Genomic DNA, 57,671 nt, shown 5'->3' with positions numbered 1-57,671 from the left:
CTGCAACGGTTACTGAAGTATGGTCCAACCCTCGCAGAACATACCCCAGGTGGTCATTTACTGCTGGTAACACCGCGTCCGGGAACTATCTCTCCCTGGTCCTCCAAAGCGACCGATATTGCACATAATTGCGACTTACCACAGGTAAAACGACTGGAGAGGGGCGTTGCCTGGTACATTACCGCAGACACTTTGACCGAAGAACAGTGGAAATCTGTGTCTGAGTTGCTGCATGACCGCATGATGGAGACGGTGTTTACCTCTCTTGATGATGCAGCTCAGCTATTTGTACAACAGAGTCCGGCTCCGGTACAAAGCGTCGATTTATCAGGTAAAGGGCGTGAAGCCCTGGTTGAAGCCAATATTCGTCTGGGTCTGGCGCTGGCTGAAGATGAAATAGATTATTTGCAGGCGGCTTTTACAACGCTTGATCGTAACCCTAACGATATCGAGCTCTATATGTTCGCCCAGGCGAACTCAGAACACTGCCGCCACAAAATTTTCAATGCGGACTGGGTTATCGACGGTGAAAAACAGCCTAAATCGCTGTTTAAAATGATTAAAAACACCTTTGAAAAAACGCCTGACCATGTCCTGTCTGCCTATAAAGATAACGCCGCCGTCATGGAAGGTTCACACGTCGGACGTTTCTTTGCCGACCAGGATTCTGGTCGCTATGAATTCCATCAGGAAGAAACGCATATCCTGATGAAGGTGGAAACTCACAACCACCCAACCGCTATTTCTCCATGGCCAGGTGCAGCCACCGGTTCTGGTGGTGAAATTCGTGATGAAGGTGCAACAGGTCGCGGATCTAAGCCTAAAGCAGGCCTGGTAGGTTTCTCGGTATCCAACCTGCGTATTCCTGGCTTTGAACAACCATGGGAGCAAGATTTCGGTAAACCAGACCGTATTGTCAGTGCGCTGGATATTATGACCGAAGGCCCATTAGGTGGCGCAGCTTTTAACAATGAATTCGGTCGCCCGGCACTGACTGGCTACTTCCGTACTTACGAAGAGCAGGTTAACAGCCACAATGGCGTAGAACTCCGTGGCTACCACAAACCTATTATGCTGGCAGGTGGCCTCGGAAATATTCGCGCCGACCATGTACAAAAAGGTGAAATTCCTCCTGGCGCGAAACTTATCGTTCTTGGCGGCCCGTCAATGAACATTGGCCTTGGCGGCGGTGCGGCTTCATCTATGGCTTCTGGTCAGTCTGATGCCGACCTGGATTTTGCTTCCGTTCAGCGCGATAACCCTGAAATGGAGCGTCGTTGTCAGGAAGTGATCGACCGTTGCTGGGAGCTGGGTGACGCTAACCCGATTGCCTTTATCCATGACGTAGGTGCAGGTGGTTTATCGAACGCGATGCCAGAGCTGGTCAGCGATGGTGGACGCGGTGGTCGTTTTGAACTGCGCAATATCTTAAATGATGAGCCAGGCATGAGCCCGTTAGAGGTATGGTGTAACGAATCTCAGGAACGCTATGTACTGGCAGTGATGCCAGAACAACTGGATCTGTTTGATGCCATGTGTCGTCGTGAGCGCGCGCCTTATGCTGTGATTGGTGAAGCGACTCTGGAACCGCATCTGACTCTGAATGACAGCCATTTTGATAATCAGCCTATTGATATGCCGCTCGACGTTTTACTGGGTAAAACGCCGAAAATGGAGCGTAATGTTGAAACGCTGAAAGCCAAAGGCGAAGCTCTGGACGACAGCGCTATTACTATTGCTGACGCGGTTAATCGCGTACTGCACTTACCGACGGTCGCAGAGAAAACCTTCCTGGTGACTATTGGCGACCGCACCGTGACCGGTATGGTTTCACGCGATCAGATGGTTGGCCCGTGGCAGATCCCTGTCGCTGACTGTGCCGTTACTACAGCAAGTCTCGACAGCTACTACGGTGAAGCGATGTCACTGGGTGAGCGCGCCCCTGTTGCCTTGCTGGATTTTGCCGCATCAGCTCGTCTTGCAGTGGGGGAAGCCTTAACCAACATTGCCGGAACCCAGGTGGGTTCTCTGAAACGTATCAAGCTGTCTGCGAACTGGATGGCGGCAGCCGGACACCCTGGCGAAGACGCCGGATTATATGAAGCCGTAAAAGCGATTGGCGAAGAGCTCTGTCCGCAACTGGGTCTGACGATTCCGGTGGGCAAAGACTCTATGTCGATGAAAACCCGCTGGCAGCAGGAAGACAGTACTAAAGAGATGACTTCTCCGCTTTCTTTAGTTATCACTGCATTTGCGCGCGTTGAAGATGTCCGTGCGACCGTGACCCCAGAGCTAAGAACTGAAGATAACGCCTTGCTGCTGATTGACTTAGGTGTAGGCCATAATGCACTGGGTGCTACGGCATTAGCTCAGGTCTATCGTCAGTTAGGTGATAAGCCTGCTGATGTACGCAATGTTGAGCAACTGAAAGGCTTCTGGCATGCGATGCAGGCGCTGGTTGCTGAACGTAAGCTGCTGGCCTGGCATGACCGCTCTGATGGTGGCCTGTTAGTCACGCTGGCGGAAATGGCCTTTGCCGGTCACTGCGGTATTGAAGCGGATATTACGGGTCTTGGCAGTAATCGACTGGCGGCCCTGTTTAACGAAGAGTTAGGCGGTGTTATCCAGGTTCGCGCCTCAGACTGCGCAGCCGTTGAACAATGCTTTGCCGATCATGGTCTGGCGAATTGTCTGCACTACCTCGGTAAAGCCGTTGCAGGCGACAGTTTTACACTGACCGCTGACGGTGAGTCAGTATTCAGTGAAAGCCGCACCACAATGCGTCTCTGGTGGGCGGAAACTACCTGGCAGATGCAGCGTCTGCGTGATAATCCAGATTGTGCCGATCAGGAACATCAGGCTAAAGCTGACGACAACGATCCGGGTCTCAATGTTAAACTGAACTTTGATATCAAAGCCGATATTGCTGCGCCGTTTATCGCGACCGGTGCACGTCCTAAAGTCGCTATTCTGCGCGAGCAGGGCGTTAACTCCCATATTGAAATGGCAGCAGCATTCCACCGTGCAGGTTTTGACGCTATCGATGTTCATATGAGTGATTTGCTGGCAGGCCGTACCGGGCTTGATAGTTTCCAGACCCTGGTTGCCTGCGGTGGATTCTCTTATGGTGATGTTCTGGGGGCAGGTGAAGGCTGGGCAAAATCGATTCTGTTCAACTCACGCGTGCGTGATGAATTCGCAGAGTTTTTCTTACGCCCTCAGACACTGGCTTTAGGCGTTTGTAATGGTTGTCAGATGATGTCTAATCTGCGCGAGCTGATCCCTGGAAGCGAGCTGTGGCCACGCTTTGTCCGTAACCAGTCTGACCGCTTTGAAGCGCGCTTTAGCCTGGTTGAAGTGACTGATAGTCCGTCATTACTGCTTCAGGGAATGGCTGGCTCACATATGCCGATTGCCGTCTCTCATGGTGAAGGCCGCGTTGAAGTTCGTGATGAGGCTCACCTGCTGGCGCTGGAAAGTAAAGGTCTGGTAGCGCTGCGCTTTATCGATAACGCAAATAATGTCACTGAACACTACCCGGCAAACCCGAATGGTTCACCTAAAGGGATTACTGCGGTCAGTAATGAAGACGGGCGAGTCACTATCATGATGCCACATCCTGAACGTGTGTTCCGTACGGTAAGTAACTCCTGGCACCCGGAAGAGTGGGGCGAAGATAGCCCGTGGATGCGTATTTTCCGTAATGCCCGTAAACAGCTGGGCTGATAGTTCGCTAAGCTGACATGAACCCCTCGATTTTTGAGGGGTTTTTTTATGTCTCTAAATCACGACAGTGTCATTCTGGCTGTCTCTTTTTGGAGACATTTAACGTTATGATTGCTAAATAGATTTAGTTTAAGTCAAATGAGCGTCTCAAAAAGGCGACAGTTTTTGTGATCTTAATGTGATTTTTTAGTGTTTTTTTATCTCTAAAATGTCTTATAAATCATGTTATTGATATTTTTATTTACATTCTGGCATATATCGTGCATCATTATTTTCGTTGCTCATTCACCTTTCTATGTCAGCGTTTTTAATTAAACAGGCTACATAAACCTCCGAATGACGCACATTAAGGTGCCTGCCGTCCAACTTTTGATAAATGCTTTCGGGCTTATCATACATAGGGCGAAACGTTGAGTAAGGCGCCGCCTATTTCCTACATAAAGGCAGGGTTTTCACCCTGCCTTTATTGTTTCTGTAAACTCCGCTTTCAACTCAATTGAATCCCGGCTAGCATCTTGTCTGAACGATAAAATGAGATGAGTCAATTGAACAAGTGGTATGCCTTTCCCCGCTCATTACGACAGCTTGTGATGATGGCCTTTTTCCTGGTTTTGGTTCCGTTACTGGTGCTGGCATGGCAGGCCTGGCAGAGTCTGAACGCGCTCAGCGCTCAGGCAGAACAAACCAACCGCAGTACGATGATTGATGCCCGCCGCAGCGAGACTATGACCAATATTGCTCTGGAAATGGAGCGAAGCTATCGCCAGTATTGCGTGCTGGATGACCCTCGTCTGTTGAGCATCTATCAAGAACAGCATGGACGTTATGCCCAGATGCTTGAGGCTCATGCTCCGGTTATTGCCGATACTGCTCTGTTACAAACACTGACCCAATCACTGGCTGCACTGTCATCATTCCAGTGTCGTAATAACGCGCCTGATACTGCTGCCTTACAGGAGCTTGAAGCCTTTGCTGCCAGTAATGCTGATATGCTTCAGGCAACCCGGGCCGTGGTTTTTTCTCGTGGTCAGCAACTGCAGCAGGACATTGCTGAGCGTGGCCAGTTCTTTGGCTGGCAGGCGCTGGTGTTATTTTTGCTGAGCCTGAATCTGGTTATTATTTTTACCCGTATGATAATCGGCCCGGTAAAAGGCATTGAAAGGATGATTAAACATCTTGGTGAAGGGCGATTACTGAGCGACGGCGAGAATCTTAAGGGCCCGAGAGAGTTCCGCACTATCGGGCAACGTATCGTTTGGTTAAGTGAGCGTTTACGCTGGCTGGAGTCCCAGAGACATGAATTTTTACGCCATATCTCGCATGAATTAAAAACTCCGCTTGCCAGTATGCGTGAAGGTACGGAACTATTGGCAGATCAGGTCGTCGGACCGCTGACGGTTTCTCAAAAAGAGGTTGTGTCTATTCTTGACGACAGTAGTCGCCATCTGCAAAAGCTGATTGAACAACTACTGGACTATAATCGTCGGGTGACAGACGGGGCTGTTGAGTTAGAAAAAGTGGAGCTCTCCCCGCTAGTCAAAAATGTTATCGCTGCGCACAGTTTGCCTGCCAGAGCTAAACATATGCGAACTGAAACTGACCTTATTGACGTTGCCTGCCTGGCTGAACCCGTGTTGCTGATGAGCGTATTAGATAATCTCTACTCCAATGCGGTGTACTATGGCGGTGAATCCGGTACCATTTATATTCGTAGTGTCCAGTCGGACAATCAACTACACATTGAAGTCGCTAATACCGGCCAGGCCATCCTGAAGTCGGAGAGTGAAATGATTTTTGAGCCTTTCTATCAAGGTAGCCTGCAACGTAAAGGTTCAGTGAAAGGCAGTGGATTAGGCCTCAGTATTGCCAGGGATTGTATTCATCGAATGAAAGGTCAGCTCTATCTGATAGATGATGAGAAAGCAGATGTTTGCTTTCGTATCGAATTACCGGTTTTTTCCGAGAACGATAAAACACAATGAAAGCATACCTGTTAACCCTACTACGTGGTGCTATTGGCTCTCGCCTGGCTGCTATCTTGCTGGTAGCCGGGAGTGGTGTACTGATGGGTTGCGCATCACTACCAGAATTACATCATTCGCAGTCTGTTAACCAGACTCATTTACCGGAGCAACAGCTACCAGACTACCTCTCGACGCAGTGTTCAAGTATCTGGGAACAAGACGAGCCCGAGACTCTGGAAAATCCACTCTACTGGTTACGAGGAATGGAGTGCGCGCAGCGCCTCTCGCCTGAAGAAGCCAGAATCGAAGCGCGTCAGTGGCAGGAGCTTACCTGGCAGGATACATTTAAGCGCGGTATTTTATTGTCTCCGGCTAAAATTACGCCAGCTGAAAGACGTAAATACATGACGCAGCTTGATATGCTGGCTACAGATATCCCACTCCAGGTACGTTCTTTATTTATCGTCTGGCGCGACGGGCAGCGCGCGCAGTTAAGCCTGGTGGAAGAGCGTAGTCGTTACACTAAATTACAACAGACAACGGACAGCCAGCTGGATGAGTTACAACAGACACAGCAGTTTTTACGTAATGAACTGGAGATAACAACCAGAAAACTGGAAACGATGTCTGATATTGAACGCCAGCTTTCCAGCCGAAAACCGGGCAGTAATTATGTTCCTGAAGAGCAAAGTAGTGAAACTCAGGAAAGCAACGGACAGCAACAGACAGAGGATCAGCCATGACGCCACACAAACCGGCGAGTTTACTATTAGTGGATGATGACCCAGGCTTGTTAAAACTCTTAGGTATGCGTCTGACCAGTGAAGGTTATACCGTGGCCACAGCCGAAAGTGGCGCAGAAGGGCTGCGGGTCTTAGGTCGTGAAAAAATTGACCTGGTGATAAGCGACCTGCGTATGGATGAAATGGACGGTATGACGCTTTTTGGTGAGATCCAGAAGGCTCAGCCGGGCATGCCTGTTATTATTCTGACCGCTCATGGTTCAATACCTGAAGCGGTCACGGCAACACAACAAGGCGTATCCAGCTTTTTGACTAAACCGGTGGATAAAGATGCGCTTTACCGGGCTATTGACGACGCGCTCGCTCATACCGTCCCGGCAGGGGAGGAAATGTGGCGCGAGACGATTGTTACGCGTAGCCCCATTATGTTACGCCTGCTGGAGCAAGCTCATAAGGTGGCCCAGTCTGATGTCAGCGTGCTCATTAATGGCCAAAGTGGGACCGGAAAAGAGGTCCTGGCACAAGCCATACATCAGGCGAGTCCGCGGAGCAAAAAAGCCTTTATTGCCATTAACTGCGGCGCATTGCCGGAGCAGTTACTGGAATCAGAACTATTCGGTCATGCTCGTGGTGCCTTTACTGGTGCAGTAAGCAATAGAGAAGGATTATTTCAGGCTGCCGAAGGTGGAACGCTTTTTTTAGATGAAATTGGCGATATGCCACTCTCATTACAGGTAAAACTGTTACGCGTATTACAAGAACGTAAAGTTCGCCCACTGGGTAGTAACCGTGATGTGGATATTGACGTCCGGATCCTTTCTGCAACTCACCGGAATCTTCCCAAAGCGATGGAGCGGGGCGAGTTCCGTGAAGACTTATTTTATCGCCTGAATGTGGTGAGTCTGAAGATCCCTGCTCTGAATGAACGTGCTGAAGATATTCCATTGCTGGCCAGCCAGTTACTGCGTCAGTCCGCAGATAAGCATAAGCCTTTCGTTCGTAGCTTTTCGACCGAGGCCATGAAACGTTTAATCTCAGCCAGCTGGCCGGGTAATGTTCGTCAGCTGGTGAACGTCATTGAGCAGTGTGTCGCCCTGACCTCGACACCGGTTATCAATGAAGCCTTAGTAGAGCAGGCCCTGGAAGGGGAAAATACTGCGCTGCCAACCTTTGTGGAAGCAAGAAACCAGTTTGAACTGAACTACCTACGAAAGCTTTTGCATATCACCAAAGGTAACGTTACTCATTCTGCGCGCATGGCTGGCCGGAATCGGACAGAATTCTATAAACTACTGGCCCGACATGAACTCGATGCCAATGACTTTAAAGACTAGCCTGTGGTAGTGTGAGCATATGCCGATTTATAACGAAAAACAGCATGCGATGTGGCGTGGGGAAAGAGTAATAAGATGAAAAAGATAGACGCAATTATTAAACCATTCAAACTGGATGATGTTCGTGAAGCGCTGGCTGAAGTAGGCATCACGGGGATGACGGTGACTGAAGTTAAAGGCTTTGGTCGTCAGAAAGGTCATACTGAGTTGTATCGTGGTGCCGAGTATATGGTGGATTTTCTGCCAAAAGTTAAAATCGAACTGGTCGTCACTGACGATATCGTCGATATCTGTGTTGATACCATTGTACGTACCGCAGAGACCGGAAAAATTGGTGACGGTAAGATTTTTGTCTTTGATGTTGCCCGTGTAGTACGCATTCGTACCGGCGAAGAAGACGACGCTGCGATTTAATCCGCGGTATCAGATTCGGTTAATGCGCCTCTGAGAGTCCACTATTTTTCAGAGGCCGTCATCTCCTGCTGGCCAGAATACGGCTAAATCCCCTCCTGATATCGTCAATTTTTGCAGCAACAGTCAATAACCATGTTTATGGTGCTGTTATCCCGATTATCCACTGCCCTTATACTCAGAATCACGCCTTGATTACTTTATGATGCTAAGAGAGTTTATTAATGCCATCAAAAGTATTTCTGGAGCGGCAGTGAGAAGGACTGATGGTTGCGCTGAACTTGAAAAATACGCATCATGTTCATGAAGAAATATCCGAAAATCAGGAAAGTTTTTTATTGCAACGGATCCTTATTTCATGCCTGAGTAATCGTTTGCGTAAAAACCTTAATCAAGCTCTACCACCTGAATCTATTTCGGTTTACACTACTGTCCGTCGCCCAGAAGGGCACCCCATTATTGCACTAAAAAGTTTACCGTTAGCTGAGTCAGGAGATGCGGATGTTAAAGCGTGAAATGAACATTGCCGATTATGATGCCGAATTATGGCAGGCTATGGAGCAAGAAAAAGTACGTCAGGAAGAGCATATCGAACTGATCGCCTCCGAAAACTATACCAGCCCGCGTGTTATGCAGGCGCAAGGGTCTCAGCTGACTAACAAGTATGCTGAAGGGTACCCGGGCAAGCGTTACTACGGCGGTTGCGAGCATGTTGATGTTGTTGAGCAGCTGGCTATCGACCGTGCGAAAGAGCTGTTTGGTGCTGACTACGCTAACGTACAGCCTCACTCAGGTTCTCAGGCAAACTTCGCTGTTTACACTACTCTGCTTGAACCAGGTGATACCGTACTGGGTATGAACCTTGCTCATGGTGGTCACCTGACTCACGGTTCCCCGGTAAACTTCTCCGGTAAACTGTATAACATCGTTCCTTACGGTATCGATGAAAGCGGCCATATCGACTACGTTGAGCTGGAAAAACTGGCGAAAGAATACAAACCGAAGATGATCATCGGTGGTTTCTCTGCCTATTCTGGTGTTGTTGACTGGGCTAAAATGCGTGAAATCGCTGATTTAGTCGGTGCATACCTGTTTGTTGATATGGCACACGTTGCGGGCCTGATTGCCGCTGATGTCTATCCAAACCCAGTACCTTACGCACACGTTGTTACTACCACTACGCATAAAACCCTGGCAGGTCCACGCGGTGGTTTAATCCTGGCTAAGGGCGGCAGCGAAGAGCTGTATAAAAAACTGAACTCCGCAGTATTCCCGGGAGCGCAGGGTGGCCCACTGATGCACGTTATCGCGGGTAAAGCGGTAGCGCTGAAAGAAGCTCTGGAGCCAGAATTCAAGGTTTACCAGCAGCAAGTCGCTAAAAATGCCAAAGCAATGGTAGAAGTCTTCTTGAGCCGTGGTTATAACGTGGTTTCTGGTGGTACTGATAACCACCTGTTCTTGCTGGACTTGGTTGACAAAAACCTGACCGGTAAAGAAGCTGATGCCGCACTGGGTCGCGCTAATATCACCGTTAATAAAAACAGCGTACCAAACGATCCGAAGAGCCCGTTTGTCACTTCTGGTATCCGTATCGGTAGCCCGGCAGTCACTCGTCGTGGTTTCAAAGAAGCTGAAGTGAAAGAGCTGGCTGGCTGGATGTGTGACATCCTGGATAACATCAATGATGAAGCCACCATTGAAAGCACTAAGCAAAAAGTTCTCGATATCTGCGCACGTTTCCCGGTATACGCGTAAGTATTGATTAAGTTGCTATAACGGTATCACACTAACTTCAGGTTGGTGTCGTACAAAATGAAGGCCGCCACATATTCTGTGGCGGTTTTTTTTGCCTGAATTTAACCAATAGCAACACTCAAGCAGTTCTCTCTCCGCGCCATCAGCAATACGTCAGTATTTAGCCATCATATGACCTGTTATAAGACTATTTAATCAACATAGATAGCTTGCAAGCAAATTGTCTATCCCTGACACTACCCCCCTCAAAATGGGAGGAAACATGGTAGTTCAATCCACGCTTTGGTTAGCTTTGAGTTATTTCACCTATTTTTTCAGTTACGGTATTTTTTTACCGTTCTGGAGTTTGTGGCTGGAAGGGGTAGGTTTACCACCAGAAACAATAGGTATGTTATTAGGTGCCGGGCTTATCGCACGTTTTTTAGGGAGTTTATTACTGGCTCCCAGGGTGACTAATCCTTTCAAATTAGTATTTGCACTGCGTATGCTGGCGTTCCTCTCATTAGTCTTTATGGTTGCTTTCTGGCTCGGGCAAACCTCCGCCTGGCTGCTTATCGTGATGATAGGCTTTAACCTCTTCTTTTCTCCACTTGTACCGCTTACTGATGCCCTGGCAGGTACCTGGCAGCGTCAGTTTCCTCTCGATTATGGCCGGGTCAGACTGTGGGGTTCACTGGCATTTGTTATTGGCTCCGCGGTTACCGGCAAACTGGTCAGCGAGTATAGTTATCAGGCTATTCTGGTACTGATGAGCGTGGGTGTTGCCTCAATGCTGATTGGTATGATGTTCCGTCCCTCAATCATGCCTGAAGGTAAAATTGCTCAGCAAGATACGGTAGGATGGTCCGCCTGGAAGGGCTTGATAATCGGTGACTGGCGGTTTCTGGCCTGTGTCACTTTACTGCAAGGTGCACATGCGGCCTACTATGCTTTCAGCGCCATTTACTGGCAGGAAGCGGGTTATTCTGCCTCTGTAGTCGGCTATTTATGGTCACTCAGTGTCGTCGCGGAAATTGTTATCTTTGCGCTTAGCAACCGCCTGTTCCGCCGCTGGAGTACCCGTGACCTACTGTTGCTCTCAGGTATCACCGGTATTATTCGCTGGGGACTGATGGCTTCAAGTACTGAATTATCCTGGCTGATTGTCTCGCAAATTATGCACTGTGGTAGTTTTACCGTTTGTCACCTTGCCGCTATGCGTTATATCTCCGCGCGTCACGGTCACGAAGTTATTCGTTTACAGGCAATGTATTCAGCAGTGGCAATGGGGGGCGGTATAGCCATTATGACTATGTTCTCTGGCTATTTGTATCAGCATATTCAGGGGGGTATGTTCTGGGTTATGGCACTGGTCGCAGTCCCGGCACTGTTTTTACGTCCAAAAGTAACGGCGAAAAGTATAATTTGAGGCTGATATGAATAATAAACGAGCCTGTGTTACCGGGAGCCTGTTACTGATGGCCGGGTTGAATTCTTTTACTGCCCATGCCCATCCTCACAGTTTTATTTCTCTTAAGACTACCCCGGTTGTTGAGCAAGGCCAGTTAACCGGGTTAAAAATGCAGTGGCTGATGGATGAACTGACCTCAGCAGACCTGCTCTATGATGCCGGGGATGCAGGGCCTGACTCGCCTGTCTGGAAAAAGCTGGCCGCAGAAGTGATGGCGAATGTGCTGGGGCAGCACTATTTTACCGAAGTATGGCAGCAGGGGAAAAAAGTGAAATTCACGGGCGTGCCGCCTGAATATCACCTGGAGAGAGTTGAACATCAGGCCATGCTGAGCTTTGTTTTGCCTCTGGCAAAGCCCCAGACTTTAAAAGGCGCCAGTTTTCAGTTCTCTACTTTTGACCCCTCTTTTTATGTTGATATGACCTACATTGAGGATACTGACGTCTCTTTACCTCCTGAACTGGCCACTCGTTGTCATATTTCAGTCCTGACCCCTGAGCCAAGTGAAGAGATGATGGACTTTGCAGCATCACTGGATAAAGACGATGCCCCGCCGGAAGATATGGCGTTAGGACAGCAATTTGCCCAAAAAGTGACGTTACAATGCCAGTGAGCAAGGCTTCAAAGTCGAGCAGTTATGACTGGAGAAACGGCTGGCCATTGCTGATCTTTCTGACTCTGACTGCGGGCGGATTGTTTGTTCTCTGGACTTACTGGCCGCAAATCTTAGCGCAATCGACGCAATGGCAGCGCGCGATTAACCTGGAACTGAGTAGCTTGTTACGTCAGGTGGCTGAAAATCCGACACGGGCAGGATGGGTTTTGCTGGGGGTGAGTTTCAGCTATGGCGTTTTGCACGCACTAGGGCCGGGGCACGGTAAAATTGTTATCACTACCTGGCTTGCTACCCATCCCTCGAAGCTTAAAACCAGTCTTAAACTGACTTTCGCCGCGTCATTGTTGCAAGGACTGGTAGCGATAGGCCTGGTAACTATTTTGCTGGTGATATTACAGCTACCCTCGCGTCAGTTACATCTGAGTAGTTTCTGGCTGGAGAAGGGGAGCTATCTGCTGGTCGGTGTACTGGGGTTGTTACTCTGTCTGCGTGCGATTCGGCGTTTACGCATACTACTGCGCCGTAAGCCACGTTTTCACAGCTTTACACCCCAGCATATCCATGATGAGCATTGTGGTTGTGGCCATCAGCATGTGCCTGACCCACAGCAACTCGCTGCGGGTGATGACTGGCGTGCTCGCCTGATGGTGGTGATTTCGATGGGAATACGCCCTTGTTCCGGGGCGATTATGGTCCTGCTCTTCAGCAAAGTTATCGGGGTATTTAGCTGGGGTGTTGTATCTGCGCTGGCCATGGCGCTAGGGACCGCAATCACGCTTTCTGGACTGGCTTTGCTGGTTCATAGCTGCAGAAATCTTGCTATCAGACTGAGTAAAAATCGCCCACCCTTGGTATGGCAACAGGTTGGCTGGTCTTCACTTGCGCTGGCTGGAGGAGTAATACTGGTGGTGGCTGCTGTGGTGATGTGGCTCAGTGCTCAGCCTGTGATGCGCGGGCTTCGACCTTTTTAATACTTGCCCCCGGGAAGAGGGGGCAAGTCATAAACGGATAAACTCTATCGCTTCAGCGCTTCGCTGAGTTCATCACGCATTAATGCGAGCATAGATTTCACAACGCGTGGGTTACCTGCGACGATATTACCGGTCAACAGATAGTTATGACCACCGGTGAAATCGCAAACCAGACTGCCTGATTCACGAGCAAGCAGTTCGCCCGCCGCAAAATCCCAAGGCTTCAGGCCGATTTCAAAGAAACCATCAACGCGACCCGCCGCAACATAGGCTAAGTCCAGAGCGGCAGAACCGGTACGACGGAAGTCAGCACATTCTGTAAACAGCTTTCCGATGATATTGATATAAGTTGCTGCGTATTGTTTCTGTTTAAACGGAAAACCGGTTGCCAGAATAGTCCCGTCGAGATCGCGTGCGTTGCTGCCGCGCAGACGATAGCCATTCAGCTGGGCGCCCTGGCCACGTACCGCACTGAACAGTTCGTTACGCATTGGATCATAAACAACGGCGACTTCGGTGCGGCCTTTAATGCGCACAGCGATAGAAACAGAGAAGTGGGGTAAGCGTTTAATGAAGTTTGTAGTGCCGTCCAGTGGATCGATAACCCATTGCACATCCTGATCTTCACCTGCCAGTTCACCGGCTTCTTCGGTGATAATGGTGTGTTTTGGGTAAGACTTACGAATAACTTCGATAATCAAGCGCTCGGCTTCTTTATCAATGTTAGTTACAAAGTCATTGCTGCCTTTCTGGCTAGCTTCAACCGCGTCAGGTGTTTCATAGCTTTTGGCAATTAAATTACCGGCCTTGCGCGCAGCGCGCACGGCGATGTTAAGCATCGGATGCATCGATATCTCTCACTGGATTTTAAAGAACGGGAAATCGGGGCAGAGTATAGCAGAGCGTTCGGAATATGTCCCAATGATATGATAAGATATTACGATCTTCTTCTTCAGGCCTTGAATGATAATGCTGCAAAACGTACGAATTGTGCTGGTAGAAACTTCGCATACCGGCAATATGGGCTCCGTAGCCCGCGCGATGAAAACGATGGGATTAACCAATCTCTGGTTGGTTAATCCGCTGGTAAAACCTGACTCTCAGGCGATTGCACTGGCTGCGGGTGCCAGTGATGTTATTGGTGATGCTAAAATTGTCGATACTCTCGACGAAGCGTTAGCCGGATGTAGTCTGGTGGTGGGAACCAGTGCGCGTTCCCGCACATTACCCTGGCCGATGCTTGACCCGCGTGAATGCGGTATAAAAAGCATCTCTGAAGCGCAGCATGCTCCAGTCGCGATTGTTTTTGGCCGTGAGCGTGTTGGTCTTACGAACGACGAACTGCAAAAATGTCACTACCACGTCGCGATTCAGGCTAACCCTGAATACAGTTCTCTGAACCTGGCGATGGCAGTACAAATTCTGGCCTATGAAGTGCGTATTGCCTGGCTGGCAACACAAAATCAGGACCAGGAAACGGAAACCTCCCCGGAAGAACCCGTCTATCCATTAGTCGACGATCTGGAGCGTTTTTACGTTCATCTCGAACAGTCACTTTCTAAAAGTGGGTTTATTCGACCGACCCATCCAGGCCAGGTTATGAGCCGGTTACGTCGCCTGTTTACGCGTGCCAGACCTGAAAGTCAGGAGCTAAATATCCTCCGTGGGATGCTCACTTCTCTGGAAAAGCATGATAAATAAAGAAAATAATACTTGAGTAAATTACTAGGTTAAATAGTTGACCAAATTACTCAGGAATGTCAGACTTGTCTCTTGCTATGTGAACTATCATTTTTTTGAAACCCCCGGAACGAGGGGCTATTTGAGGTTAAGTAAGACATGAGACTGACATCTAAAGGACGCTATGCCGTTACCGCAATGCTTGACGTCGCGTTGAATTCTGAATCGGGTCCAGTACCACTGGCCGATATTTCCGAACGTCAGGGCATTTCACTTTCTTACCTGGAGCAGCTATTTTCACGTCTGCGTAAAAATGGCCTCGTCGCTAGCGTCCGCGGCCCGGGCGGCGGTTATCTGTTAGGTAAAGAAGCCGGTAGTATCGCAGTTGGAGAAGTCATTAGTGCGGTCGATGAATCCGTCGATGCCACGCGCTGCCAGGGTAAAGGTGGTTGCCAGGGCGGAGAGAAATGTCTGACTCACGCACTGTGGCGCGATCTCAGCGATCGCCTGACCGGGTTCCTGAACAATATTACCTTAGGTGAACTGGTTAATAACCAGGAAGTGATGGACGTGTCCGATCGTCAACAGAATGACAATCACCGCACTATACGTCTCCAGGACCAGATTGACGTCAAACTGCGCGCATAAGCAGAAAAACGAATTTTAGAATCAGATAGGCAGACCGCAATTGATAACGGCTCCAACCTTTTAAGTCTGGTTCTTCGTATTGAAGTGATGTACGGAGCTTAAGAGCAATGAAATTACCTATTTATCTCGACTATTCTGCTACCACACCGGTAGATCCGCGTGTGGCGCAGAAAATGATGCAGTTTTTGACTATGGATGGCAACTTCGGGAACCCTGCTTCCCGTTCCCATCGCTTTGGCTGGCAGGCAGAAGAAGCAGTTGATATTGCCCGTAACCAAATTGCCGATCTGTTGGGTGCCGATCCACGTGAGATTGTCTTCACTTCTGGTGCTACAGAGTCAGACAACCTTGCGATTAAAGGTGCAGCTAACTTCTACCAGAAGAAAGGCAAGCACGTTATTACGGTAAAAACAGAACACAAAGCGGTTCTGGATACCTGTCGTCAGCTGGAACGTGAAGGATATGAAGTCACTTACCTGTCTCCACAGGTTAATGGCATTCTTGACCTGAAAGTGCTGGAAGCGGCAATGCGTGAAGACACCATTCTGGTCTCTGTCATGCATGTTAACAACGAAATCGGTGTGGTTCAGGATATTGCGACTATCGGCGAAATGTGCCGCGCTCGTGGCATCATTTTCCACGTCGATGCAACTCAGAGCGTGGGCAAACTGCCTATCGATTTGAGCAAGCTGAAAGTCGATTTGATGTCCTTCTCCGGCCATAAAATCTATGGTCCTAAAGGTATTGGTGGTCTTTACGTTCGTCGTAAACCACGTATTCGTATTGAAGCACAGATGCACGGTGGCGGTCATGAGCGCGGTATGCGTTCAGGTACCTTACCGGTTCACCAGATTGCCGGAATGGGCGAAGCCTACCGTATTGCCAAAGAAGAACTGGAAACGGAAATGGCACGTCTGCGCGTACTGCGTCAGCGTTTGTGGGACGGCGTGAAAGATATGGAAGAAGTGTATCTGAACGGCGACTTAGAGCACGGTGTACCGACTATCCTCAACGTCAGTTTCAACTATGTTGAAGGTGAGTCACTGATTATGGCGCTGAAAGATCTTGCGGTCTCTTCAGGTTCAGCCTGTACATCAGCAAGCCTGGAGCCTTCCTATGTGTTGCGCGCTCTGGGTATGAATGACGAGCTGGCACACAGTTCTATCCGTTTCTCTTTAGGCCGTTTCACCACGGAAGAAGAGATTGATTACACCATCAAACTGGTAAGAAATTCTATCGGTCGTTTGCGCGATCTTTCTCCGCTGTGGGAAATGTTCAAGCAGGGTGTTGATCTTACTACTATCGAATGGTCACACCATTAATCAATTTCGGACTCAGGAGAAACTAAAATGGCTTATAGCGAAAAAGTAATCGATCATTACGAAAATCCACGTAACGTGGGCTCTTTTGACAACGATGATACCAGCGTTGGTTCTGGCATGGTGGGTGCACCAGCTTGTGGCGACGTAATGAAATTGCAGATTAAAGTTAACAATGAAGGTATCATTGAAGACGCACGCTTCAAGACTTATGGCTGTGGCTCTGCCATTGCCTCCAGTTCTTTACTGACCGAATGGGTTAAAGGTAAATCACTGGACGAAGCTGGAGCAATTAAAAATACTGATATCGCAGACGAACTTGAGCTGCCACCAGTGAAGATCCACTGCTCAATCCTGGCTGAAGATGCTATCAAAGCAGCTATCGCGGATTACAAAAGTAAGCGTGATTCTCACTAGAAATAAGACGAGTTTGCGGTCAGGCGGTAAGTTAAAGAACCCCTGAAAGCTTACTCAGGTAAGTGGAGTTGCATGAGTATGTTATGTATTCATGCAACTTGAGGTATGACAAGAGATAATATCTGATTGAGGTTGTAGTATGTCGATTACCCTTAGCGATAGTGCTGCACATCGTGTGAATTCTTTCCTGGTTAATCGTGGAAAAGGATTTGGTTTACGCTTAGGTGTTCGCACTTCTGGTTGCTCCGGTATGGCTTATGTCCTGGAGTTCGTAGACGCACCTGATGACGGCGATACCATCTTTGAAGATAAAGGTGTAAAGGTCGTAGTTGATGGTAAAAGCCTGCAATTTTTAGACGGAACTCAGCTCGACTTTGTCAAAGAAGGTCTTAACGAAGGATTTAAGTTTACTAATCCTAACGTGAAAGATGAGTGTGGCTGTGGCGAAAGCTTCCACGTCTGATCTATACAACACGCTATCTGTGCATGTAGATGGCGTGTGACTCTGCATGACCAATACAGCATTTACCTGACAAAAACTCGAGTCTGTTATGGATTATTTTACTCTGTTTGGACTGACACCAGGCTATGTGGTTGACACTCAGCAACTGGCAACGCGTTACCAGGAATTGCAGCGGCAGTTCCACCCTGACAAATATGCCAGCCGCCCTCAGGCGGAACAGCTTCTGGCAGTAAATCAATCGGCGACTATTAATCAGGCATGGCAAACACTACGCCATCCGCTGCTACGTGCTGAGTATTTACTGTTACTGAATGGTTTTGACCTGGCAAATGAACAGCATACGGTACGCGATACCGCATTTTTGATGGAACAGCTTGAGTTACGTGAAGAGCTGGATAGCATCGAACAGTCTGCAGACAGTAGCGCACTGGAAACCTTTGCAGCCAAAGTCACCACGATGATAAAAAATCGCAGCGTGAAAATGGTGCAGCAACTGGACAGTTTGCAGTGGGAACAGGCGGCGGATACCGTGCGTAAGCTGCGTTTTCTCGATAAATTACAGCATCACATAGAACAACTCGAAGAAAAACTGAGCGATTTTTAATGCCTGATTTCGGGCCTGGATTTTTGGAAGTTTAATATGGCGTTATTACAAATTAGTGAGCCTGGAATGGCGGCAGAACCGCACCAGCGCAGACTGGCCGCGGGGATTGATCTGGGTACCACTCACTCTCTGGTGGCAACTGTGCGCAGCGGGCAGGCGCAAACTCTGGCTGATAGTCAGGGGCAACACCTCCTTCCTTCTGTGGTGCACTACCAGTCACAGGGTCATCGGGTAGGCTACGAAGCACGTGCTCAAGCCGCACTTGATCCGGTCAATACGATAAGCTCCGTAAAACGCCTGATGGGGCGCTCACTGGTTGATATCCAGACGCGTTATCCTCAGCTTCCCTGGCAGTTCAGCGCCAGTGAAAATGGCCTGCCGCTGATCAATACGCCAGCGGGTTTACTTAATCCGGTACGTATCTCGGCCGATATTCTGGCCCATCTTGCCCAGCGTGCGCAGGAAAGCCTGGCAGGTCCTCTCGATGGTGTGGTGATTACTGTCCCTGCCTATTTCGATGATGCCCAGCGCCAGGGAACGAAAGATGCTGCCCGTCTGGCAGGTCTGCATGTATTACGCCTGCTTAATGAACCTACTGCTGCCGCCATAGCCTATGGTCTGGACTCCGGCCAGGAAGGTGTTATCGCTGTCTACGATTTGGGTGGCGGTACCTTTGATATATCTATTCTGCGCTTGAGTCGCGGCGTATTTGAAGTCCTCGCTACAGGTGGCGATTCGGCTCTGGGCGGGGATGATTTTGACCATCTGCTTGCTGACTTCCTGTGTGAAAAACTGGGCATTAATGTCCAGGGCGATCTTCGCTTACAGCGCCAGTTGCTGGATGCCGCGACAGCGGCAAAAATTGCGCTGAGTGATGCGCAAAGCGTTAAGGTTGAGCTGGCAGGCCAGCAGACTGAAGTCACGCGTGAACAGCTGGAAGAGCTTATTCTTGCCTTAGTTAAACGCACTCTGCTTTCTTGCCGTCGTGCCTTAAGAGATGCGGGCGTGACAGCGGAAGAAGTCCTTGAAGTGGTCATGGTTGGCGGTTCGACCCGAGTACCTTTAGTACGTGAGCGGGTCGGCGAATTCTTTGGTCGCGAACCACTGACCTCAATTGATCCTGACAGAGTCGTTGCTATCGGAGCCGCCATTCAGGCTGATATCCTGGTGGGCAATAAACCAGACAGTGAAATGCTGTTACTGGATGTCATCCCGCTGTCACTCGGGCTTGAGACTATGGGCGGTTTGGTAGAGAAAGTGATTAACCGTAATACCACTATTCCGGTTGCGAAAGCTCAGGAGTTCACCACCTTTAAAGATGGACAGACCGCCATGTCCATTCATGTTATGCAGGGTGAACGTGAGTTGGTACAGGATTGTCGTTCGCTGGCTCGTTTTACCTTACGGGGTATTCCGCCAATGGCAGCCGGTGCTGCGCATATTCGCGTTACTTTCCAGGTTGATGCGGATGGTTTACTTAATGTGACAGCAATGGAAAAATCGACCGGTGTCGAGTCATCCATTCAGGTAAAACCTTCTTATGGCCTGAGCGATGGCGAAATTGCCAGTATGATTCAGGACTCCATGAGCTATGCCGAGCATGACGTCAAAGCACGTATGCTGGCAGAACAAAAAGTTGAGGCTGCACGTGTGCTGGAAAGCCTGCAAAGTGCGCTGAAAGCAGACGCGGTGTTACTCAACGAAACTGAACGTGCGGTGATTGACGCTGCTATCGCGGCATTAGTCGCTGCTGCGCAGTCTGATGATACCAGCGCCATTGCAAATGAAATCAAAAACGTAGACAAGCAAACCCAAGAATTTGCGGCTCGCCGTATGGATTTATCAATCCGTACCGCGCTGACCGGTCATTCTGTGGACGAGGTTTAATATGCCAAAGATTGTTTTTCTGCCTCATCAGGATCTTTGTCCGGATGGCGCAGTACTGGAAGCACAGCAAGGTGAAACTATTCTCGACGTTGCCCTGCGTAACGGAATTGAAATTGAACACGCTTGTGAAAAATCCTGCGCCTGCACCACGTGTCACTGCATTGTGCGTGAAGGTTTCGACTCACTTCGGGAAAGCACTGAAGATGAGGACGACATGCTGGATAAAGCCTGGGGTCTGGAACCTGAAAGCCGTTTAAGCTGCCAGGCACGAGTGACGGATGAAGACCTGGTGGTCGAAATGCCGCGCTACACCATTAACCATGCACGCGAACACTAACAGAGGCGACTATGGGATTAAAATGGACCGATAGCCGTGAAATTGGTGAGGCACTGTATGACAGCCGTCCGGATGTTGATCCGACAACTGTACGCTTTACCGATATGCACCAATGGGTTTGTGAGCTGGAAGATTTTGACGACCAGCCTGATGCTTCCAGCGAAAAAATACTCGAAGCAATTTTATTGGTATGGCTAGACGAAGCGCAATAAAAGTTCTGTATTCTGTTAAGGCCGTAAATAAACCCGGATAGCCCGCGGATTAATTTATGCCCTTAATCATAAAGAGGGAATTTGATTTTCTCTCTGAACTGTCAATAATGGGCTGCCTGTGGCGGCCCATTTTTTATTGGCGGTAACGAACGAAAAGGATAAGAAAATGACAGAAGCCATGAAAATCACACTTTCCACACAGCCTGCGGATGCTCGCTGGGGCGAGAAAGCGCTGTACAGTATTAATAATGAAGGCATTACACTGCACCTGACGGCAAACGACAGCTTAGACAGAATTCAGCGTGCAGGACGTAAAATTGACGGACAAGGCATCAAGCATGTCGAGTTAGCGGGTGACGGCTGGGATGTAGAAAAAAGCTGGGCATTCTGGCAAGGTTACCGGGCACCAAAAAACACCGGCAAAGTTGACTGGGCAGTATTGAGCGAAGAACAGCAAACTGAACTGAATAACCGCCTGAAGGTTATCGACTGGGTTCGCCATACTATCAATACCCCGGCGGAAGAATTGAGCCCGGGACGTCTGGCCTCTCGTGCCGTTGATCTGCTTTGTGCGGTTGCTTGCGATCATATCTCTTATCGCATCACCAAAGGTGAAGATCTTCGTGAGCAGAACTATATGGGGATCCATACTGTCGGACGCGGATCGGATCGTAACCCTGTATTGCTGGCGTTAGACTACAACCCAACAGGTAATCCGGATGCGCCTGTTTATGCCTGTCTGGTCGGAAAAGGGATCACCTTTGATACCGGCGGCTACAGCCTGAAACAAAGCGCATTTATGGACTCGATGAAGTCCGATATGGGCGGCGCTGCCACTATTACTGGCGCACTGGCCTTTGCTATCACGCGTGGTTTAAACAAACGCGTTAAACTCTATCTGTGCTGTGCCGATAATATGGTCAGCGGCAACGCCTTTAAACTCGGCGATATTATTACCTATCGCAACGGAAAAACCGTTGAAGTCATGAATACCGATGCCGAAGGGCGTCTGGTTCTGGCAGATGGGCTGATTGATGCTTCAGCACAAAAACCTGAACTGATTATCGACTGCGCCACTCTGACCGGTGCGGCAAAAACTGCGCTGGGTAATGATTACCACGCACTGTTCAGTTTTGACGATAAACTGGCAGGCCGTCTGTTAGCCAGTGCCGAGCAAGAGAACGAGCCATTCTGGCGTCTGCCGCTGGCGGAATTCCACCGTCATCAGTTGCCGTCTAACTTTGCTGAACTGAACAACGTGGCTGGTGCGGCCTATCCGGCCGGAGCAAGTACTGCGGCAGGTTTCCTGTCTCACTTTGTGGAAAACTACCGTCAGGGCTGGTTGCATATTGACTGCTCAGCAACTTACCGCAAAAGCGGCGTTGAGCAATGGTCGGCGGGTGCCACTGGTTTAGGTGTTCGTGCGATCGCGAATTTATTGCTGAGTTAATTACCTCCCTTTATGGTCTTCAGGACATGATTTTGAAGACCATAAACGCTGCCCCGGAATCACCATGTCAGAATCAGAATCAGAATCAGAATCAAAAAACGAACTTGAAACACTGCTCGAACAGGCGGCTACTGAGGCGGCTCACCGTCCGGTCTTTTTTCAGGTACTGATGGACTCTACCGTCTGGGTACCCGGTAAAGCTGCGGAAGGTGAGGCGATAGATGCCAGTAGCTCAGTGGAGTTACAGCACTGGGAAAAAGACGACAATACCTCGGCTATTCCTTTTTTTACTTCACTGGAAGCCTTGCAGCGTGCCGTGACCGACGAGCAGTCCTTTGTCGTCATGCCTGTACGGACCCTGTTTGAAATCACGCTCGGCAATACGTTATTTTTAAATGCCAGACTGCCAACGGGTAAAGAGTTCACGCCAAATGAAATCAGCCATCTGTTAAGTCCGTCGGGCGATGCCTTAACCCAGCAAGAAGTGCTGGAAGGCGGAGTTTCATTGCTTCTATCGGAAGTGGCTGAGCCCCCGGCTCAAATGATTGACTCTCTAACCACGCTGTTTAAAAACCTCAAAACGGTGAAACGTGCTTTCCTGTGCTCGATTAAAGAAAATGCCGATGAACAGCCTAATCTGTTAATTGGCATTGAAGCTGATGGCGATATTGAAGCCATTATTCGCCAGACCGGAAGTGTGGCAACAGATACGTTAGTGGGCGACGAGCCGATTGATATCTGCCAGGTTGTGGAAGGCGAGAAGGGTATCAGTCACTTTATGATTGCACATATTACGCCGTTTTATGAGCGTCGTTGGGGTAGCTTCCTGCGTGATTTCAAAGCCAACCGGATTATTTGATAGCCGTTGGTCATTCGCTTTATCAAAAAGAGATAACGGGCAATCAGGCCTGTTATCTTCTGCCTCTTTTGAAATATTCCCCACGCCTTCCTCCCCGCCTTACTGGAAATAAATCAGCAGCTGCTGCCAGAGAGTCTTACACTCATTATCGTACCGGACAGAATCGGAACTGAAAGGATACAGCTGTAAAATTTCACTTTTAAGAGGTAATAGCTATCAAATCCGTAGACTCAACCAGATATTAATGATTGTTCGTAGGAACTATAGTTAACGAATATTGATAATAATGGAGAGCAAAATGAGCAATTCAAATGATTTACACAACGCACCTTCTACGAGTGCGGGAAAGTGCCCCTTCAATCATGGTCAGAGCACGGATATTGCCGGTGAAGGAACCAGCAATCAGGACTGGTGGCCGCACCAGTTGCGTGTAGATCTGTTAAACCAGCATTCCAGCCGCTCGAACCCACTGGATGAGAATTTCAGTTACTCTAAAGAATTCAGTAAACTTGACTACTATGCCCTGAAAGGCGATATCAAAGCGCTGCTGACAGATTCCCAATCATGGTGGCCTGCCGACTGGGGCAGCTATATCGGTCTTTTTATCCGTATGGCATGGCACAGCGCAGGTACCTATCGTTCCCGTGATGGTCGCGGTGGTTCCGGTCGCGGTCAACAGCGCTTTGCCCCCCTTAACTCATGGCCTGATAACGTAAGCCTTGATAAATCCCGCCGCTTGTTATGGCCCATCAAACAAAAGTATGGCCAGAAAATCTCATGGGCCGACCTGATTATTCTTGCGGGTAATGTCGCGCTAGAAAACGCGGGCTTTCGAACCTTCGGCTTTGGTGCCGGACGTGAAGACGTATGGGAACCGGATCTGGACGTTAACTGGGGTGGAGAGAAAGAGTGGCTTGAGCACCGCCACCCGGAATCACTGGCACAGGCCCCGCTGGGTGCAACCGAAATGGGGCTGATTTACGTCAACCCGGAAGGCCCTGAGCATAGCGGTGATCCGGCCTCAGCCGCACCGGCTATTCGTGCAACCTTTGGCAATATGGGTATGGACGATGAAGAGATAGTCGCCCTGATAGCGGGCGGGCATACGCTGGGTAAAACCCACGGTTCGGCTCCGGCAAGCCATGTAGGTCCTGCTCCGGAAGCTTCACCGCTTGAAACACAGGGCCTCGGCTGGGTCAGCAATTACAATAGCGGCGTGGGTGCTGATGCCATCTCATCCGGTCTTGAAGTCGTCTGGACGCAGACGCCGACCCAGTGGAGCAACTATTTCTTCGAAAACTTGTTCGGCTATGACTGGGTACAAACGCGCAGCCCGGCCGGGGCCATTCAGTTTGAAGCCGTTAACGGTCCGGATAGTATTCCTGACCCGTTCGATCCGGCGAAAAAACGTAAGCCAACCATGCTGGTGACAGACCTGACACTGCGCTTCGATCCGGAGTTTGAGAAAATTTCTCGCCGCTTCCTGAACGATCCGCAGTCCTTCAATGAAGCTTTCGCCCGAGCCTGGTACAAACTGACGCACCGCGACATGGGGCCTAAAGCACGTTACATTGGCCCGGAAGTACCAAAAGAAGATCTGATTTGGCAGGATCCGTTACCGCAGGCAAGTCACATGCCTTCCGGCACGGATATTGATGAGCTGAAACAAAGCATTGCTGATTCCGGCCTGACGATAAGTGAGCTGGTTTCTGTGGCCTGGGCCTCTGCTTCAACCTTCCGGGGTGGCGATAAACGCGGCGGCGCAAACGGTGCCCGGCTTGCGCTGGCTCCGCAACGTGGCTGGGCTGTAAACGCTGTAGCGGCCAGAGCATTGCCAGTACTGGAGGCTATTCAGAAGGCTTCAGGTAAAGCATCGCTGGCAGACGTCATTGTGCTGGCAGGGGTTGTTGGTCTGGAAAAAGCCAGTGGCAGCAAAGTGCCGTTTACGCCAGGACGCGTCGATGCCACACAGGATCAGACCGATATTGAATCATTTGAACTGCTGAAACCTGCCGCTGATGGCTTCAGAAACTACCGGCGTATCGCTAATGCAACTTCTACCGAAGCCTTGCTAATTGATAAAGCACAGCAACTTACGCTAACCGCGCCTGAGCTGACGGTATTGATTGGTGGGCTGCGCTCACTTGGCATCAACTTTGATGAGAGCCAGCACGGCGTACTGACCTCTCGCCCGGGCGTACTGAGCAATGATTTCTTTGTCAACTTGCTGGATATGCGTACCGAATGGAAAGCTGCGAGTGAAGATGCTGAGTTATTCGAAGGACGCTCTCGTCAGAGTGGAGCAGTGAAATACACCGCTACGCGCGCAGATCTGGTATTCGGCTCTAACGCAGTACTACGTGCCCTGGCCGAAGTCTACGCCAGTCAGGACGCAGAAGAGAAATTTGTTAAAGATTTTATCGCTGCCTGGACTAAAGTCATGAATCTCGACCGTTTCGATCTGCAGTCGTAATATTCTTAATTGTTATTGATACAGAACCGCCAGCCCTTACCGGCTGGCGTATTCTGACCTGTCATTATTCAGCTACAACAGGTTCAATGGGCAAGTCGGAACGTGAACCCCATTCACTCCATGAACCATCATAAATTGAGACGTCATTGGCATTCAGTGTGGCCAGCGCCAGCACGACCACTGCCGCAGTGACACCCGAACCGCAGCTAACAATAATCGGTCTTTCAAAATCGATGCCTTGCTGCTGAAAAATATCTGTCAACTCATCAAGGGTCTTAAGCTGGCCATCTTCGACTACATCAGTCCAGGGCACGTTAAGCGCTCCCGGGATATGACCGCGTTTAAGGCCTGGGCGAGGCTCGTCAGCCAGGGCATTAAAACGTGCTGCCGGGCGAGCATCGACTAATTGAGCGGTTCCTTCATGGCTGACGAGTAGCACATCAGTCAGGCGTTTAATCACTTGTGGATCAAAACTGACGTCAAACTCACCTTCGGTGATAACCGCTTCACCTTGCTCAAGCGCATAGTCTTCACCGACCCAGCGTTTTAAGCCCCCTGCCAGAATAGAGACGTTATCAACGCCAAAACTTTTTAGCATCCACCAGGCGCGTGGGGCAGAAAACAGGTTGCCGTCATCATAAATCACCAGGTGTTTATCATGATTAATTCCCCGTTCGCGCATCGCCACGGCAAAAGCTTCAGGGCGGGGCATCATATGCGGAAGGGGGCTGCTATGGTCAGAGAGCGCTTCAATATCAAATAAAATGGCGCCCGGAATATGCCCGGCCAGGTACTCAGCAGGTATATCACGGAGTGCATCAGGACCTGACGGCGGTGCCATACGTGCGTCCAGAATTTGAATCTGGGGATCGTTAATATGTTCTGCGAGCCAGTCGCCCGAGACGAAGAAAGAGGTGGACATGGTGGGTAGGCCTCCGTTTCATCAACCAAACAATAATTGTCGGTGTTTTTCTGGCATTCGACAAGTCACCCGCGTTCGGGCTGGGAGATAACTCTTAAAATGCAATCATATATCTTGAAATACTCGCTTCTGTTCAGCAAGAAGTAGCACATGGAGGCATAATTGTTATCATTAAGGGATATTTTTTAAAGAAATGTTACCTGCATCCATAGGCAACGGCAAACTTGCTCATTATAATCTGCGCCAAATCACACTGGAACGATGTCAAATAATTGAATTGCAGGTGGATGAGTTAAGGTGACACAGCATTTAAGTCAGCTCTTTTAGTTGAGTGAGCTTAAAGGGGCTGATTTAACACCGGGCTTTTCTGGCTGGGATTTAACTGTGATGAGTCACCAGTAAATAAAGTACATTGACAGAGGTAATCATGGCTATTGAACGTACATTTTCCATCATCAAACCTAATGCGGTAGCAAAAAACGTTATTGGTAGCATCTACTCTCGTTTTGAGTCTGCTGGCTTCAAAATTGTTGGTGCGAAAATGCTGCATCTGAGTGTTGAACAGGCTCGCGGTTTCTACGCTGAGCACGAAGGCAGACCTTTCTTCGACGGCCTGGTTGAGTTTATGACTTCAGGTCCTATCGTGGTTAGCGTACTGGAAGGCGAAAATGCCGTTCAACGCCACCGCGATCTGCTGGGTGCAACTAATCCTGACAACGCACTGGCAGGTACTCTGCGCGCTGATTACGCTGACAGCTTCACCGAGAACGGTACTCACGGTTCAGATTCTGTTGAATCTGCTGCCCGCGAGATCGCATTTTTCTTCGCTGAAAACGAAGTGTGCCCGCGCACTCGCTAAGCCTGGAAATAGTTAACTAAGCTTACATTTAATTTTCTATTGTTCGCTTTCAGGCGTGGCATACATGCCTGAGAGTTTGTACAATACAGCGCCCCGGAAGAGCATCATGCTCACCGGGGCGCTTCTTTTTAACCCTCCCTGGGGCCATAACGTGTAATAACGAGGCCGGAAAATATTATGTCTGAAATGAATGTGTCCGAGATGTCATCTGTAAGTGTTGTAAATAAACCTGAAAAAATTAATCTGCTGGATTTAAACCGTCAGCAATTACGTGAGTTTTTTGCTGAAATGGGTGAAAAGCCGTTTCGTGCCGATCAGGTGATGAAGTGGATGTATCACTATTGCAGTGATGATTTTGATGAGATGACAGACATCAACAAGGTGCTACGTAACCGGTTGAAAGAAGTTGCTGTGATCCGCGCCCCTGAGGTTGCGGAAGAGCAACGTTCTGCGGACGGCACGATTAAATGGGCGATAAAGATAGCCGATCAGCTGGTGGAAACGGTGTATATCCCGGAAGCCGATCGCGCAACATTATGCGTTTCTTCACAAGTTGGCTGTGCGCTGGAATGTAAGTTCTGTTCGACAGCACAACAAGGCTTTAACCGTAACCTGCGGGTATCGGAAATTATTGGTCAGGTATGGCGTGCGGCCAAGATCATTGGCGCTCAGAAAAAAACCGGCGTACGTCCAATAACTAACGTCGTCATGATGGGGATGGGCGAGCCTCTGCTGAACCTCAATAATGTGGTTCCAGCGATGGAAATTATGCTGGATGACTTTGGTTTTGGTCTGTCCAAGCGGCGCGTTACCCTTTCTACCTCGGGTGTTGTCCCCGCCCTCGACAAACTGGGCGATATGATTGACGTAGCTCTGGCAATTTCACTGCATGCACCGACGGATGCAATACGTGATGAAATTATGCCTATCAATAAAAAATACAATATCGAGACCTTCCTGGCATCGGTTCGCCGTTATATGGAAAAGTCTAACGCTAACCAGGGACGCGTCACGGTAGAGTATGTGTTATTGGATCACGTTAATGACGATACGGAACACGCACATCAGCTTGCCGAGTGTCTGAAAGATACACCTTGTAAGATAAACCTGATTCCATGGAACCCGTTCCCGGGTGCACCTTATGGGCGTAGCTCTAACAGCCGAATCGATCGTTTTTCAAAAGTGCTGATGGGCTATGGTTTTACCACTATTGTGCGTAAAACCCGCGGAGACGATATCGATGCCGCCTGTGGTCAGTTAGCGGGTGAAGTTATTGACCGTACCAAACGTACGTTACGTAAACGTATGCAAGGTGAGGCTATCGAAGTTAAAGCGGTCTGATAGGATAATCTGACCCTGTTTTCACCCTGAATACGCACCATTAAAGGGCAGGAAAGGATTGCAAGCCGTCAATGCGTGGCGGCTTGCCTTAATCGAGCTATCAATACATAAAGCTTGTGAATAATTACGGTGCGTTTCTGCTTGCTTTAGGGCAGTATGTAGCGATGTGTTAAGCCTGTAGTTGCCTGAATTTAGTCATATTAGAGTCATGACTCATGATAAATAGTCATGATTGACTCACCGGTCAGTTCGGTAGCCCATAAAAACAGTTAAGTGGGTGAAAATTCGCCTGTTTTAACCAGGTTTTGTTGCCGGGCACTTTCTTCAGGTAGCCGATTTTTCGCGGTACGAGTTCATCCGACGTGTTAAAACGTCGTGTATCAGAACTGGTACCTAATTCTTTAATTGAACAGCACCCGTAATTGTAGCTAATGAATACTGAAGCCACTAAAGAATCAAATGAAGCACAAACGATGGGCGAACGTCTGCGCCATGCCCGCGAACAACTGGGTTTTAGCCAGCAAACTGTAGCTGAACGCCTGTGTCTTAAGGTTTCCACTGTACGGGATATCGAAGATGACACGTCCCCTAAGGACCTGGCATCGACCTTCCTGCGTGGCTATATTCGTTCTTACGCCCGACTGGTACATATCCCGGAAGAAGAATTACTTCCGATGATGGCAAAACAGACGCCGGTTCGGGACAGTAAAGTCGAGGTTATGCATAGCTATTCGTTAGGCAAACGCCGTAAAAAGCGTGACGGCTGGCTGATGAGCTTTACCTGGCTTATTCTGTTTGTCGTGCTCGGTTTGACGGGAGCATGGTGGTGGCAAAATCATAAGGCGCAACAGGCCGAACTTACCACCATGGACGATCAGTCATCGGTCGAACTTTCTGCAACGCAGGATGAACATGGTATTGCACTCAATCAAGATAATACCCCTGTTCAGAGTACGAATACTCCGCCTGAAACAGCGCCTTCAGCGGGTGAATCTGTACCGCTGAATACTGCACCTGAGAATACGCCATCGCAGCCAGATGCCGTGGTTTCTCAGAGCCAGACATCGATTGATAATCTGCAAACCAGCGCACCAGGTACAGCAGCGCCTGCAACACTGCCGACTGAAAATGCCAATGTTTCTGCCCAGACAGCAGCCGCAGATGCTCTGAATATGACATTTAGCAATGACTGTTGGTTAGAAGTCAGCGATGCAGCAGGGAAAAAGCTGTTTAGCGGCTTAAAGCGCAAAGGTGAAACATTAGATTTAGCCGGTCACTCATCCTATACATTAAAGATAGGTGCGCCAGCAGCAGTACAAATTCAATTCCAGGGTAAACCTGTTGATATGAGTCGTTTTATCCGAACTAACCAGGTTGCTCGTTTTACGGTGAGTGCTGAATAAGCATCACCGTTGATAACGCGTAATTGTGGAGATTTATCATGCATAATGCCGCACCAATCCAGCGCCGGAAATCTACCCGGATTTATGTTGGGAATGTACCCATTGGCGATGGTGCACCAATAGCCGTACAGTCTATGACCAACACGCGCACCACTGATGTGGAAGCGACGGTTAATCAAATTAAAGCGTTAGAACGTGTGGGTGCGGACATTGTTCGTGTCTCTGTTCCGACGATGGATGCCGCTGAAGCATTTAAGCTTATCAAGCAACAAGTCAATCTTCCTCTGGTCGCTGATATTCACTTCGACTACCGTATTGCGCTAAAAGTGGCAGAATACGGCGTGGATTGTTTGCGTATTAACCCAGGTAATATCGGTAACGAAGCACGAATTCGCAGCGTTGTTGACTGCGCGCGTGACAACAATATTCCTATTCGTATTGGCGTCAATGCGGGGTCTTTGGAAAAAGACTTGCAGGAAAAATACGGTGAGCCGACACCACAGGCATTGCTTGAGTCAGCAATGCGCCATGTTGATCATCTCGATCGTCTTAACTTCACGCAGTTTAAAGTAAGCGTAAAAGCTTCTGATGTATTCCTGGCCGTTGAGTCTTATCGCTTACTGGCGAAAGCCATCGATCAGCCTTTGCATTTAGGGATCACCGAAGCGGGCGGCGCGCGTGCCGGATCGGTTAAATCGGCGATTGGTCTGGGGCTGCTGCTATCAGAAGGTATTGGCGATACGCTGCGTATTTCACTGGCAGCCGATCCTGTTGAAGAGATCAAAGTCGGTTTTGATATCCTGAAATCACTGCGGATCCGTTCGCGCGGGATCAACTTTATTGCTTGTCCAACCTGTTCACGCCAGGAGTTCGATGTTATCGGTACAGTCAACGCGCTTGAGCAGCGACTTGAAGATATTCTGACCCCTATGGATATTTCTATTATTGGTTGTGTGGTCAATGGTCCGGGTGAAGCGCTAGTATCCACGCTCGGTGTGACCGGCGGCAATAAGAAAAGTGGTTTGTACGAAGATGGTGTGCGTCAGAAGCAGCGTATGGACAACGACGATATGATTGCGCAGCTCGAAGCGCGAATTCGTGCGAAAGCCAGTATGTTAGATGAAACGCAGCGCATTAAGATCCAGCAGCTGGAAAAATAATACGAAGCATGGGAAGCGCCGGGCTTCCCGTGTATGATTGAGCCCGCGCGACAAGTTACCCGGTTATACCCGTCATACTGCAAGTTGCTTGGGTGTTGCTTTCATAAATCTTGCCGAATCACATAGTTCATCTATGCTCATCGCCAAGATTTACTTTGCGCCTACAAGCAACTCGAATTATTTTGGGTATAAATCGCCTGATAGCGGGTTCATTTTTTGTAGATAAATTAGAGAAAAAACGTGGCAAAAAATATCCAAGCCATTCGCGGTATGAACGATTACCTGCCTGCTGATACCGCCATCTGGCAAAGTATTGAAGGGCGTCTGAAGCAGGTGCTGGCAAGTTACGGTTATAGCGAAATTCGTTTACCGATTGTAGAGCAGACCGCATTATTCAAACGCGCTATCGGCGAAGTTACCGATGTCGTTGAAAAAGAGATGTATACCTTTGACGACCGCAATGGCGATAGCCTGACTTTGCGTCCTGAAGGAACGGCTGGCTGCGTGCGTGCCGGAATTGAGCATGGTCTGCTGTACAATCAGGAACAACGTTTGTGGTATGTCGGTCCGATGTTCCGCCACGAACGGCCACAAAAAGGGCGTTATCGTCAGTTTAACCAGATGGGTGTTGAAGTTTTTGGTCTGAATGGTCCGGATATTGATGCCGAACTGATTATGCTAACCGCAAGCTGGTGGCGTGCTCTGGGTATCTCTGAATTCGTTACCCTGGAACTGAACTCTATTGGTTCTCTGGAAGCACGTGCGCGTTATCGTGATGCGTTGATTGCATTTCTGGAGCAGCACCAGGATAAGCTGGATGAAGACTGTAAACGCCGGATGTACAGCAATCCACTGCGCGTTCTGGACTCAAAAAATCCGGATGTGCAGCTGTTATTAAACGATGCTCCGGAACTCGGGGATTACCTCGACGAGGAGTCGCGGGAACACTTTGCCGGGCTCTGCCAGTATCTGGATGCGGCAGGAATCAGTTATAAAGTTAACCAGCGCCTGGTTCGCGGGCTGGATTACTACAACCGTACTGTATTCGAGTGGGTGACTACCCATTTAGGCTCACAGGGTACGGTATGTGCCGGCGGTCGTTATGATGGTCTGGTAGAGCAGCTCGGCGGCCGTGCAACACCTGCTGTAGGTTTTGCCATGGGGCTTGAGCGTCTTGTTTTACTGGTTCAAGAAATCAATCCGGAATTTAAAGCAGAATCTGTTGTCGATATTTACCTGGTCTCATCGGGTCAGGGTACGCAGGTTTCCGCTATGCTGTTGGCTGAAAAGCTGCGTGAAAAACTTCCTTCTCTTAAGTTCATGACGAACTATGGTGGGGGGAACTTTAAAAAACAGTTTGCCCGTGCCGATAAATGGGGTGCTCGTGTGGCTCTGGTACTGGGTGAAGATGAAGTCTCTAAAGGTGAAGTGGTTGTTAAAGATCTTCGCACAGGTGAGCAGCAAACCGTATTACAACAAGACGTGGATGCTCGACTGCTGGCGCTACTGGGCTAATCACCAGGTAATTACTCGTTAAGGAGAAGGACTGCGTGGAAGTATTTGAGAACGAAAACGATCAGGTTGACGCGGTAAAGCGTTTTTTTGCCGAAAATGGTAAAGCGCTGATCGTCGGGGTGGTATTGGGTATCGGTGCGCTGGTTGGCTGGCGTTATTGGGGAAACCAGCAGGTAGAGAATGCAGGTGCTGCTTCATTGTCTTATCAAACGCTAAGCAGTGAAATCCAGGCGGACAAACCACAAACCCTGGAAGCATTGCAAAAGTTTGCTGCTGACAATAACAACATTTACGGTTCACTGGCTTCTCTTGAGCTGGCTCAGCAATTTGCTGATAACAATGAGCTGGATAAAGCCGCTGCGCAGTTACAAAGTGGCCTGGCAAGTGCTAAAGATGCGAATTTGCAGGCTCTGATCGACTTACGCCTGGCACGCGTTCAGATTCAACAAAAGCAATCTGATGCGGCGTTAAAAACTCTTGAGAGCATTAAAGGCGAAAGCTGGGCTGCACTTGTTGCTGATTTACGTGGTGAGGCGTTACTCAGTAAAGGTGATAAACAAGGTGCTCGCGATGCCTGGAGTCAAGGCTTGCTGAGCAAATCATCTCCGGCGCTGATTGAAATGCTCCAGATAAAAATCAACAACTTGTCGAGCTAAGAGGAACCAGATGCAATTGCGTAAACTACTCGTACCAGGGTTAATTTCCCTGACGTTGCTCAGCGGTTGTTCCCTGTTTAGCGGTGAAGAAGACGTGGTTAAAATGTCTCCGCTACCTACGGTTGAAAACCAGTTTACTCCGACCAAAGCCTGGCAGACCTCTGTCGGTAATGGCGTCGGTGATTTTTACTCTAATCTCCATCCTGCATGGCAGGGGGGAACAGTCTATGCGGCTGACCGTCATGGTCTGGTTAAGGCTGTTAATGCTGATGATGGCAAACAAATCTGGCAGACGAATCTGGCCGAAAAGACCGGCTTTTTCTCCAGTAATATTTCAGCATTATTATCTGGTGGCTTAACTGTTGAAGGCTCTCATATTTTTGTTGGTACTGAAAAAGCAAAAGTCTTTGCCCTCAATACTGAGGATGGTAGCGTAGCCTGGGAAACAACGGTTGCAGGCGAAGCGCTTTCAAGCCCGGTTATTAGTGAAGGTCTGGTACTTATCCATACCGGTAATGGTCTGCTGCAAGCATTAGACGAGAATGATGGTTCCATTAAGTGGACTGTTAACCTTGAGATGCCTGCTCTGTCATTACGCGGTGAGTCTGCCCCTGCGGTTGCCTTTGGTGCAGCTTTAGTGGGTGGTGATAACGGTCGTGTTAGTGCGGTACTGATGCAACAGGGCCAGTTAATATGGCAGCAACGTATCTCTCAGGCGACAGGCACCACTGAAATCGACCGTCTGAGTGACGTTGATACCACACCGGTTATCGTTAATGGCGTAGTTTACGCGTTAGCTTATAATGGTAACTTTGCGGCTCTGGACTTACGTTCCGGCCAGATTTTGTGGAAACGTGAACTGGGTTCCGTGCTTGATTTTGTGATCAACGATAATCATATCTATCTGGTTGATCAGAATGACCGCATAATGTCACTGACCATAGACGGCGGCGTCACAGTATGGACACAAAGCGACCTGTTACATCGTGGACTGACTTCCCCGGTATTGTATGATGGTTATATCGTCGTCGGTGATGGTGAGGGTTATATGCACTGGGTTAATACCAGCGATGGACGCTTTGTTGCTCAGCAGAAAGTCGATAGTTCCGGCTTCCAGACTAACCCTGTTGTCGCAGGTAACAAACTGCTTATCCAGGCAAAAGACGGTAATCTATACGCCATCGAGCGTTAAGTCTGCCGGATAGCCTATACCCAAAATAATTCGAGTTGCAGGAAGGCGGCAAGTGAGAGAATCCCGATGAGCTTACACGGGTAAGTGATTCGGGTGAACGAACGTAGCCAACGCACAGGCAACTTGAAGTATGATGGGTATATACGTTTGAAACGGTTCCCCTTATCAGGGAGCCGTTTTGGTTTTTTTTACAAACAGCAGATTGATGTTGTTTGATCATGTTTTTTTGAGTAATGAGGCTTTTATCATGGTACCTGTGGTCGCGCTGGTTGGGCGCCCTAATGTCGGTAAATCTACACTGTTTAACCGATTAACGCGTACTCGCGATGCTCTGGTAGCGGATTTTCCAGGACTGACCCGCGATCGTAAATATGGTCGTGCAGAAGTAGAAGGTCGCGAATTTATCTGTATCGATACCGGTGGTATTGATGGTACAGAAGACGGTGTAGAAACCCGCATGGCTGAACAATCGCTACTGGCCATTGAAGAAGCTGACGTCGTTTTATTTATGGTGGATGCCCGTGCCGGACTGATGCCCGCAGATGAAGGTATCGCGAAGCATTTACGCTCTCGTCAAAAAGCCACCTTCCTGGTAGCAAATAAAACCGATGGCATGGATCCCGATCAGGCGGTTATCGATTTTTATTCACTGGGCTTAGGTGAAATTCACGCTATTGCTGCTTCTCATGGCCGTGGCGTAACCAGCCTGCTGGAAGAAGCACTCCTGCCGTGGATGGACGATGTTGCTCCTCCTGAGGAAGTGGACGAAGACGCACTCTACTGGGCAGAGTTCAATGCTAAGAACGGCATTGTTGACGAAGATGCGCCAGAAGAAGAGGAAGAACCGTTTAATCCACAAGACCTGCCCATTAAGCTCGCGATTGTCGGACGTCCTAATGTTGGTAAGTCTACACTCACTAACCGTATCCTCGGTGAAGAGCGTGTTGTCGTTTATGACATGCCAGGAACGACGCGTGATAGTATCTATATTCCTATGGTTCGCGATGAGCGGGAATATGTCCTGATTGATACAGCAGGGGTACGTAAACGTGGCAAAATTACCGAAACAGTAGAAAAATTCTCGGTGATTAAAACTCTGCAAGCGATTGAAGATGCTAACGTTGTATTGCTGGTTATCGATGCTCGCGAAGGTATTTCCGATCAGGACCTCTCACTGTTAGGCTTTATCCTGAATAGTGGGCGCTCACTGGTTATTGTGGTGAATAAATGGGATGGTCTGAGCCAGGAAGTCAAAGATCAGGTTAAAGAGACCCTCGACTTCCGTCTTGGTTTTATTGACTTTGCCCGTATCCACTTTATCTCAGCCTTATATGGCAGCGGAGTCGGTAACCTGTTTGAATCGGTGCGTGAGGCTTATGACAGCTCAACACGCCGCGTCAGTACCGCACTGTTAACGCGTATTATGAATATGGCTTCAGAAGACCATCAGCCACCTCTGGTACGTGGTCGCCGGGTTAAACTCAAATATGCGCATGCCGGTGGCTATAACCCGCCTATCGTGGTTATCCACGGTAACCAGGTTAAAGATTTGCCTGACTCCTATAAACGCTATCTGATGAACTACTTCCGTAAATCATTAGAAGTGATGGGAACGCCAATTCGTATCCAGTTTAAAGAAGGCGAAAACCCGTTTGCTAATAAGCGTAACCTGTTAACGCCTAACCAGCTGCGTAAACGTAAACGCTTAATTAGCCATATTAAGAAAGGAAAATAAGTCTCAGTAGGATTTATTTTCTGCTAGAAAAACCTAAGCCCGCAAATATTGCGGGCTTTTTTGTTATAAGTCTCCATAAGCGATTCATCTCACACTTTCTATGCTTCTTTTGCAATTAGTCTGGAAATACTGAGATATCGATCTCATAATGTTATTTAATTACAATTACCTATAATTAAATAACATTATGAAAAAGACACTTCTTTCTCTGCTGCTTTGTTTAAGTACCTCTGCTATGGCTGCGGAACCGGTCAATATCACCATTCTCGGGACGTCTGATTTGCATGGTACTTTCGTACCCTGGGATTACTCCACGGATACTGAAAACCTTGCAGGCAGCCTGAGCCAGATTGCCACTCAAGTCCATAAAGTACGTGCCCAACAGCCGAACGTCATTCTGGTTGATGCCGGGGATACCATTCAGGGTAACTTTGTTGAAACCTTCAAGAATGATAAAACCAGCCCGATGATTCTGGGTTTTAACGCACTGAATTACGATGTGTGGGTCATGGGTAACCACGAGTTTGATTTTGGTTTGAAAGTCTTGTCTACACCATTAAGCCAGTTCAAAGGTACTGCTCTGGCGGGTAATATTTTCTGGGAAAGCGGTAAACCTTATCTGCCCGCTTATAAAATCATTGAACGGCAGGGGGTGAAGATAGGCATTATCGGTATGGATACGCCAATGACCGCCGAGTTTGCCAAGGGAACTGACCATATTGACGGTCTGACATTTACTAATCCAGTACAAGCGGTGAAAGACGTCATTGGACAAATCCAGGGACAGGTAGATGCGATTGTACTGGTCGCCCATATGGGCATTGATAATGAAAATGAGCGGCCGGGCACCGGTGTCGGAGATATTGCCCGTGCTAACCCGGAGCTGGCAGCCATTGTCGCCGGACATATGCACGTGAAAGTCGATAAAGAGATTATCAATGGTGTAATAATTACCGAGCCTGATAAATATGGCCGCGCGTTATCACGTATCGACCTGCAATTTGAGCAGCAGAATGGCAAGTATGTGCTGATCAATAAAGATAGCTATACCTATCCGATTAAAGGGATCACCTCAGACAAAGAAATGGAGGAGATTTATCAGCCGTTCCATACTATCCTGCGCGCCAATGCCAACCGGCCGATTGCCCAACTGACCGGTCAGGATCTGGTGCCGCCAGATGCGGTGAAGGGCATACCACAAGTGCATGTTCAGGATACCGGTATAAGTGCCCTGTATCAGGAAGCGGTTCGTCACTACTCACCTAAAGCCCAGGTCATTGCGTTGCAGATTGACAACGACAGCCCGAAGCTGAATGTGGGTACTATCGCTGCCAAAGATATTGCTTTCAACTATCAGTATGCGGGTGGCGAGATTACGGTTTATCAGCTGACGGGCAAGGAACTGAAGAAGTACATGGAATGGGTAGGAGACTACTTTAATCAGCAGCATGATGGCGATGTGACTTACAGCTTTAATCCACAACGGCGTGCTTCCAAATACTCTACCAATGACTTCTTTGATGGCGTGACTTACACCATTGATTTGCGTAAGCCTGTTGGGGAGCGTATTACTGATTTAAAACTTAATGATGGTACACCGGTCACGGATACGATGCCGATTCGTCTGGGAATGAACAGCTACCGCATGGGGCATCTGACGCAAAAAGGCGGCGTTCTGGAAGGGATGCAGTTCCCGGTACTGTCAGATACCAAAGCTGAGTACGGTGAGGAAGCCGGTACTATCCGTAATCTTACTATTCGTTATCTGACAGAAGAGAAGAAGGGTGAGTATCAGGGGAAAGCGATACAACGCTGGAAACTGGCGGGGCTGGAAGGGTATGAACCTGAGCGCAAGATTGTCGAAAAATTGTTGAATGAAGGCAAAATCAGCATTCCTGTTACTGATGACGGACGTTATACCAACGTCGCTTCGATCAATGTCAAAGGACTCAAGTTCAACGATCCGCAACAGATGAAACAGAAGATTACTGAACTACAACAGCAGGTAAAAGTTGCGACCGATCCCGTGGCTAAACAAAGGCTGAATGACAGCATTACGATTATTCAAGCCATTAATTGATTTTGACTTCTCTTTCCTCCTAATCCTCTCCATTTGTGTTGCAGGGGATTAGGAGCTTCCTCCTCGATAGTCTCCTCCTTACTGCCAGCACAGCACAGGAAAAACCATAGCGTGAAGGGTGCGATAAAGCGCATGATTTTCTGAAAACCAAGGTTATATCTAAGATCAAAAAATTTTACCGGGATTGATGTTACTATTTCATCATCATTTCTGATGAAATCAGTATCTGTTGGGTTATATTGTCAGAGAGTTCAGTATTTTAATGTATTTGTTGCCAGTTTCATCCGCCCGTCATTTGAATACCCTATTAACGATAGCGGTTCGTGAAAATGCCCACAATAATTGAATGCCCATACTCGAACAAAAATAATCGCTACTGTTTATAGAAGCAGAGAACATTCAGTTGCATAAGAAACATTAATCAATAGCTAAGCCAAAGGTTATCCATGCTAACCACTTTGATTTACCAGAGCCAACTAAGCGCAGAATGCTCGGATGATGATTTAAGGCTCCTCGCACGCATAGCCTGCGAGAAAAATAAGTCAATGCAGGTCACAGGTATCCTGTTGTTTAATGGATCTGAATTTTTCCAGGTTCTGGAAGGTGAAGAGCATGTCGTGGATAGCCTTTTCCGACATATATGTGACGATCCGCGCCATAACGAAATAGTGGAGTTAATGCGAGATTACTCTGCATACCGGCGGTTCAGCGCTACCGGGATGACGCTGTTTGAGCTACAAAAGATAGATACAGAAGCGCTGGCAGATGAACTCCATCATATGAGTCATAACCGCGATCTCCCTGATGACAGGGTATTTCGCTTTCTAAAAAGATTTATTGCTCAAGGTGGATGGTATCGTCTGTCTCAGGATTTCAATCCAGCAAAATGGCAGATGGTCAGTAATAACTGTTCCCGCAAATTATCTGCTCAATTTCTTGCTGCGAAAAATATCTGTACCTTTGCCTTTCAGCCAATAGTTGAACCTATGAGCGGCAAGGTCTCATCCTTTGAGGCTCTTATCCGGAGTCCGGAAGGAAAATCACCTGAGGAGCTATTTGCATCGGTTCCACCTGAATCACTTTATACTTTCGACCTTGAGACAAAAGCTATTGCATTGCAACAAGCGGGTCAGATATTACGAACTGATGAAAAGATTTCTATAAACCTCTTTCCTGGCTCTCTGTATACCATTCCGGGTTCAGTTGCCCTGCTGGTGGAACATATCAAACAGGCAAATCTCAGACCCGATCAGGTTATCATTGAGGTCCTTGAGACTGAATTAATCACCAGAATGGAAGATTTTCATAACTCGTTAAAAGACATCCGGGCGGCGGGTATCGGTATAGCGATTGATGACTTTGGCTCGGGATACTCCAGATTATCATTACTGTCAAAATTCCAGCCTGACAAGATTAAGCTGGATCGGGCTCTGATCGTGGATATTCATAAGAATGGCATTAAACAGGCGATGATTGCTGCGATAGTCAAGTATTGCGAAGATATGGGGATCAAACTGGTTGCTGAGGGCGTAGAGAAGTTAGAAGAGTGGTGCTGGCTCCAGTCAATTGGTGTCAGATTATTCCAGGGATACTTGTTTGCCAGACCCTGCCTGAACGGTATTAGCGAGGTACACTGGCCAGGAAGCACCGATTAAAGCATATAATAATCAGTTGTAAATGGCATTTCAGCTGGTGTGCGAAGTGCCTGATTTAATATGACAAAACCAGGCTGTGATGGGAGATAATTCAATATAGTTTCAAACTTGCTTCCATGGCGATACGTCTGGCTGTTTCTCCGGTACTGACTAAATTGTGATACAGGATATTCATTGTCTCTATTGTTGTTTTATCTACGCCGCGTGGTGGTCTGTCATTCCAGCGCTGCATCAGTTCGGATGCTAAAACAGCAATGAAGTATTTATTAGCGCTGGCCGTTTTATCAAAAATAGTTTGTAGTGTTTTAAAAAACAACTCGGCGGGAAAAGACTCTCCAGGTTGGGTGTTATCTGAGTTAATATCTAAAATAAAACTTAAAACATGAATATTGTGTTCTTCTATAATATTAATGAAATATTTGAAAAAATTATTGTTTATCTCCTCAGAAATGGACTCAACCATTAAAAATAAAGCCATCTTTTTTTCTGGCTCTACATCTATGGGTATAGATAAATCAAGAGCAGTGATATTTTTTTCTTCGTTGAAATATATTGAACGTAGCGTTTTTATTGCCCAAAGTAGATGTTCCTGCTTACAAATGCTATTAATTGAATTATCTTTTAATATCAATCCACTTTTTTCCTTGAACTCCCCAGTACAGGTTTCTTTTGTTAATATACTATCGAGCATAGCAAAGGAATGTAAGTTCTCACTTAATGTTGAACAAGTTTCACGCAGACAGGCATAACTTTTGGCATCAAGATTCCAGGCGATTTTACGGTGAAGCTCTTCGGGTAAATTAAGTAAATTGGTAATGTTGTCTGTTAAATTATATTGTTGTAATGCTTTAATCTGAGATGTCGATGGAGTCTGAGTGCAAGATATAGTATCTGATATAGAGTTAATCATAGTATCTCTTATAAGAATTAAATATATGTTTATAGTTGTATTTATAGTACGGTTGAAATGTGGGAATACTACCTAAAAACGCATTTATACCTGTCATTATTCAATTTTATTGGCATGATCTTGATAAATAGTTCAAGTAATAGAGCTGTTTTTTATTTTTATAAATGACGATAATATGGCAAGCGGGAAGGATATTTTCTATTGATCGATTCAGGAGGTTTTAATGTCTGTTAACTGTCCGATTTGTCAGAACGAGTTGGTCCCGGTTGAGGCTGGGGTACGTTGCGAGCATTGTCATCAGGATTTTAAGCTAGAGGCTCGTTGCCCGGACTGCCACAAGCCGTTACAGGTATTAAAAGCTTGTGGTGCAGTTGATTACTTCTGTCAGAACGGGCATGGTTTGATTTCTAAAAAGCGCGTTGAGTTTATTCCCGTCAGCGAGTGATTTATTCACCCGTTACTGCCGGTTTACGCTTACGGGGTGCTTTCAGCGGTGTAATCCTGAGCACCTGACTTTCTACCCAGCCATCATCCAGGCGGGTAGTGAGTTTATCGCCGGATTTTACCTGCCGAGTCTTCTTCAGTACTTTGCCATCATCCGCTGTTGTCACGCTATAACCACGGGCAAGGGTAGCCAATGGGCTGACGCCTTCAAGTTGTGCGACTGTACTGCCAAATCGCTGTTTTGATTCGCCAAGCTGAGCACTGACTAACTGCGTTAAGCGATGTTCAAGCTGTAAAAGCTGCGACTGGGCACGGTGAATACGCTGTTGGGGCTGCTGCTGATTAAGGCGACTTGCCAGGCGCTGCTGTTGCGTTGTGCCCCGGCGAATATGATTTTCGGTCGCTGTGAGTAAGCGCTGACGCAGGCGTTCCAGTAAGTTTTGCTGACGGGCCAGGCGTAACTGTGGATGCTGCTGTTGCAGACGATGCTGAAGGCGAGTTATCTGCTGTGAGCACTGAGCCAGATAATAGTCCATTGCCATTTCCATTCGCTGTTGCTGGGCTTGTAACTGGCGCAATAACTCCGTCTGATTACGGCTGACAATTTCAGCTGCAGCAGAGGGGGTCGGGGCTCTCAGATCGGCGACAAAATCGGCGATGGTGACATCAGTTTCATGTCCGACGGCACTGACTATCGGAATTTTACTGGCAAAAATAGCTCTGGCCACACGCTCATCATTAAAACTCCAGAGATCCTCAAGCGAGCCACCGCCACGCCCGACAATCAGAACATCACACTCACCGCGCAAGTTAGCCAGTTCAATGGCCCTGACGATTTGCAGTGGCGCATCTGCACCCTGTACCGCGGTCGGATAAATAATTATCGGTAACGAAGGGTCACGGCGTTCCAGAACCTGCAATACATCATGCAGAGCGGCACCGGTTTTGGAGGTAATTAACCCTAACTGACGAGCTGGGTTAGGCAACGACTGCTTATAATCCGGGGAAAATAGTCCTTCTTCCAGAAGCCGTTGCTTCAACTGTTCATATTGCTGTTGTAATAACCCTGCGCCATCTGGCTGCATACTTTCCACGATGATTTGATAATCACCTCGTGGTTCGTAAAGCGTCATATTGGCACGCACTACAACCTGCTGCCCGTTTTGAGGACGGAAAGTCACGCGATTATTACTATTGCGGAACATCGCACAGCGAACCTGAGCGGTATTATCTTTTAGCGTGAAGTACCAGTGACCGGAGGAGGGTTGGCTAAAATTTGAAATTTCGCCACGTATCCACACTTGGCCCATTTCTTTTTCCAGCAGCAGTCGAACCGTCTGATTGAGGCGGGAAACAGTAAAAATGGCAGAGCTATTAGGTATCGACATGTGACCCAGATCAAATTTTAAATCAGCAGGTTATCCGATCGATACTACCTTGAGTGACGTGATTATCAAGGTTTTTAGTAAAAAAAAGTAGATGCAATCGGTTACGCTCTGTATAATGCCACGGCAATATTTTATCTGTTCTCATTCACCTCCAGGTTGGGATATTGCTATGCTACGTATTGCCAAAGAAGCTCTGACTTTTGATGATGTTCTCCTCGTTCCAGCCCACTCTACTGTCTTGCCTAACACTGCAGACCTCAGCACCCAACTGACAAAAACCATTCGCCTTAACATTCCTATGCTTTCAGCAGCAATGGATACCGTTACTGAAGGTCGCCTGGCTATTGCTCTGGCACAAGAGGGTGGACTTGGTTTTATTCATAAAAACATGTCTATTGAACGTCAGGCTGAAGAAGTCAGACGTGTTAAAAAGCATGAAAGTGGCGTAGTGACTGACCCGCAAACTGTATTGCCAACTACCACTCTGCGTGAAGTTAAAGAGTTAACTGAACGTAATGGTTTTGCTGGTTACCCGGTCGTTGCCGAAAATAATGAACTGGTTGGTATTGTGACTGGACGTGATGTGCGTTTTGTGACTGACCTGAATCAGCCAGTCAGTGTTTACATGACGCCGAAAGAGCGTCTGGTAACCGTCAAAGAAGGCGAATCTCACGATATCGTACTGGCCAAAATGCACGAAAAACGTGTTGAGAAAGCGCTTGTAGTTGATGCGAATTTCCATCTGCGCGGTATGATTACCGTAAAAGACTTCCAGAAAGCAGAACGTAAACCAAACGCCTGTAAAGACGAACATGGTCGTCTGCGTGTCGGAGCTGCCGTTGGCGCCGGAGCGGGTAACGAAGAGCGTGTAGATGCCTTGGTTGCTGCTGGTGTTGATGTGTTACTCATTGACTCCTCTCACGGACACTCTGAAGGCGTATTACAGCGCATTCGTGAAACCCGTGCTAAATACCCTGAGCTGCAGATTATTGGCGGTAACGTGGCCACTGCTGCGGGTGCTCGTGCTTTAGCTGATGCCGGTTGCAGCGCGGTTAAAGTGGGTATCGGCCCAGGTTCTATCTGTACTACTCGTATTGTTACTGGCGTAGGGGTTCCACAAATCACTGCCGTAGCAGATGCTGTAGAAGCGCTTGAAGGTACCGGTATTCCGGTTATTGCTGATGGCGGTATTCGTTTCTCTGGTGATATTGCTAAAGCGATTGCTGCGGGTGCTTCAGCGGTCATGGTTGGCGGCATGCTGGCTGGTACAGAAGAATCACCGGGTGAAATCGAGCTTTATCAAGGCCGTTCATTTAAATCCTATCGTGGTATGGGATCGCTGGGCGCGATGTCAAAAGGCTCTTCAGATCGCTATTTCCAAACCGATAACGCAGCCGACAAACTGGTTCCGGAAGGAATTGAAGGCCGCGTTGCCTATAAAGGCCATCTGAAAGAGATAGTTCATCAGCAGATGGGCGGTTTGCGCTCCTGTATGGGTCTTACTGGCTGTGGTACTATTGAAGCACTGCGCACCCAGGCAGAGTTCGTGCGTATCAGTGGTGCAGGTATTCAGGAAAGCCACGTTCATGATGTGACTATCACTAAAGAATCCCCGAACTACCGTATGGGTTCCTGATTTCTCTCGTCCGGCCTTCGGGCCGGACGACTCTATTTTCTTTTTCACTTGCCTCGGAATTAGCGTCAATGTCGGAAAATATCCATAAACATCGCATTCTTGTCCTCGACTTCGGCTCTCAGTACACACAACTTGTTGCTCGTCGCGTACGCGAATTAGGCGTCTACTGTGAACTGTGGGCATGGGATGTCACTGAACAACAAATCCGTGAATTCAACCCAAGCGGCATTATACTTTCCGGTGGCCCGGAAAGTACCACTGAAGATAATAGCCCGCGTGCTCCACAATACGTTTTTGAAGCTGGCGTTCCGGTTCTGGGCGTATGTTATGGCATGCAGACCATGGCGATGCAGCTGGGTGGCCATGTTCAGGGATCAACTGAGCGTGAATTTGGCTATGCACAAGTTGAAATCAAAACTGATAGTGCATTAGTTCGTGGTATTGAAGATGCAGTCAGCGCTAACGGCGAGTCTCTGCTGGACGTATGGATGAGTCATGGTGATAAAGTCACCGCTATTCCGGCAGACTTCGTCACCGTTGCCAGCACCGAAAGCTGCCCGTTTGCCATTATGGCGAACGAAGAAAAACGTTTTTATGGCGTACAGTTCCACCCGGAAGTGACCCATACCCGTCAGGGGCAGCGTTTGCTGGAGCGCTTTGTCCGTGATATCTGCCAGTGTGAAGCGCTGTGGACATCAGCCAAAATCATTGAAGACGCCATTGAACGTATCCGCGTGCAAGTGGGTGACGATAAAGTGATTCTGGGTCTGTCAGGTGGCGTTGACTCCTCTGTCACCGCCATGTTGCTGCACCGTGCCATTGGTAAAAATCTGACCTGCGTCTTTGTGGATAACGGCCTGCTGCGTCTGAATGAAGCAGAGCAGGTTATGGACATGTTCGGTGACCATTTTGGCCTGAATATCGTTCACGTTGCCGCTGAAGAACGCTTCCTGAGCCAGCTGGCAGGAATCGACGAGCCAGAAGCCAAACGTAAAACCATCGGCCGCGTCTTTGTTGAAGTCTTCGATGAAGAAGCTCTGCGCCTGGAAGATGTTAAATGGCTGGCGCAAGGTACTATCTATCCGGACGTTATCGAATCCGCTGCCTCTGCTACCGGTAAAGCTCACGTCATCAAATCTCACCACAACGTCGGTGGTCTGCCGAAAGAGATGAAGATGGGCCTGGTTGAACCGCTGAAAGAGCTGTTTAAAGATGAAGTGCGTAAAATTGGTCTGGAGTTAGGCCTGCCTTACGACATGCTCTATCGCCACCCATTCCCGGGCCCGGGCCTTGGTGTACGTGTTCTGGGTGAAGTGAAAAAAGAGTACTGTGACCTGCTGCGTCGTGCAGATGCTATCTTTATTGAAGAACTGCATAAAGCAGATCTCTACAATAAAGTGAGCCAGGCCTTCACCGTATTCCTGCCAGTCCGCTCCGTTGGCGTAATGGGCGACGGTCGTAAATATGACTGGGTTGTTTCCCTGCGCGCAGTCGAAACCATCGACTTTATGACCGCACACTGGGCACACCTGCCGTATGACTTCCTCGGCCGCGTTTCCAACCGTATCATCAATGAAGTGGATGGCATCTCACGCGTAGTCTATGACATCTCGGGTAAACCGCCTGCGACGATTGAGTGGGAATAATACAGCTCTGCATATAAAGCTGTAAAAGACTTCAAAGCCCGTTTAAATACGGGCTTTTTTGTATGTCATGTTCTACGACTTCTGGCGGCGCTATCTGTTCTTATTTTTCAAGAACAGGATCCCTGCTTTTTACCGATGAGATTAACAGGCACAGAGATGCCGCTAGCAGAACCAGATCTTTTAACAGAAATTGTCCTATGCCAGCAGAGATGGCAGGGAACCCACCTAAAGAACTTTCAAAAACGCCCGGTGTAGTAATAAAGAAAGTGATAGTGACCAGGAATGTCATAGATGACATGAAGGCACCCAGAGCTGAGAATAAAGCATTAAAAGCGCCCGTGATGAGTAAAACCCCGGTCGTTAACTCAGCGGCCCCAAGAAAATAGCTAGCGCCTTGTACACCAAAAAGAACGTGTAACCAGCTCATAATAGGGCTGTTTTCAATAAATGGAGCAATGCCTAGCGCTTCATATTCGGTAAATTTCATGCCTCCGAACCAAAAAAAAACCACAACCAGTGACCATCTTAAAAAAGACAAATGCTTATATGACCCTGAGTTTTTTTCAGCGACAACAAAATTTAATTTATTTAAAAAATAACTCATAAGGCATCCTCCTGAAAGAATAAATTTAAATGTATCAGTAATTTTTCATCTTTTTCGGTTACTCACATTAGTGAGCAAAATGCATATTCAACTTCAGCAACGTTATTAAGTTCATTTAAGATATCGTTCATCTCCTCCTGAGTAATTGAGGTCACGACTAAGACGGCTTTTATGATAACCTCATCCTGACCAAATGCATTTATTGAGAAATCTTGCATCTGGATATTAATGACCGCCAGAACATCCCTCATATGTTGAATGACTTTTTTGGTGTCTTTTATATTAGTGATTATATTAATATTATGCGTTATTTCAGTTTGGTTATTTATAGGTTTTCTATCGATGATATTAACTATCGGTCTCAGCAATATATTTATAGATAAAACAAATGCCGTGGCAAGGATTGCGATTGTATACATATTAGCGCCCGCAGCAGCACCCACTGCGCCGGAACACCAGATAGTCGCCGAGGTGTTGAGTCCCTGGATGCCACCATCTTGCCGCATAATCACACCCGCACCAAGAAAACCAATGCCTGAAACGACATAGGCGATGACTCTTACAGCCCCATCATACCCATCAATACTTTTTGCTAAATTAACGAAGATGGCTGCGCCAAGGGTGACCAATATATGCGTTCTTAACCCTGCCGTTCTTTGCCGGTACTGACGCTCGATACCAATACACCCACCCATGACAAATGCAGCGGTTAATCCAATAACGGAATTAGATAGCTGATACATATCCATATAAAGAGTTCCTTATATATAAGCTATGTAGATAAATTTAAACCATTTTTAGTTATGCGCAATCTATTTATTAAATTAAAAGCACAATCAGCGGGTGAGTTTTATACAGGTGACAAAAAAACACATTGTATTACGAGGGGTTAGGTCTTGTTGTTATTATTTAATGTCACGGATAAATAATATGTAAAATACCTTCTCTCGGCTATGTTTTAGTTGGAAATATCTTATTTTCATGAGGAGTAGTAAGATATTTCCTTGCGTGATGGGAATAATCGGTATAACAAAGAGGTCAATAATAAATTGAATAAACAGGTGTTATGGAGGTATACATTTTGCGTATTCTCATGGGAGTCTCAGATCATAATAGGGTGGCAAAAAAGACAGCCATGGCTACAAGAAGCATCACTTGTGCTTTCTTGCGTTTACTCATCTATTCCTTCTATAATAAAATATGATACGGTGATAGCTATAGATTATAAAATTATTCTTACCCTTAACAAGGAAAAATAATGAATCGTTATTTCCAGGAAGTTTTAGATGCTCACGTATTGATAGGTCGCTGGTTGAGTGATACCAGTTGTTCCCCAGATGTCTGCGATCAATTACTGGCGCGCTTTAGCCCTGCTTATTCAATGGTGACTCCTGGCGGTATCAAGCTGGATTACTCGTCGCTGGTGACTTTTTTTCGTTCACAATGTGGTCAGAGATCGGGGCTAGAGATTGAAATCGAAAATATGCAGCTGATCGCTGAAAGTGCTACGGGGGCGACAGTGACTTATCTGGAACGTCATAAAATGCCTGGCCTTGCTGAAACTCTGCGTTTTTCGACCGTGATTTTTGAATCAGATAAAGATAGTCAGATCATATGGCGTCATCTGCATGAAACAGCATTGCCGTTATAAGGCGAGAGGCCTTATTAATCCGTAGAGATAAAGTTCAATGAATGAAGTCCAGTATGTGGTGGAGGATAACGCTGGGCTAATCTTCAGTATGATGCTGGTGAGGAATCCGGAACGTAGATAATTATATTATTTTTTAGGTGCTAAGTCGGCTAATGATATTAATAGTCCAGTTCCGCAAGAAATGATTAAAGGAAAAATAAATGCATCAGATGTTCTTAATGGATTCTTTATATCGAATAAAATAACGATAAAAAATACACTCGTCGCAAAAGTTGTAGAAGAATATAACACACTGACTTTACCTGGTAACTTATCAAATCTAAGTGCAGGCGTATTCTTAGCAAAGTGATCCCATACCAAGTGGGTTATCATATAAACAAAACATATGTAGAAATAAAAGTGTGTTAACTGCTCAGTATTTTGTGGAAGATACCAAAGCGACTCCTGCAATTTAACCCACCAGTTTTTTCTTAATGTAGATAACTGCTAGTGTAATAGCACCGATACCTGCCATTTCTAATGCAAACTTGGTAGTTACCGTTAATGCTGGAATGGCAATAGATAAACCGCCTGTCAGCGCAAAACCAGCACCAGCACCTGCTAGCATTGTTTTGATAAAGCTGATTATGTTGCAACTCATACAGGCCTCCTTACCATTTAATTAAAAATTGATTCCCTTAAAGATGATTTTACGGAGTAACCAGGGCGATTACAACTTACCCAATATCAGTATTCGCTTTTAAATAAAGGAAGAGGTCAGGAGTGACAGGCGACGATAAAAAAGACTTCAATGTCTTGAATTATTCGCCAGTCGATATAATTAGCTTATCCATACATCCTCATAGCCCTCTCGATCTATTATAAATTTAGCCCCGGCAGGTAGGAACAAATATTTAATTACTTCCGGGAGTGTTTCTGCTAAATGATGAAGATGAAGCGGTTGATAAAAATCGTTTGCAGCTGAATGTTCCCCGCAATGGATAAACCAGCTTATAGTACCATTCTCAGGAAGCTCGATCCGGGTTCCGTAAATGGGGGATTTATGCAATGAATCCAGCGCTATCGCGACCATTTCTTCAGGCGGAGATAGGGGTAAATTATACTTAGCACATACTGCTTTTTGCGGGGCATCAGGAAGTATCAGGTTAGCTGGGTCCATATCTCGATTCCTATTCTTTTATCACTTATGAAGTGACAAGTATCTATGATGAGACGGCATTTTGTTCCTTATTCAGACACTCTGCAATCACCGCCAATAGTTTACCTGTACCACAGCAATGATCCTGGTAACCAATGACATGCCGTCGATTAATCACACGATCATGAGGACACCCTCCCTGGCAGATGGAAAACCAGCGACATTGGCGCATTTTATTAAAAGCATCTTGTTCTTCACGTACTGCTATTTGGTTATGTACTGAATTGGCCAGTAGATCTGCCAGATCGTTTTTTATCAATGAACCATACTGACTACCTGCGTCACCCACATATTTATCACAGGGTGAGACATCTCCGTTTGGCTCAATTGTAATAACTTCTTGTGAGCAATTTTCTGACCAGTAACAGGCAGCTAATTGAGCACCTGGAAATTTTATTGCGTGGATAAAATCACTAAATTGTGGAATAAGCATTGTGGTGCGGTATTCATTCCACCAAATTCTAAATGTTTGAGTCAGAAAGGAAATGAAATCAGCATAACTAATGTAACTATCATCGATTTTACCTCCGGCAGGAGTACGATTATCAGGGACGATATTAAGGAATTCGATATTATTAAGACCTATTTTTATGAAATAATCGAACATTTTTCGATGGTCTGTTTTATATACTTGTTTATCAACAACGATCAAGGCTCCAAAAGGTATATTATGTTGCTTAAGTTTTTCAATTCCCAATGCAACACGTTGTGAAGTTCCTATACCTCTATAATCGACTCTACGAGAATCATGGATAGCAGGGATACCGTCCAGGCTAATACCAACATGCATTCCAATTCCTTTGATAAAGGATAACCAATCATCTGAAATATTCACTGCATTTGATTGCATTGAGTTAGTAATATAATGTTCTGGTTTCTTGAATTTTTGCTGTAGCCATATTAATTTCTGAAAGAGTAATGGTTTAAGTAGTGTTACTTCACCACCATGCCAGACAAATTCAAATCGTTTAATATTCGGAATTGATAAGATTTTATGGATAACTCTTGCCATTATCTCAAATGACATTGTCTGGTTAGGGCCTTCAGCCCAGGAGTGGCAATAAGTACAACGTAAATTACATAAACGAGTCACTTTTAACACGATAACTAATTTTTTTGCAATCAGTGGTTGTACTGTGATTTCTCTTTGATTCTCAATATAAAAAATATTTTGCTCTTCAGTATCTAATAAATCTAGTTCAGATATTTGACCAAGTAGGTAAGCACTCATTTGTCGATAATCTTGGGTGGCGATTTTTTCGAGCTCGCTTGCATTTAGCGTTGATGTTGGATCTGTCTCGAGCTGAATAACAGGTATGAGTCCATTCATTTATAATCTCCTTACTCTATCATGTGAGATAACCATCCTTCATTATCAGGTGCCTCCCGGCATAATCTGCGGCTTCTAAAGAATGGGTGACCATAATAACGGTGGTTCCAGACTGATTAATTTCCGTTAGCTGCTTTAAAACTATCTTACTGTTTTTACTGTCTAAATTCCCCGTGGGTTCATCAGCTAAAATGAGCTTTGGCCGGGATATCATAGCGCGAGCAATGGCCACTCGCTGTTGCTGGCCTCCGGAAAGTTGTGCCGGATAATGGGTACTTCTGGCGGATAATCCGAACTGTTCAAGAGTTTGTGTTACGCGATTTTTGCGCTCAGCCTTGGGTACACTGCGATACTTAAGGGGGAGCTCGATATTTTCATATACCGACATAAAATCAATCAAATTGAAGGATTGAAAGATATAACCAATCAGCTGGCGACGAAGTGCTATTTTTTGGCTGTAACCCATTTGAGTCACTTCTTGCTGAGCCAGTTGTAATTTGCCTGTATCCAGTGTTTCAAACATCCCCAGAACGTTAAGTAATGTTGTTTTCCCTGATCCGGATTGCCCCATAATAGAGACAAACTCCCCAGCTTCGACACGCAGGTTAATATCGCGCAGTGCCAGCGTTTTGATTGTTCGCGTGGCGTGAGCCTTTTCAGCATGTTCCAGATTTATCATATTATTCAAACTCGATAATGTTAGATTTGGCTATGTGGCTGTCAGTAAAGACCACGACCTGTTGCCCTGGCGATATCCCACTGACGACTTCCGACTCGGTTTCTCCCTGACGTTTAATCACAACCGCGGTTTTAATAGCGCGGTGCTGTTTCTCATCATAGAGATAAACGGAGGTACTGTTTTCTTCGATAAAAACGGCACTGGAAGGGATATGTAATACATCCGGCATTGTGGCTAATGAAATCTGAAGATCGACAGACTGCCCGCGTTTTAACGACAAGGGTTGTGGGTGAGCAAGAGCAAGTCTCGCAATAAATTTGCCATTTTCTACCTGAGATGAGACCGAAATAATAACGAGAGGAATATCTATACCAGCATAATGTGCGCTAACCCTGTCCCGGGGTTTGATTTTGTCCAGATAGTATTCACTCAGTGAGGTTTCAAAATAATAACTCTCCGTATTATCTAAGGTGGCGACTTGTTCTCCGGCTTTAATTTGCTGGCCAATTTTCATTGTTAAGGGTGAGAGAATGCCGTCGATTGGAGCGGTGATGGTGAGTTTCTCCAGGCTTTTTTCTGTCTGCGTTATCAGTTTTTCCAGATAATTGAGTGAAGACTCTATTTCTGTAAGCCGGAACGGATGTACGCTTTCTTGCTGTGTCTGATAAGTGGTTAAAACCCTGTCGCGTTTTTTCCAGTATGCCAGTTCATCCAGCAGCTGTTCATAGGTGGCCTTTTCCATAATACCGCGTTCGTACAATATCTTTTTGCGCACCACCTCTTTATGGCGTTTATCTGTTTGATGCTGTGCATCTTGCTGAGCAAGGCGAGTTTCAAGGTCATCTTTTTCCAGCAATCGCCGAATATTACGCAGGTTATTGATTTGTTCAGTGACATCGGCAATTCGCGATGTCACCTGTAAAACAAAGTCATCATTGGACAGTTGAGCAATAAGGTCGCCTGTTTTAATCTCACTGGATTCAGTCTGGCGGATAGCTGTTATCGTGCCGCCGCGTTCAGAGGTTACCATCACACTTTTGCCGGGTATTGCCACTGCCCGAGTTACCAGCCTGTCAGTAAATGTACCTCGTTGTACGGAATGGAGAGTGATGCTGGCTAAGGGGATTCGTGTCACTTTTTCTGTTCTGAAAAGTGTTATCAACCACAGGCATAACAGAGCAAATAGAATCAGCGCCAGAGCGACTAGCCCTTTTGCTAATCGATGCGCCGTATTTTTGTTATCCAGTTGAATATCCATCAGGCAGCCTTCTGCTTTAACTGGCATCTGGTGCCTTGAACATTACACAGCACCAAGGCTATCGCCATGATGGAAACAACCACGAGGCCCAGGAGTAACAGAGAGCCAAACGCATTGATGTAAACCACTCCGCTCACAGACTGATACTGCTGTAACCAGCTTCTTAATAGCAGGCTACCCGAGAGAAGTGCTACGGCTAACGAAAGCACGATTGGCAGGACATAAAGTCGTAGAAAAAAAACCATGCTGGTGGCAACAGAGCCTCCCACTGCCTCCATGATTTTTAGCGTGCCGTTTAACCGTTGCGCTTCTGAAATACTGATGATCAGGGTACTTATCACCATAACGACCAGCGCCAGTATCGCGGTAAGCATAATGACATTGAGCATCAGTTGAGCGTTCTGAAAATGGTGGTTATGAATTTGCTCGACCGTTTGTATTGACAGACCTGGGGGGCCATAGCGTTTAAGCAGTGTGTAAAGGGCTGGCAAATACTGCTGATGCGAATATGACAGTGTTGCAAATTTTTCCAGACGGTCATTGATAAAAATGATTAGCGGCTGTGGGGAGGGAAGGTGTTCTCCGAGGTCAAAATCCTCCACTATCTGCAATACGCGCAGCTCCTGTTGTTGTTCTGGATAGGGGATGTAATAGCGAGTATTCAGCACCTCATCGAAGCTCTTTTGCCCCATAGCATGCATAAATTCCCGGGTGACGATAGCATGCGATACGTGGTCATCTGAGCTCGCTAACAGCCTGTTTTTCCGGCCTGCCAGCGCGGTTAAGCCCCAGACATCGCTAAAGTTTTTATCACCATAAAGGGCATTAACGGTAGTAAATTGGTTATGTACCGACTGCTGAGCGTGCTGCACGCTGAGTATCTGGCGCGACATATCAAAGGGCTGCCAGCTACTTAGACTGAGGTTTGAGGCGTTATCTATTGATTTGAGTCTCTGCCGTAACTCATGCAGGCTACCCGACGAATAGAAACTCTCATCCAGTGAGAACGTTAAACGGTGCGTTTTCTGATAACCAAAATCGGTATTTTCTACTGTGTAATTTTGGGTCATTACCCCAGCCCACAGATAAACAGTGATCCCTGTTACCACCAGCTGTATCACCATCATTATTCGATTATTGTAATTAGTTTGTCTGTTTTGATAGCGGCTCAGGCTATGTGAGGCCTGCTTACTGTAGATAAAGAGTGAAAGATTGAGCAAATGTGAGCTCAGCATAATCAAGCCAGTAAACAGCGCTATGCCGGTAAATATCGCCAATATTTGCATGACTGACTGATGAGCGAACAGGTTATTGATATCGGGTGAGAGCTGTACCAGCCCCCAGAGGAACAAGCCAGCTAATGTCACCGTTATCAGGAATTGGGGTAATAACAGACTCAATGATTCAGTCAGGAGCTGAGTATTTGAAGCACCAACGCTACGCTTGATATGCAGGCTTGGTAGCCTGGCGGCATTGAGAATACCGTTGATGTTGAAAAAATTGATAGTGGTAGAAAGCAGGACAAACAGCGCGGCAATATACAGAATATAAAGTAAGGATTTTTCACGCGTGGTAGCAAGCTCATCGGCATAGCCATGGTTGTAGTGCATATCCTGGATAGGTCGGGCACTAAACGTAAGAAATGATGACGGCGTAAAAGGTACGCCCGCGAGTTGTGGTGCGTTATGGGTGACGATATCAGACAGTATTTGCTGATTAAAATGTGAGTGACCAGAATGAAGTCGAGCAAAGGTATAGACGTGGGTATCGTACCAGTCGAGCCGTTTATCCTGATATCCCTCAACTCGCTCTGGAGTGAAGGCAATAATGGCCGGAAAATTAAGGCTGCTGCTGGGCTGAGGCTCAACAATCGCTTTGATAATAAACTGCCCACTTTCCCCCAGATTAACTATTTTACCAAGAGGATCGTCAAGTCCGAGATACTTGCGATTAAAATCCGCAGTGATGTAGATTTCATTCGGTCCTGGAGCCGGTAAATGATTACGGTAAGGATGCAGTTGTTCCATAAATGCAGGTGTAACGGCAAATACAGATATATGGGGAATAATGCGCCCTTGATGATTGAGTTGGGCATCCAGCCGCCAGGTATAGCCCACGCTTTCAATATCGGGATGTTTTTGTAGTGCTTCGACTAATGGAAGCGGAATTTTTGCCGAACGTACAGTATCGCCATTCGGGAGATTAAACTGGCTTTCAATTCGGTATAGTTGTTCAGATTCAGAGAGACCCCGATCAATACTACGGTCAGTAATATAAAGCATAATAACCAGAACTGTCGTAGCTAAACCAATAACAGTAATCATCAGAGCTAAAATAGCCGCAGCCGGTTTTAGTTTTAAGTCATTAATGAATATATTTAAATTCATCAGCAGCGGTGCCTGTTAGTTTAATTACTTAGATATACCCGCCATACTTCAAGTTGTATGCGTGTTGGCGGCATTCATTCATCCGAATTCTTATCTGCATAAGCTCATCAAGATTCTCCGACTTGCCGCGATACGAGACTCATAAATGAGTCTCGTCCTGATGAAACAGAGCTTTGCGTTATTCAAAACGTAAACGTTTTATCATGTGACTTTAATTGCTTTTGTTAATAATTAAAGCCCTTTGACCAATTCCAGGCCAGCGCGGTTGTTTGTTGAGGTAAGTGTAATATGTCATCAATATTCTTGGTGTTAATGGCTGGAAGCATTCCTTTTACACTTTGATTTAATATTGTTAATTGCTCATGTAACTGACTTGATGATAATATTGTTTTTTGATCGATGATTGTATCCATATAACCTCCATGTCTTTTTGCTTAAGAGATGAGAATAAATATAAGTGAGTCATCATTTTCAAATACCATCTTAAAGCTGATTTTATTTTAGTCAATCAATATAATCCTATATTAAAATGCAGGTTGTATAATTATACGTGTGAATTATTTCATTCTGCATTCATTAAATGATTTATTCGATCTCTGCAAGGATTAAAATAGAGTTATAATCAGAGGCTGGTCATTTTTTAATTGTATTGTGTTTCATTGCTAATAATTGATATTAAGAACCAATATAATGGATTTATATCGATATGAGTTATTTGCGATTAGAGCGGTGAACTTCTTGATTTATCTGTCGGTTCTAAAAGGCGACGATTAAGGGAATAGGTATTTTTATTACGAGGATAACTTGTTAAGAAAAAGGCCCTTCCACTAATGGAAGGGCCTTTTTTTCTCAGGCGAGCACTAAATCACTCACCGGCTTACAGGCACAGGCCAGTACATAGCCATTGGCTATTTCCTGCTCGGTGAGTGTCATCGTGCTACTGACATTGTATTCACCGGAAATAACCTGTGTTTTACAGCAACCACACACCCCTTCGCGACAGGCGGCATTCACGGGTACCTGATTGCTTTCCATCGCTTGCAACAGGGAATGGCCCCGTGCCGCAAAGAAGGTTTTTTCAGGTGACAGCTTAGTGAACTTGAGACCTTCAGTCACAGGAGCTGCAACCGGCGTAAAGAACTGCTCTTTATAGAAATCGGTGACGCCCAGCTTATGTGCCGCACCTTCAACCCAGTCCATATAAGGGGCTGGGCCGCAGCAGAATAGGGTTCGTTCTGTGAGGTCTGGCACCGCGTTTAGCATCGCTTCCGTCAGACGTCCTGGTACAAATCCTTCGCTGGCATCGTTTTCCGCAACCAGGGTTACCTTATAGCCTTGCCATTCATCGGCGAAGATAACATCTTGCGGGGAACGTACGCTGTAGATAACCTCGACATCCACTTCAGGACGAAACGCCGCCAGCCAGCGGCGCATCGACATCACTGGCGTTACGCCGCAGCCCGCAGCCAGTAATAATACTTTACTGCTGGTGATGTGATCGCAGGTAAACGCGCCCTGGGCATCGGATAGCCAGAGATAGTCACCTCGTTTAACATTCTGGGTCAGCCAGCCCGAACCGGCACCATTATCAATACGGCGTATGGTCAGAGTGATGTACTCGCTGACACCCGGCGTTGAAGACAGGGTATAAGCGCGCAGGGTATCTTTACCATTACCAATACTGACCATCGCGTACTGACCTGCACGATAGGGGTAATAATCGTGGCAGAGCAGCGACAGAGTCCAGACATCCGGTGTTTCCTGATGAATGTGATGAACCTGCATGCGCCACGGGCACTGGGACGTTGGCATCGTCATGGTATCTCCTTATGCACCCAGCATCTGTTGGATATCTTGTTCAACGGTAGTAACAGGACGCAGGCCGAACTTCTCATTGAGCACCGCGAGTAAATCTGGGGTCAGGAAAGCAGGGGCAGTTGGACCGGTCACAATATTCGTGACGCCCAGAGACAGCAGCGTAAGCAGGATAACAATCGCTTTCTGCTCAAACCATGACAGCACTAATGACAGAGGGAGTTCGTTGACACCGCAGCCCAGTTTTTCTGCCAGGGTAACGGCCAGGATGATAGCTGAATAAGCATCATTACATTGCCCGGCATCAATCAGGCGAGGCAGCCCTTCAATGTTACCAAAGTCGAGTTTATTGAAACGATATTTACCGCATGCCAGCGTCAGGATCAGGCAATCCTCGGGAACTTGAGTCGCGAAATCAGTGAAGTAATTACGTTCACCGCGGGCTCCATCACAGCCACCGACCAGGAAGACATGACGCAGTTTTTCCCGGCTGACCAAATCAATCAGCGTATCCACAGCACCAAGCAGCGTCTGGCGACCAAAACCAACGGTTATCAGATGTTCTATTTCGCTGTAGGGGAACCCACCGAGCTGTAATGCCTGGTTTATTACCGGGCTAAAATCATCACCTTCAAGATGATTCACACCCGGCCAGCCGACAATACTGCGGGTCCAGATACGGTCATCATAAGAACCGACATGGGGGTCGATGATGCAGTTGGAGGTCATCACGATAGGGCCCGGGAAGCGGGCAAACTCAACTTGTTGGTTCTGCCAGCCGCTGCCATAGTTACCGACCAAGTGTTTGAATTTACGCAGTTCAGGGTAACCGTGTGCGGGAAGCATTTCGCCATGCGTATAGACGTTAACGCCGGTATTTTCGGTTTG

51 protein-coding genes (2 of these 51 only partly in view) are annotated in these 57,671 nt (G+C 47.3%); 36 read left to right on the top strand and 15 right to left on the bottom strand.

Going from position 1 to position 57,671, the window contains the following annotated elements; translation table 11 throughout:
- The 10 genes from purL to M2387_RS12620 form a co-directional block, all read left to right on the top strand.
- Positions 1–3,726, top strand: the 3' portion of a protein-coding gene (gene purL, locus M2387_RS12665) for a phosphoribosylformylglycinamidine synthase (protein ID WP_259049752.1). Its footprint begins 162 nt before the window's first position; 3,726 of the gene's 3,888 nt are visible here — the last part of the coding sequence; its start codon lies off the left edge, out of view; it ends in the stop codon at positions 3,724–3,726.
- 545 nt (positions 3,727–4,271) lie between these two features.
- Positions 4,272–5,708 (top strand): sensor histidine kinase, encoded by a 1,437-nt coding sequence (locus M2387_RS12660; RefSeq protein ID WP_259049881.1) that lies wholly within the window; start codon positions 4,272–4,274, stop codon positions 5,706–5,708.
- Positions 5,705–6,433 (top strand): two-component system QseEF-associated lipoprotein QseG, encoded by a 729-nt coding sequence (qseG, locus tag M2387_RS12655; protein WP_259049739.1) that lies wholly within the window; start codon positions 5,705–5,707, stop codon positions 6,431–6,433. Before M2387_RS12660 ends, qseG begins: the two co-directional genes overlap by 4 nt.
- On the top strand, positions 6,430–7,767 hold the full coding sequence (glrR, locus tag M2387_RS12650; protein ID WP_259049736.1) for a two-component system response regulator GlrR: 1,338 nt from the start codon (positions 6,430–6,432) through the stop codon (positions 7,765–7,767). Before qseG ends, glrR begins: the two co-directional genes overlap by 4 nt.
- A 75-nt stretch (positions 7,768–7,842) precedes the next feature.
- Positions 7,843–8,181, top strand: coding sequence for a nitrogen regulatory protein P-II (gene glnB, locus M2387_RS12645; RefSeq protein ID WP_259049733.1), 339 nt, complete (start codon positions 7,843–7,845; stop codon positions 8,179–8,181).
- A gap of 263 nt (positions 8,182–8,444) precedes the next feature.
- Positions 8,445–8,693 carry a hypothetical protein gene (locus tag M2387_RS12640; protein ID WP_259049731.1) on the top strand — a complete coding sequence of 83 codons (249 nt, stop codon included), beginning with the start codon at positions 8,445–8,447 and terminating at the stop codon, positions 8,691–8,693.
- Entirely contained in the window at positions 8,680–9,933 is a 1,254-nt protein-coding gene (gene glyA, locus M2387_RS12635) for a serine hydroxymethyltransferase (protein ID WP_259049729.1), read from the top strand. The genes M2387_RS12640 and glyA overlap by 14 nt, the downstream gene beginning before the upstream one ends.
- A gap of 262 nt (positions 9,934–10,195) precedes the next feature.
- On the top strand, positions 10,196–11,341 hold the full coding sequence (locus M2387_RS12630) for a 3-phenylpropionate MFS transporter (protein WP_259049728.1): 1,146 nt from the start codon (positions 10,196–10,198) through the stop codon (positions 11,339–11,341).
- A 7-nt stretch (positions 11,342–11,348) separates the two neighbouring features.
- Positions 11,349–11,996, top strand: a complete 648-nt coding sequence (locus tag M2387_RS12625) for a DUF1007 family protein (protein WP_259049726.1) — start codon at positions 11,349–11,351, stop codon at positions 11,994–11,996.
- Positions 11,987–12,970, top strand: a complete 984-nt coding sequence (locus tag M2387_RS12620; protein WP_259049725.1) for a nickel/cobalt transporter — start codon at positions 11,987–11,989, stop codon at positions 12,968–12,970. The genes M2387_RS12625 and M2387_RS12620 overlap by 10 nt, the downstream gene beginning before the upstream one ends.
- A 44-nt stretch (positions 12,971–13,014) precedes the next feature.
- Here the strand turns inward: M2387_RS12620 and suhB are convergent, their stop codons facing one another.
- Entirely contained in the window at positions 13,015–13,818 is an 804-nt protein-coding gene (gene suhB, locus M2387_RS12615) for an inositol-1-monophosphatase (protein ID WP_259049724.1), read from the bottom strand.
- A 121-nt stretch (positions 13,819–13,939) separates the two neighbouring features.
- Between suhB and trmJ the strand changes: the two genes are divergently transcribed.
- From trmJ to katG, 12 genes are all read left to right on the top strand, one after another.
- On the top strand, positions 13,940–14,671 hold the full coding sequence (gene trmJ / locus M2387_RS12610; protein WP_259049880.1) for a tRNA (cytosine(32)/uridine(32)-2'-O)-methyltransferase TrmJ: 732 nt from the start codon (positions 13,940–13,942) through the stop codon (positions 14,669–14,671).
- Between the two features lie 138 nt (positions 14,672–14,809).
- A complete protein-coding gene (gene iscR, locus M2387_RS12605) occupies positions 14,810–15,298 on the top strand; it encodes a Fe-S cluster assembly transcriptional regulator IscR (protein ID WP_259049723.1) in 489 nt (162 codons plus the stop codon).
- Positions 15,299–15,405: 107 nt separating this feature from the next.
- Positions 15,406–16,620 carry an IscS subfamily cysteine desulfurase gene (locus M2387_RS12600; protein ID WP_259049722.1) on the top strand — a complete coding sequence of 405 codons (1,215 nt, stop codon included), beginning with the start codon at positions 15,406–15,408 and terminating at the stop codon, positions 16,618–16,620.
- A gap of 27 nt (positions 16,621–16,647) precedes the next feature.
- Positions 16,648–17,034, top strand: a complete 387-nt coding sequence (gene iscU, locus M2387_RS12595; RefSeq protein ID WP_259049721.1) for a Fe-S cluster assembly scaffold IscU — start codon at positions 16,648–16,650, stop codon at positions 17,032–17,034.
- 139 nt (positions 17,035–17,173) lie between these two features.
- Positions 17,174–17,497, top strand: coding sequence for an iron-sulfur cluster assembly protein IscA (iscA, locus tag M2387_RS12590; protein WP_259049719.1), 324 nt, complete (start codon positions 17,174–17,176; stop codon positions 17,495–17,497).
- Positions 17,498–17,585: 88 nt separating this feature from the next.
- Positions 17,586–18,101 carry a co-chaperone HscB gene (hscB, locus tag M2387_RS12585; RefSeq protein WP_259049716.1) on the top strand — a complete coding sequence of 172 codons (516 nt, stop codon included), beginning with the start codon at positions 17,586–17,588 and terminating at the stop codon, positions 18,099–18,101.
- A 36-nt stretch (positions 18,102–18,137) separates the two neighbouring features.
- On the top strand, positions 18,138–19,988 hold the full coding sequence (gene hscA, locus M2387_RS12580) for a Fe-S protein assembly chaperone HscA (RefSeq protein WP_259049713.1): 1,851 nt from the start codon (positions 18,138–18,140) through the stop codon (positions 19,986–19,988).
- A gap of 1 nt (position 19,989) precedes the next feature.
- On the top strand, positions 19,990–20,325 hold the full coding sequence (fdx, locus tag M2387_RS12575) for an ISC system 2Fe-2S type ferredoxin (protein ID WP_259049711.1): 336 nt from the start codon (positions 19,990–19,992) through the stop codon (positions 20,323–20,325).
- An 11-nt stretch (positions 20,326–20,336) separates the two neighbouring features.
- Positions 20,337–20,537: a Fe-S cluster assembly protein IscX gene (gene iscX / locus M2387_RS12570; RefSeq protein WP_259049709.1), complete on the top strand. Its 201-nt coding sequence runs from the start codon at positions 20,337–20,339 to the stop codon at positions 20,535–20,537.
- Positions 20,538–20,703: 166 nt separating this feature from the next.
- Positions 20,704–21,987: an aminopeptidase PepB gene (pepB, locus tag M2387_RS12565; RefSeq protein WP_259049706.1), complete on the top strand. Its 1,284-nt coding sequence runs from the start codon at positions 20,704–20,706 to the stop codon at positions 21,985–21,987.
- 64 nt (positions 21,988–22,051) lie between these two features.
- On the top strand, positions 22,052–22,846 hold the full coding sequence (gene sseB / locus M2387_RS12560) for an enhanced serine sensitivity protein SseB (protein ID WP_259049704.1): 795 nt from the start codon (positions 22,052–22,054) through the stop codon (positions 22,844–22,846).
- Positions 22,847–23,144: 298 nt separating this feature from the next.
- Positions 23,145–25,319, top strand: a complete 2,175-nt coding sequence (katG, locus tag M2387_RS12555; protein WP_259049701.1) for a catalase/peroxidase HPI — start codon at positions 23,145–23,147, stop codon at positions 25,317–25,319.
- A gap of 64 nt (positions 25,320–25,383) precedes the next feature.
- On the opposite strand, the gene sseA is transcribed toward katG, so the two are convergent.
- Positions 25,384–26,241 (bottom strand): 3-mercaptopyruvate sulfurtransferase, encoded by an 858-nt coding sequence (gene sseA / locus M2387_RS12550; protein WP_259049699.1) that lies wholly within the window; start codon positions 26,239–26,241, stop codon positions 25,384–25,386.
- 427 nt (positions 26,242–26,668) lie between these two features.
- Between sseA and ndk the strand changes: the two genes are divergently transcribed.
- The 10 genes from ndk (at position 26,669) to M2387_RS12500 (ending at position 39,837) form a co-directional block, all read left to right on the top strand.
- Positions 26,669–27,100 (top strand): nucleoside-diphosphate kinase, encoded by a 432-nt coding sequence (ndk, locus tag M2387_RS12545; RefSeq protein ID WP_259049697.1) that lies wholly within the window; start codon positions 26,669–26,671, stop codon positions 27,098–27,100.
- Positions 27,101–27,277: 177 nt separating this feature from the next.
- The gene (gene rlmN / locus M2387_RS12540; protein WP_259049695.1) at positions 27,278–28,441 is read left to right on the top strand and encodes a dual-specificity RNA methyltransferase RlmN; all 1,164 of its coding nucleotides are present in this window, start codon (positions 27,278–27,280) and stop codon (positions 28,439–28,441) included.
- Positions 28,442–28,872: 431 nt separating this feature from the next.
- Positions 28,873–29,844: a cytoskeleton protein RodZ gene (rodZ, locus tag M2387_RS12535; RefSeq protein WP_259049693.1), complete on the top strand. Its 972-nt coding sequence runs from the start codon at positions 28,873–28,875 to the stop codon at positions 29,842–29,844.
- Between the two features lie 38 nt (positions 29,845–29,882).
- Positions 29,883–31,004, top strand: coding sequence for a flavodoxin-dependent (E)-4-hydroxy-3-methylbut-2-enyl-diphosphate synthase (gene ispG, locus M2387_RS12530; RefSeq protein WP_259049691.1), 1,122 nt, complete (start codon positions 29,883–29,885; stop codon positions 31,002–31,004).
- A gap of 240 nt (positions 31,005–31,244) precedes the next feature.
- Positions 31,245–32,519: a histidine--tRNA ligase gene (hisS, locus tag M2387_RS12525; RefSeq protein WP_259049689.1), complete on the top strand. Its 1,275-nt coding sequence runs from the start codon at positions 31,245–31,247 to the stop codon at positions 32,517–32,519.
- A gap of 35 nt (positions 32,520–32,554) precedes the next feature.
- Entirely contained in the window at positions 32,555–33,175 is a 621-nt protein-coding gene (locus M2387_RS12520; protein ID WP_259049687.1) for a YfgM family protein, read from the top strand.
- 10 nt (positions 33,176–33,185) lie between these two features.
- Positions 33,186–34,367: an outer membrane protein assembly factor BamB gene (bamB, locus tag M2387_RS12515; protein WP_259049685.1), complete on the top strand. Its 1,182-nt coding sequence runs from the start codon at positions 33,186–33,188 to the stop codon at positions 34,365–34,367.
- Between the two features lie 247 nt (positions 34,368–34,614).
- A complete protein-coding gene (gene der / locus M2387_RS12510; RefSeq protein ID WP_259049683.1) occupies positions 34,615–36,102 on the top strand; it encodes a ribosome biogenesis GTPase Der in 1,488 nt (495 codons plus the stop codon).
- A 187-nt stretch (positions 36,103–36,289) separates the two neighbouring features.
- A complete protein-coding gene (locus tag M2387_RS12505; RefSeq protein ID WP_259049682.1) occupies positions 36,290–38,182 on the top strand; it encodes a bifunctional metallophosphatase/5'-nucleotidase in 1,893 nt (630 codons plus the stop codon).
- 446 nt (positions 38,183–38,628) lie between these two features.
- On the top strand, positions 38,629–39,837 hold the full coding sequence (locus M2387_RS12500; RefSeq protein WP_259049680.1) for a diguanylate phosphodiesterase: 1,209 nt from the start codon (positions 38,629–38,631) through the stop codon (positions 39,835–39,837).
- 91 nt (positions 39,838–39,928) lie between these two features.
- Here the strand turns inward: M2387_RS12500 and M2387_RS12495 are convergent, their stop codons facing one another.
- On the bottom strand, positions 39,929–40,747 hold the full coding sequence (locus M2387_RS12495) for a hypothetical protein (RefSeq protein ID WP_259049678.1): 819 nt from the start codon (positions 40,745–40,747) through the stop codon (positions 39,929–39,931).
- A gap of 223 nt (positions 40,748–40,970) precedes the next feature.
- Between M2387_RS12495 and M2387_RS12490 the strand changes: the two genes are divergently transcribed.
- Positions 40,971–41,192, top strand: a complete 222-nt coding sequence (locus M2387_RS12490) for a zinc ribbon domain-containing protein (RefSeq protein ID WP_259049677.1) — start codon at positions 40,971–40,973, stop codon at positions 41,190–41,192.
- Between the two features lies 1 nt (position 41,193).
- On the opposite strand, the gene xseA is transcribed toward M2387_RS12490, so the two are convergent.
- Positions 41,194–42,579 carry an exodeoxyribonuclease VII large subunit gene (gene xseA / locus M2387_RS12485; protein ID WP_259049675.1) on the bottom strand — a complete coding sequence of 462 codons (1,386 nt, stop codon included), beginning with the start codon at positions 42,577–42,579 and terminating at the stop codon, positions 41,194–41,196.
- A gap of 169 nt (positions 42,580–42,748) precedes the next feature.
- Between xseA and guaB the strand changes: the two genes are divergently transcribed.
- Positions 42,749–44,215 carry an IMP dehydrogenase gene (guaB, locus tag M2387_RS12480; protein WP_259049673.1) on the top strand — a complete coding sequence of 489 codons (1,467 nt, stop codon included), beginning with the start codon at positions 42,749–42,751 and terminating at the stop codon, positions 44,213–44,215.
- Between the two features lie 68 nt (positions 44,216–44,283).
- A complete protein-coding gene (guaA, locus tag M2387_RS12475; RefSeq protein ID WP_259049672.1) occupies positions 44,284–45,861 on the top strand; it encodes a glutamine-hydrolyzing GMP synthase in 1,578 nt (525 codons plus the stop codon).
- Positions 45,862–45,961: 100 nt separating this feature from the next.
- Here guaA and M2387_RS12470 read toward each other — a convergent pair whose 3' ends face one another.
- Entirely contained in the window at positions 45,962–46,465 is a 504-nt protein-coding gene (locus M2387_RS12470; protein WP_259049671.1) for a YkgB family protein, read from the bottom strand.
- A gap of 62 nt (positions 46,466–46,527) precedes the next feature.
- Entirely contained in the window at positions 46,528–47,214 is a 687-nt protein-coding gene (locus tag M2387_RS12465) for an MgtC/SapB family protein (protein ID WP_259049670.1), read from the bottom strand.
- Between the two features lie 509 nt (positions 47,215–47,723).
- On the opposite strand from M2387_RS12465, the gene M2387_RS12460 reads away from it, so the two are divergent.
- Positions 47,724–48,116, top strand: coding sequence for a DUF4440 domain-containing protein (locus M2387_RS12460; protein ID WP_259049669.1), 393 nt, complete (start codon positions 47,724–47,726; stop codon positions 48,114–48,116).
- Positions 48,117–48,567: 451 nt separating this feature from the next.
- On the opposite strand, the gene M2387_RS12455 is transcribed toward M2387_RS12460, so the two are convergent.
- The 9 genes from M2387_RS12455 to hcp form a co-directional block, all read right to left on the bottom strand.
- Entirely contained in the window at positions 48,568–48,756 is a 189-nt protein-coding gene (locus M2387_RS12455; protein ID WP_259049668.1) for a hypothetical protein, read from the bottom strand.
- A 180-nt stretch (positions 48,757–48,936) separates the two neighbouring features.
- On the bottom strand, positions 48,937–49,275 hold the full coding sequence (locus tag M2387_RS12450) for an immunity protein Imm33 domain-containing protein (protein WP_259049667.1): 339 nt from the start codon (positions 49,273–49,275) through the stop codon (positions 48,937–48,939).
- 43 nt (positions 49,276–49,318) lie between these two features.
- Entirely contained in the window at positions 49,319–50,644 is a 1,326-nt protein-coding gene (gene darE, locus M2387_RS12445) for a darobactin maturation radical SAM/SPASM protein DarE (protein WP_259049666.1), read from the bottom strand.
- A 19-nt stretch (positions 50,645–50,663) separates the two neighbouring features.
- A complete protein-coding gene (locus M2387_RS12440) occupies positions 50,664–51,323 on the bottom strand; it encodes an ATP-binding cassette domain-containing protein (protein ID WP_259049665.1) in 660 nt (219 codons plus the stop codon).
- Position 51,324: 1 nt separating this feature from the next.
- Positions 51,325–52,608 carry a darobactin export ABC transporter periplasmic adaptor subunit gene (gene darC, locus M2387_RS12435; RefSeq protein WP_259049664.1) on the bottom strand — a complete coding sequence of 428 codons (1,284 nt, stop codon included), beginning with the start codon at positions 52,606–52,608 and terminating at the stop codon, positions 51,325–51,327.
- Complete coding sequence (darB, locus tag M2387_RS12430; protein ID WP_259049663.1) at positions 52,581–54,968, bottom strand: darobactin export ABC transporter permease subunit; 2,388 nt, start codon at positions 54,966–54,968, stop codon at positions 52,581–52,583. Before darB ends, darC begins: the two co-directional genes overlap by 28 nt.
- Before the next feature lie 224 nt (positions 54,969–55,192).
- The gene (locus M2387_RS12425; RefSeq protein WP_259049662.1) at positions 55,193–55,381 is read right to left on the bottom strand and encodes a hypothetical protein; all 189 of its coding nucleotides are present in this window, start codon (positions 55,379–55,381) and stop codon (positions 55,193–55,195) included.
- A 436-nt stretch (positions 55,382–55,817) separates the two neighbouring features.
- The gene (hcr, locus tag M2387_RS12420) at positions 55,818–56,786 is read right to left on the bottom strand and encodes an NADH oxidoreductase (protein ID WP_259049661.1); all 969 of its coding nucleotides are present in this window, start codon (positions 56,784–56,786) and stop codon (positions 55,818–55,820) included.
- 9 nt (positions 56,787–56,795) lie between these two features.
- A protein-coding gene (gene hcp / locus M2387_RS12415; protein ID WP_259049660.1) for a hydroxylamine reductase crosses the window boundary here: on the bottom strand, positions 56,796–57,671 show its 3' portion. Its footprint extends 777 nt past the window's final position; only the last 876 of its 1,653 coding nucleotides appear in the window; its start codon lies off the right edge, out of view — the gene reads right to left on this strand; its stop codon occupies positions 56,796–56,798.

Origin of the sequence: Klebsiella sp. BIGb0407 (genome assembly GCF_024807845.1) — a bacterium.
Lineage (GTDB): Bacteria > Pseudomonadota > Gammaproteobacteria > Enterobacterales > Enterobacteriaceae > JGM124.
Note: the sequence above shows the minus strand (reverse complement) of the source record. Positions and strands in the feature narration are given on the sequence as shown.

Bases quoted from the DNA above. Each gene is read 5' to 3' on its own strand.
- qseG (WP_259049739.1), top strand. From the start codon at position 5,705: ATGAAAGCATACCTGTTAACCCTACTACGTGGTGCTATTGGCTCTCGC.
- glrR (WP_259049736.1), top strand. From the start codon at position 6,430: ATGACGCCACACAAACCGGCGAGTTTACTATTAGTGGATGATGACCCA.
- glnB (WP_259049733.1), top strand. From the start codon at position 7,843: ATGAAAAAGATAGACGCAATTATTAAACCATTCAAACTGGATGATGTT.
- M2387_RS12640 (WP_259049731.1), top strand. From the start codon at position 8,445: ATGGTTGCGCTGAACTTGAAAAATACGCATCATGTTCATGAAGAAATA.
- glyA (WP_259049729.1), top strand. From the start codon at position 8,680: ATGTTAAAGCGTGAAATGAACATTGCCGATTATGATGCCGAATTATGG.
- M2387_RS12630 (WP_259049728.1), top strand. From the start codon at position 10,196: ATGGTAGTTCAATCCACGCTTTGGTTAGCTTTGAGTTATTTCACCTAT.
- M2387_RS12625 (WP_259049726.1), top strand. From the start codon at position 11,349: ATGAATAATAAACGAGCCTGTGTTACCGGGAGCCTGTTACTGATGGCC.
- M2387_RS12620 (WP_259049725.1), top strand. From the start codon at position 11,987: ATGCCAGTGAGCAAGGCTTCAAAGTCGAGCAGTTATGACTGGAGAAAC.
- suhB (WP_259049724.1), bottom strand. From the start codon at position 13,818: ATGCATCCGATGCTTAACATCGCCGTGCGCGCTGCGCGCAAGGCCGGT.
- trmJ (WP_259049880.1), top strand. From the start codon at position 13,940: ATGCTGCAAAACGTACGAATTGTGCTGGTAGAAACTTCGCATACCGGC.
- iscR (WP_259049723.1), top strand. From the start codon at position 14,810: ATGAGACTGACATCTAAAGGACGCTATGCCGTTACCGCAATGCTTGAC.
- M2387_RS12600 (WP_259049722.1), top strand. From the start codon at position 15,406: ATGAAATTACCTATTTATCTCGACTATTCTGCTACCACACCGGTAGAT.
- iscU (WP_259049721.1), top strand. From the start codon at position 16,648: ATGGCTTATAGCGAAAAAGTAATCGATCATTACGAAAATCCACGTAAC.
- iscA (WP_259049719.1), top strand. From the start codon at position 17,174: ATGTCGATTACCCTTAGCGATAGTGCTGCACATCGTGTGAATTCTTTC.
- hscB (WP_259049716.1), top strand. From the start codon at position 17,586: ATGGATTATTTTACTCTGTTTGGACTGACACCAGGCTATGTGGTTGAC.
- hscA (WP_259049713.1), top strand. From the start codon at position 18,138: ATGGCGTTATTACAAATTAGTGAGCCTGGAATGGCGGCAGAACCGCAC.
- fdx (WP_259049711.1), top strand. From the start codon at position 19,990: ATGCCAAAGATTGTTTTTCTGCCTCATCAGGATCTTTGTCCGGATGGC.
- iscX (WP_259049709.1), top strand. From the start codon at position 20,337: ATGGGATTAAAATGGACCGATAGCCGTGAAATTGGTGAGGCACTGTAT.
- pepB (WP_259049706.1), top strand. From the start codon at position 20,704: ATGACAGAAGCCATGAAAATCACACTTTCCACACAGCCTGCGGATGCT.
- sseB (WP_259049704.1), top strand. From the start codon at position 22,052: ATGTCAGAATCAGAATCAGAATCAGAATCAAAAAACGAACTTGAAACA.
- katG (WP_259049701.1), top strand. From the start codon at position 23,145: ATGAGCAATTCAAATGATTTACACAACGCACCTTCTACGAGTGCGGGA.
- sseA (WP_259049699.1), bottom strand. From the start codon at position 26,241: ATGTCCACCTCTTTCTTCGTCTCGGGCGACTGGCTCGCAGAACATATT.
- ndk (WP_259049697.1), top strand. From the start codon at position 26,669: ATGGCTATTGAACGTACATTTTCCATCATCAAACCTAATGCGGTAGCA.
- rlmN (WP_259049695.1), top strand. From the start codon at position 27,278: ATGTCTGAAATGAATGTGTCCGAGATGTCATCTGTAAGTGTTGTAAAT.
- rodZ (WP_259049693.1), top strand. From the start codon at position 28,873: ATGAATACTGAAGCCACTAAAGAATCAAATGAAGCACAAACGATGGGC.
- ispG (WP_259049691.1), top strand. From the start codon at position 29,883: ATGCATAATGCCGCACCAATCCAGCGCCGGAAATCTACCCGGATTTAT.
- bamB (WP_259049685.1), top strand. From the start codon at position 33,186: ATGCAATTGCGTAAACTACTCGTACCAGGGTTAATTTCCCTGACGTTG.
- der (WP_259049683.1), top strand. From the start codon at position 34,615: ATGGTACCTGTGGTCGCGCTGGTTGGGCGCCCTAATGTCGGTAAATCT.
- M2387_RS12505 (WP_259049682.1), top strand. From the start codon at position 36,290: ATGAAAAAGACACTTCTTTCTCTGCTGCTTTGTTTAAGTACCTCTGCT.
- M2387_RS12500 (WP_259049680.1), top strand. From the start codon at position 38,629: ATGCTAACCACTTTGATTTACCAGAGCCAACTAAGCGCAGAATGCTCG.
- M2387_RS12495 (WP_259049678.1), bottom strand. From the start codon at position 40,747: ATGATTAACTCTATATCAGATACTATATCTTGCACTCAGACTCCATCG.
- M2387_RS12490 (WP_259049677.1), top strand. From the start codon at position 40,971: ATGTCTGTTAACTGTCCGATTTGTCAGAACGAGTTGGTCCCGGTTGAG.
- xseA (WP_259049675.1), bottom strand. From the start codon at position 42,579: ATGTCGATACCTAATAGCTCTGCCATTTTTACTGTTTCCCGCCTCAAT.
- guaB (WP_259049673.1), top strand. From the start codon at position 42,749: ATGCTACGTATTGCCAAAGAAGCTCTGACTTTTGATGATGTTCTCCTC.
- guaA (WP_259049672.1), top strand. From the start codon at position 44,284: ATGTCGGAAAATATCCATAAACATCGCATTCTTGTCCTCGACTTCGGC.
- M2387_RS12470 (WP_259049671.1), bottom strand. From the start codon at position 46,465: ATGAGTTATTTTTTAAATAAATTAAATTTTGTTGTCGCTGAAAAAAAC.
- M2387_RS12465 (WP_259049670.1), bottom strand. From the start codon at position 47,214: ATGGATATGTATCAGCTATCTAATTCCGTTATTGGATTAACCGCTGCA.
- M2387_RS12460 (WP_259049669.1), top strand. From the start codon at position 47,724: ATGAATCGTTATTTCCAGGAAGTTTTAGATGCTCACGTATTGATAGGT.
- M2387_RS12455 (WP_259049668.1), bottom strand. From the start codon at position 48,756: ATGAGTTGCAACATAATCAGCTTTATCAAAACAATGCTAGCAGGTGCT.
- M2387_RS12450 (WP_259049667.1), bottom strand. From the start codon at position 49,275: ATGGACCCAGCTAACCTGATACTTCCTGATGCCCCGCAAAAAGCAGTA.
- darE (WP_259049666.1), bottom strand. From the start codon at position 50,644: ATGAATGGACTCATACCTGTTATTCAGCTCGAGACAGATCCAACATCA.
- M2387_RS12440 (WP_259049665.1), bottom strand. From the start codon at position 51,323: ATGATAAATCTGGAACATGCTGAAAAGGCTCACGCCACGCGAACAATC.
- darC (WP_259049664.1), bottom strand. From the start codon at position 52,608: ATGCCAGTTAAAGCAGAAGGCTGCCTGATGGATATTCAACTGGATAAC.
- darB (WP_259049663.1), bottom strand. From the start codon at position 54,968: ATGAATTTAAATATATTCATTAATGACTTAAAACTAAAACCGGCTGCG.
- M2387_RS12425 (WP_259049662.1), bottom strand. From the start codon at position 55,381: ATGGATACAATCATCGATCAAAAAACAATATTATCATCAAGTCAGTTA.
- hcr (WP_259049661.1), bottom strand. From the start codon at position 56,786: ATGACGATGCCAACGTCCCAGTGCCCGTGGCGCATGCAGGTTCATCAC.